Raw genomic sequence first — 57,671 nt, 5'->3', positions numbered from 1 at the left:
AAAGCCCGCGAACGTTATGAACTGGCTCAAAAAAGCCACAACCGCAGTTTACCTGCTCCCTGCGATGCTGTTCGCCTTTGGCACCTTGTCGCGCACGACTGGTTGCTGCAAAGCAACAAGCGATTCTGGGTGGCACTGGGTCATGCGAACTACCCTGCAGCCCTGCTGGCGCTCAAAGACCCGCCCTTGATTTTGTTTGGCGAAGGCAATGCCACGTTACTGAACACCCCGGGCATTGCCATGGTGGGCAGCCGCAATGCAAGCCGCACGGGTTTGGGCACGGCGCACGGGTTTGCAAGGGAATTTACCCGCCGTGGATGGACGGTGATCAGCGGTTTGGCTGAAGGCATTGATGGCGCAGCGCATACAGGTGCACTGGAAGCCCGAGGCAACACCATTGCCGTGCTGGGTTGTGGACCCGATGAAATTTACCCGAAGCACCATGCAGGTCTTAAGGCCAGAATCATTCAGGAAGGAGGCCTGGTGCTGTCGGAGTACCCGCCCGGCACAGCCCCCCAACCCGGGTTTTTCCCCCGCCGCAACCGCATTATTGCAGGCCTGTCTGATGGTTTGCTGGTGGTTGAGGCAGCCCTGCGCTCGGGTTCACTGATTACCGCACGGGTGGCCAGTGAACTGGGTCGCCCGGTCGGCGCCATTCCGGGTTCCATTCACAGCAGCCAGAGCAAGGGTTGCCATGCCATGATCAAAAAAGGGGCCTTGCTGGTTGAAACCGCCCAAGAGTTGCTGGATGAGGCTGCCGCTACACTGCCCGAGTACAAAACCCCATTCAACCCTTCCCTGTTGCAAGAAGAGCACACACACTGCGATGATGAATTTGAACGGGCCCCCACGCCCCACGCGGGGCTGGACACCAGCCTGAAAGCCGTTTTGGACAGCCTGGGCCATGAACCTGTTCATGTAGACGCATTGGCCGGGCAATTGGGTTTCAGCACTGAAGACACTGTGGCTGCGCTGGTTGAACTGGAACTGCTTGGATTGACGCTGGGGGAGGCCGGAAACCGCTGGGTACGCTCAAATGGTGTATTTTAGACACGGCTGGTTTCACCCAGACCGAGAAGATTGTGTGGAAAGCCTTGATTTGTTGAAGGGCTGACACTTACACTTCGGCGCACAAGGCCTTGAAATTACACACACTGACGAGTTGGACTAATTGAGTAGCGAAAACCCCAAAAAACTGATCATCGCGGAAAAACCTTCTGTTGCGGCCGACATTGCGCGCTCGCTAGGGGGTTTCACCAAGCACGACGATTATTTCGAAAGCGACGATTACGTGCTTTCCTCGGCCGTAGGCCATTTGGTGGAAATCAAGGCGCCCGAAGAATTTGAAGTCAAGCGCGGCAAATGGAGTTTCGCCAACCTGCCGGTATTGCCCACGCACTTTGACCTGAACCCGATTGCCAAAACAGAATCGCGCCTGAAAGTGCTGAACAAGCTGATCAAGCGCAAGGACGTGGTCGGCTTGATCAACGCCTGTGACGCGGGCCGTGAAGGTGAACTGATTTTCCGGCTGATTGCGCAATACGCCAAGTCCAGCAAGCCGGTTGAACGCCTGTGGCTGCAGTCCATGACACCCGCTGCCATTCGCCAGGCCTTCTCCAGCCTGCGAAGCGATGCGGACATGATGCCGCTGGCCGATGCGGCCCGTTGCCGTTCGGAGGCCGACTGGTTGGTGGGCATCAACGGTACGCGCGCCATGACTGCATTCAACAGCAAGGAAGGCGGCTTTTACCTGACCACCGTGGGGCGAGTACAAACCCCCACGTTGGCCATCGTGGTGGAACGTGAAGAAAAAATCCGCAAGTTTGTTTCCCGCACCTATTTTGAAGTGCGCGCCAGCTTTGGTGCACAAGCAGGTGCCTACGAGGGCAAATGGTTCGACCGCAATTTCAAGAAGGCCGAAGACCCTGAGCAGCGTGCGGACCGCATGTGGGATGAGGCCAAGGCCAAAGCCATCGTGGCCGCCTGTGACGGCAAGCCCGGCACCGTGGAAGAAGAAAGCAAGCCCACCACCCAGATTGCACCGCAGCTGTTCGATTTGACCAGCCTGCAACGCGAAGCCAACAGCCGCTTCGGCTTTTCAGCCAAAAACACCTTGGGCCTGGCCCAGGCGCTGTATGAAAAGCACAAGGTGCTGACTTACCCACGTACCGACTCCAAGGCCCTGCCTGAAGACTACATGCCCACGGTCAACCAGACCCTGAAAAGCTTTGTGGGCCTGGATACGGGCCACATTGCCGGTGCCTATGGGCCATTCTGTGAGCAAATTCTCAAGAACAACTGGGTAAAACCCAACAAACGGGTGTTCGACAACAGCAAGATTTCAGACCACTTTGCGATCATTCCGACCCTGCAGGTGCCGAAAAACCTGAGCGAACCTGAAGCCAAGTTGTATGACCTGGTGGTGAAACGTTTCCTTGCCGTGTTTTTCCCGCCCGCAGAATTCAACGTCACCACCCGCATTACCACGGTGGAAGGCCACCCCTTCAAAACCGAGGGCAAGGTGCTGGTCAAGCCAGGCTGGCTGGCCATTTATGGCCGTGCGGCGGCTGCAGCGGGGGACGACAGTCTGGTGGCTGTTGAAGAAGGTGAAAAAGTCAGCACCGATGAAATTGACGTGCACACGCTGCACACCAAACCACCTGCACGCTACAGTGAAGCCACGCTGCTTTCCGCCATGGAAGGTGCAGGCAAGTTGGTGGAAGAAGAAGAACTGCGCGACGCCATGGGCACCAAAGGCCTGGGCACACCAGCCACGCGTGCGGCCACCATTGAAGGCCTGATCAACGAGAAGTACCTGGTGCGTGAAGAACGCGCACTGGTGCCCACCGCCAAGGCCTTCCAGCTGCTGACCCTGCTGCGCGGCCTGGACGTGGAAGAACTGACCATGCCGGAATTGACCGGCGAGTGGGAATACAAACTTTCCCGGATGGAGAAGGGAGAGTTGTCGCGCGAGCAGTTCATGGAGGAGATCGCCAAGATCACCCAGAACATCGTGGACCGCGCCAAGAACTACACCGAGGAAACCATTCCCGGTGACTACGCTACCCTGGTCACTCCCTGCCCGAATTGCGGCAGTATAGTCAAGGAAAATTACCGCCGCTTTGCCTGCACGAAATGCGAATTCTCGATTTCCAAGGTGCCTGGCGGGCGCCAGTTTGAAGTTGAAGAAGTGGAAAAGCTGCTTCAAGACCGTGAACTGCCGATGCTGGACGGTTTCCGCAGCAAGATGGGCCGCCCCTTTGCAGCAGTGCTTAAGCTGACTGCCGAGCACAAACTTGAATTTGACTTTGGCCAGGCCAAGGACGATGACAACGGCGAGCCAGTCGATTTTTCAGGCGAAACCCGTTTGGGCCCCTGCCCGAAATGCGCCTCGAATGTGTACGAGCAAGCCACCAGCTATGTGTGCGAAAAGTCGGTCGGACCCACCAAAAACTGCGATTTCCGTTCAGGCAAAGTGATTTTGCAGCAACCCATTGAGCGCGAGCAAATGGAAAAATTGTTGCTCGACGGCAAAACCGATTTGCTGACGCGCTTTGTGTCCTCAAAAACCCGGCGGGCATTCAAGGCGTTTCTGGTGAAGAAACCCGACGGCGCAATTGGTTTTGAATTTGAGGCCAAGGCCGAGAAAAAGCCGGCTGCAGCAGCCAAGGGCAAAACAGCTGCAGTTGCCAAGCCAGCAACGGCCAAACCAGCCGCTGCAAAAGCCACCGCCAAACCCAAGGCCACAGCAAAGCCCAAAGCAGTGAAGGCCGCTAAAGAAACGTCTTAATTGCCTGTCCAGAAAACACTCACGCCCTTGCACCCCGGGGCCTGATTTTTCCCAGCAATTTCGATTCGAAAGGTTGATCCAGGCAGTGGTCAGCCACCAACCAGCCCCCCAACGCAGCCCACAACAAACCCCTCGATGCAAAGCCGGTGCTCATGAACACACCGGGCATGTTGGGTACAGGTCCGATCGCGGGCAGCCGGTCATGCCACACCGCGCGCACGGCACAGCGGTGGTCCACTACATTGCCCAGGGGCCAGTCTGGAAATGCAGCCCTGAACCGGGCCACGTTGAGCTCGTCCGCTTCTGGCGTGGGGTTCAAATCCAGCACAGGCCGCTCGTAGGTGGCGCCCAGCACCAACCAGTTTTCTCGCGGTGGTGCAATGGCATAACTTTCACCAGACAAGACCACATTGGGCTGCACCGTGGCCTGCAGTTTGCTGATTTGCCCTTTGACCACGCCCACTTTTGCGCCGTCAATGGGTGCCAATATGATGGATTGCTCGGCACTACACACCACCACGGCATCGTGTTGTTCACGCAGGGCGGTTAAATCATGCACCGGGGTGTTGTAATGGGTGGTCAGCAAACTGCCACAGGCCTGCAAATTGGCCTGTACCCAACGCGCAGGTTTTACCCACCCGCCTTGCGGAAAATAAAGCCCGCTTAGGGGTGTGGGCAGTAGGGAATCAGGTTCAGCCCAACGCACCAGGCTTTCCGGAAAAGCCAATTGCGCCAGGGTTTCTCGGGTTCGCTCGGCCTCGTCTACAGGCACGGTTTGCAAGTGACCGGGCGTGGCCCAATCCTCGTCTTTCTGTAGAAAGCCTTGCTCGGTCAGTGTGTTCAGGGCCTGGACTGTGTGTTCAAAACCCAAGCGACTTAAACGCGACAAAGGCGAATCACCCCGGGTGATGTGAGGGTGAAATGCGCCCACCCAGTTGCCAGAAGCGCCTGTGGCAGGCCCGCCAGCCTGGTCGTACAGGTGCACCTGCACCCCGCGTTGGCAAAGCGCCAGGGCCACGCTGCTGCCGGCAATGCCGGCGCCCACCACTGCGACACTTTCGGGCTGGTTCATGGCAAGCGGCTGGCGCGCCATGCGCCGGCCATATTGGCGGTGCGCGTCGGGTTCTAGCACCGCATCAAAACAGCCCTGGAATTCCTGCAAGGCCGCCTTGGTGTTGCCTACCCAAAGGTGCAGTTCCACATTGAGTTCCGGCATTTGCATGAAATGCAGGCCGGGGGCCAATACACCGTTAAGCAAGCCAGTGGGCAGTGCCGGGTTGTTGAACTCGGTTGCTGCCTGGTAGCGCAGCCTTGCAAAAGGCCGCGACGGTGTGCGCTGAAGCAGCGATAACAGTGCATGAAAGGTTTCACCTGCACCGAAATGAGGGTCTAGAACGGTGTACACGGGCTGTCGCGATTCAAGCCATGACGTACAAACGGTTCGAACAATTTCCGGGCTGACCATGAAGCGGCGCAGTGAATGACAAGCTGTGAATTGTAACCCAGCCTCTGCATGGCAGATTTTTAGTTCTCATGCTAATATGAGCCGTTAATCATACTTGTGCAGGTTTGTGATGATATCTATCCACTGGGAGGCTTTCACGCCTTACTCCGCATTGCTGGGCGGGATGATGATCGGTGTGTCCGCAGTGATGCTGATTCTGTTGACAGGCCGAGTGGCCGGTATCAGCGGTATTCTTGGCGGGCTGATCAAACCCCAAAGCAATGAAACCCTGTGGCGCTTCACCTTTGTGCTGGGCATGGTGACAGCACCCTGGCTTTACATGGCCACCATGGGCAGCTTTGAATTTGAAAGCCCGCGTGGCCCCTTGGCCTTGATCGTGGCAGGCCTGTTGGTGGGCTATGGCACGCGCTTGGGCTCTGGCTGCACCAGCGGTCATGGGGTGTGCGGTTTGTCGCGTCTGTCGCTTCGTTCATTGGTGGCCACTGGCGTTTTCATGACGGTTGGTTTCGTGGTTGCGTCCCTGTTGATGCACGCAATCTGATCAGGAGAATATGTTGAACAACTCTATTCGTTTTGCAATCGTCAGTGGATTGACGGGTTTGATATTTGGCCTGGGTCTCGTGGTTTCCGGCATGGCCAACCCAGCCAAGGTCATCGGCTTCCTGGACCTGTCCATGCCTTGGGACCCCTCATTGATGTTTGTGATGGGTGGCGCAATTGCGATCGGCTTGCCTGGCTTCTACCTGGCCAAGCGCCGTAAAACCAGCATGCTGGGCATGCCGATGAACCTGCCTGCCAACACCCAACTGGACAAAAAACTGCTGCTGGGTGCGGTGTTGTTCGGTGCAGGTTGGGGAATTGGCGGCTTTTGCCCAGGCCCGGCAGTGGTGGCTGCTGCAAGCCTCGCCACAGACGGTCTCATTTTCGTGACCGCCATGCTGGCAGGCATGTTTGCCTTTTCAGCCAGGGGGCAATAAAAACCGGCTCAACACCGCGTGAAGTACAGGAACATTCACAGGTTTGGTCAAAAATTCATCCACGCCTGCTTCACGGCAGGCAATTTCGTCTTCCTGAAGCGCACAGGCGGTCAGCGCCACGATGGGAATTCGCGCTGAGGGCCCTGTCAATTCACGAATGGCTTTCGTGGCGTCAATGCCGTTCATCACCGGCATGTGAATGTCCATCAGAACCAAGTCAAGATCTGGATCCAGTTGGACCGCATTCACCGCTTGGGCACCGTTTTCTGCCAGGGTGACCTGAACCTTCATTCCGGCCAGTAAGGATTTGATGACATGCTGGTTCAACAGATTGTCTTCCACCACCAGGATTTTTTTCCCCACCAGCGAGGGCGCAGGTGTGAGAGGCTCAATTGGCACGGCATTCACATACACGGGTTTAACCGACATCGTGAAGCCCAGTACGCTGCCTTCACTGCTGGAGGACAGCACGTACAGTTGCCCACCCATCAAGCCACTTAAGCGTTTGGAAATGGCCAAGCCCAAGCCGGTGCCACCGAACCGGCGGGTGGTTGTGTTGTCAGCCTGTTCAAAAGGCTCGGTCAACCGGTCAAACTCATTGAGATCAAAACCGATGCCACGGTCATGAACCTCGGTGCGGATCAAGGCATTATGCTCATCCACCTGATCGGCCTGTACTGTCACTCGAATCGGCCCCCTCGCAGAAAACTTGATGGCGTTGCTCAGCAAATTGCCCACAACCTGGGTGTAGCGAGTTGGGTCACCTTTCACCATCAAGGGGGTCATCGCATCCACTTCAAGTTCAATTTCCAAGCCCTGTTGACGGGCGCGCAAGGCGAACTGACGAACGGTTTTTGCAGCCTGCTCATGCAAATCGAACTCGATTGCTTCCAGGTCGATCACGCCTGATTCAATCTGCGAGAAACTCAGCACATCTTCCAGCATGGCCAGCAAATATTGAGACGCATCTTCCACCTGAGCCACATACTGCGCGGCAGGCTCCTCCTTGACATGGGCTTTCAACAAGTTGTTCAGGCCGACAATTGCATTCAGGGGAGTGCGTATTTCATGACTCATATTGGCCAGAAACAGGCTTTTGGCATGGCTGGCGCTCATGCGTTTGCGCTGGGCCGCCAATGATCGCAGGATCAAAAACAGCAGAAAATCGATGACAACCCCTGCCGCGAGGATCAGGTTGGGTGTGGCACTGCCCACCTGTTGATCAAAGTTGGATGTGCTTTGAAAGTGGGCTGTCCAGGTTCTGCCTGACACCGCAATGGGCACCGTTACACTGTACCTTGAAATGCTTTCAGACTGACCTGCTGCGGAATCGTAAATCAATGCGGCTGGGTTCATGTCCGCGGCATCGAACAGGCGAAACGCCAAGGGCAGCTTTTCCTTCCCCATCAAGTTACTCATCAAGTCCACAGTGCGAAACGGGCTGTACACGATGCCGCGAATAGCCGCCCTGCGCGCTTGGGGGGTGTCAAGCACTGCACCCTGCCGGTACACGGGTAAATAGATCAGGAAGCCTGGTTGGGCGTTGTCACTGTCTTCCTGTTTCAGCTTGACCAATCCGGAAAGGGTGGCCTGACCGGTTTCAATGGCGTGGTCGATGGCCTGCTTTCGCACCGGCTCGGAATACATGTCAAACGCAAAGGCACGCTGGTTGCGGGCATCGAAAGGCTCAATGAGGCTGATCGGAAAATACATTTCCCGCGCGCCTGCGGGTGTCACCGCATAATCGGGAAAACCTTCTGAACGCACTGCAGTTTCGTGGGCATTCAACCCGCCAGCGTCAACCCGGGGTGCATAAGCAAAACCCTGCAAGCCGGGCAGGGCCTTTTGCAAGTCCAGAGAACGGGTATATACCTGCCATTCTGCCCGGGTAACTTCTGCCTGGGAGTCAAACAGGGCCACACCGCCGCGCAACACCTGCTCATACTGCTTCATGCGGCTTTCAACACGCTCCTGCGCTTCGCGCACTTCGAATTTGAAATTTTCTGCCGCCCGTTTTTCAATGGCCTCGCTGGCCAAAAACCAGCCCAGGCCTGTGATGGTCAACGACAACGCCAATACCAGCCAGGCTGTCACCTCGTTGTGAAACAGCTCGGCAACGGGTTTTCCGCTTGTCAAAGTGGACGTGACGCCCGGATTTGTTGTGTTTAACGGCATGATGACTCACCAGTCAGTGCGAACTGAATCGGTTAAGGAAGTCTTGGAAATTCCACCATATCCCATGCATTGAGCACATGCAGGCTAACGCCATCGCGCTGTGACAGTTTCTTCAACTCACGAAGGGATTTGGAAAAATCATCCACCAAGTTTGGCATGGCTTGCAATGAAATTGGCACACCTTGTTGCATCAAAGGCAGTGTGAAGTTGTCCCAGTGGATCAAATACACCTGTTTTGCCTCTGTATTCAAGACCATTTCCTGCCAATAGTCGGCCATGTAGAGGGCGTCCAGTTTTCCAAGACCACCTGTACCCAAAAACACGGTATCCACCGTGATTCCCTTATTCTGCCCCGGAATAAAACCTGCGCTGGGCTGGATCAAGGCAAATGGGCGATTGCCCAGAAGTGGATGTGACACCAGAAAGCTGTAACTGATCCCTTCCTTGAATGACAAGGCATGGGCGGGCAAGTGCAAAGGGGATGCGTTAAACCCACCAGTAAAACCGGTGGGCGCGTGGGCCGATTCCCTGAGCTCCACCCGAAACTGCCCGAAGTTGGCCAAGCCCTGCTTGCCAGTCGCTTGCACGTGGGTTGCCAATACATCCTGCCCGCGAGCAATTTGAGCAGTCGATTCTGAACCATGCAACATGCCGCCAAATGTTTTCACCAGAAAAGGCGCGTCGATTGCGTGGTCATAGTGGGAATGGGCCACCACGATACCTGACAATACTTCCGGCACATCAAGGCGCTTGAACGCTTCTTTGGCCACCTCCAGGACACGCTGTTCATCCACATCGAGCCGGGAAAAAGCCACGCGGCTCACTGCCTGCCGGGAGAAAAACCCATCAACCATCCACGTGTTTTTTCCATCCGTCCAGGCCATGGATGAGGTGCCCAGGAACAACATTTTCACGCCGGAATCCCCAGCCTTCGGGGCGCTGAACTCCAGGTCAACTGTGGGCGCTGTACGCAAACCGTATAGCACAGCACCCAGTGCAATCAGCGTTACACCCACCACCAGGCAGCCTGCCCATCGCAGTAAGCGCCAGCCATCGAATTTCTGTTGAACAAACACCATGGTGAACCCTGCCCATAAAAAAAGCCGCCCAGGAATCGAGCGGCTTTGGTCGATCTGCGGACAGTTTACTTGGTCAACACTGCGGCCAAATGAACTTCATCCACCGACATGGCCACTTTACCTGTTTGCCCATTCAGCATTTGTGCACTTTTACGGGTATCGAAATATTTGTCGTAATGAAAAATGTAGTCCTTGTCGGCCAGGGGAATGTGGCAACCACGACAGGTGGCGTAATCCACTTTGGCAGGTTGACCGTTAGGCTCAAATGCGGCGTAAACCCAGTCACCTGTTTTCATACCTTCAGGCGCGGTGCTGCCCCAGTCCTTGCCCTTGTACATCACGAACACTTTTTCCAGACTTGCCTTGGTCATCTTGTCACCGGTTTTTGTGGCTTTGTAGATTTCCATGACACTGACAGTGCCGTTAGGGAAGACGTCACCTTTCTTGGCAGAGGCGCCTGTCGGATTGATGTAGATGTCGCGCACATGGCCAGTGGGCTTTTCAATACCCGCCAAAAAAACGGGCCATGATTTGTAGTCAGACGGCTGGGCCAATTCACCATCTTTCGGCGCCGGGCCAAACATTCCCCCGGCTGCACAACCCGCTAGCACCACCGTGGTCGAGACAACAAGCATCAGTCTTTTCATCTTTTTCCCCTTTTTGTTAGTACAACAGAAGTTGCATCCTGAAAATAGCGCCAACACCTCTTCTTCGCAACTGTTCAGTCGAGCCAGCAACAGATTCAAGGGTTTACCCTGATCCACCCATTCCAGTCCAATCTGACCAAGCAAGTTTAGAGAAGGGTAATCACACAGCTTATCCACAAATGGCATTTCAAATCAGCTCCTTAAGCTAGTCATATCCCCCATTTGGTGGACGCCCACCCCATTCCAACAATGGATTGACAACCCAAGACAATCCCAAGGAGCAACGCACATGAATCCTGTTTACTCAAGCACCAAAGCCGGTTTGACCGCCCTTTTGTTGACCGCATGCGGCACTGTTTTCGCAGGCACACCCAATGACGTATTGCCGGAAATCAAGGCCATTGCAGCAAAGCCCGAAGTCATTGCCGCCGTGAAGGCACAAAACGCAAAAGGTTTGACGCTGGACGCCATCAAGGCCACGGACAGCAAATGGATCGCTGCAGCGGGTGGTTTGCCAGAAGGCAAAACCATGATGGAAAGTGCCACCTCCAAAACCTTGTTGGCCGCTGAGAAAGCAAAACCCTATTTCACGGAGTCCATCCTGACCGACAACCAGGGCGCGAATGTCGCAATCAGTTCCATGACGTCCGACTACTGGCAGGGCGATGAACCCAAGTTTGTCAAAGCCTGGGCCGATGGCAAAGGCGACGACTACATCGCGCGGGCCAAGAAAGATGAAAGCTCGGGCGCTGTGATTTCACAAGTGTCTGTGGCGGTTATGGATGGTGGCAAAGCGATTGGCACCTTGACCATTGGCGTGAATGTCCAAGCCTTGCCTTGAAGGAACACACATGTCCTCCGTCATGAACAAATTGATCAATACCAGCCTCAACATGCGGCTGGGCATTGTGATGGGCATACCCATTGTGGCCCTGCTCGCCATGAGTGTGTTTTCGGTCTATGAAATCCACCAGCTGAACCAGTTCAACCAGGACAGTACCCAAAAGCAAGTGAGCTTGCTCACCGAAGTGTCCAGCCTGAGTGGCAAGTCTGCGTTGTTGGCTCGCGAGGCACGCAACGTGATTCTGGCTGACGAGCAGGAACGTTTTGATCTTGCAAAGTCACGAATGCTGGCACTGAAAGTCGAAATCAGCCAGCTTGGTCAAGGCATGTTGAGCCAAACACCAACTGACGAAGCACGGGACCTGATTCAAACCATCACCACCGACAATACCGCTTTGCACACCGTTTACACACGTGTCATTGATCAGTCTGAGTTGGGTGAAGTTCAGGCCGCTACCCTCGCTTTGCTCAGCGAAGCAGATCCACTGGAGCAGCGACTGGACCAAAGCATGCTGGCGCTGAATTCCAGTGTGAAAAGCACCATGGAAGCCTCAGTGGAGCAGGGTGACAGGGTGTTTGCCAATGCACTGATCACCATTGCCGTGGTGTGTATTAGCATTGTGTTGCTGTGCGGCCTCACGGTGGGTATGGTGGCGGCGTCGTTGCGCAAGCAACTCGGCGGTGAACCAGCCAAAGCACTGCATGTGGTCGCGACCATGGCACAGGGCAACCTGACCCAGGCTGTACCAAACTGCGAGAAAGGCTCGCTGATGGACGGCATGCAGCAACTTCAGGTGCGCTTGAGGGAAATCATCAACCAGGTTTCACAAGCCTGCGGCACCTTCAAAACGGCATCCAGCGAACTGGTGAATGTAGCATCGGGTTTGTCGGGCACTGCAGAGCAACAAGCAGACAGCTCCAACGCCACCGCCGTCAGTGTTGAACAAATGAGCGCCAGTGCAAGGTCCATTTCCGACTACGCCCACAAAACCGAAGTGCAAGCCAAGCTATCAGTAGACACCGCTAAAAACGGCATGAAGTTGATGCAAACCCTGCAGGGCAAAATGAACGACATGTCTGGTCAAATGCACACCACCACCCAGGAAATTGCAGGGCTCGTGGAGCGGTCAGACCGCATCAACGGCATTGTGTCGGTCATACAAGGCATTGCCCAACAAACCAACCTGCTGGCACTGAATGCCGCAATCGAGGCAGCCAGGGCCGGTGAGCAGGGGAGGGGCTTTGCCGTGGTAGCTGATGAAGTGCGCACCTTGGCCCAGAACACGGCCACGGCCACGAATGAAATTCGTACCCTGATTGGGGAAATCTGCACCTATTCGGAGCGATCCAACAAATCGGTTGCCCAGGTGGGCGAGCACATGAGCGAAAACATGGAATACGCCGACAGGCTCATGGGTGGCCTTCAGGAAATTGTTCAGCATTTTGAACAATCGGTTGAATATGCACTCGCTGTAGCCAATTCCACCAAGGAGCAGGAAACTGCCAGCCAGGACATTTCTGGACGGGTCAGCGACATTTCGGCACTTTCCGAACAACTGAAAACCGCCAGCCTTCAACTCGAAGGGCAGTCTCGACAAGTTGAAAGCATGTCCGAAGAACTGCAACGCGCCGTGTCCTACTTCAAAACCTGAACCGGTCAATTCAATGTGACAAAGACAATACACGTCACATTGAATCGCTATTCAAAACCAAAATGCAGTTTTCCGGGTATCACAGATTGATGTTGTTCAATCTGGATGCCCGCCATGTCGTTTTCACCCGCCTTGATTCCCAGCGTTCGTCGACGCAACCTGCTCAAAACATTTTTGCTTGGCGCCTCTGCCAGCAGTTTGCCGTGGTTGGCAGGCTGCTCCGGCTCAGACAACCCACTGAGCGGCACGGGTGGCCGTGTCACTGCCTCGGAAACAAATCGGTTTGGCGGCACTGCACTGAACAACAACCAGTTCCGCTTTCGCAACATTGGCCCCCTGCGTGATGCAGATGCCAACGGCGTACGCACCGCAGCCGGTTTTTCGACCCGCGTGGTCGCCATCAGCAACCTGCCGCCAGCGCGCGGGGCCACACCCTGGCACATTTTCAATGATGGCGGGGGCGTGGTGCCCCGTGAAGACGGCGGCTGGATTTATTGCTCCAACAGCGAAGTGCCGGGCGTAGGCACCTTAGGCTTTCAGGTGCCGGAACTGGCACCGCTAACCAACCCACTGGAAGCGCTGGTTCCCGGTTTGGGTGGCGCCAGTGCGCTGGTTTTTGCGGCGGACGGAACCGTTGAAGACAGTTACCGGATATTACGCAACACCACATTCAATTGTGCGGGCGTAATAACTCCCTGGAAAACCTGGCTCAGCTGCGAAGAAATTCCAACCGGCCTGGTGTGGGAATGTGACCCACTGGGCATTCAGGCCGCACGCCCTTTGCCGGCACTTGGCCTGTTCAGCCACGAGGCGGTGGCCATCGACAGCGAGCGCCGCGTGTTCTACATGACCGAAGACATGCCCGATGGCCGCTTTTACCGCTGGGTACCCACCGCTGGCGACTGGCCCAGCAGCGCTGCCCGCGCCAACATGAACCAGGGCGTGTTGCAGGTGTTGAAAGTTGAGGGCGACCTGGCACAGGCTTTGAACGGCCCCGTGCGCTACAGCTGGGTCAATGCAGCAAACCCCAATGCACCCCAAACAGAAAACCGACTGCCCGACACCGCCGTGTTTGATGGGGGCGAGGGCGTGTGGTATCAAAATGACCGCGTGTTCTTCGCCACAAAGGGCGACGACCGCTTGTGGATGCTCAACACCACCAACCAGACCATTGAAGTGGTCTACGACATGGCAACAGCCACCGCGCCCAACAACATTCTTTCGGGCGTGGACAACATCACCATGACGCCTTTTGGCGAAGTACTGGTGGCTGAAGACGGCGGCGACATGCAAGTGGTGGTGGTTTACCCCGATGGCGTGTTGGTGCCCCTCTTGCAAATTGTGGGGCAGGACCAATCCGAGATTGCTGGCATCGCCTTCAGCCCCGACGGCAAGCGCATGTACTTCACCAGCGACCGGGGTGGCCCGAACTTGCAAGGCGGATATGGCCTTGGCTTGGGTATGCTGTACGAGTTGTTGATACCCGACACCCTACCCAACAACTGATTTCCCAACAACTGATCCCCCAGAATCAAGGAATTCTTCACATGTCAGGTCCCCGCCGCAAACGCAGCCGCATCCAGAAACGCCCAGGGCTTACCCGCCGCTCATTCCTCAAGGGGTTGGGCATTGGCACAGCCAGTGTCACGGGCTTAAGCCTTTTGCAAGGTTGTGGCAGCGATGACAACAATTCATTGGGCAATGGCTCTGCAAACCCAAGCGATACCGCGCCCACCCAGAATGTGCAGTTTTTGCACAGTGTGGCCAGTGGTGACCCCGCCTTCGACAGCGTGGTGCTGTGGACCAGGATCACCCCTGAGAATACTGATAATGCAGTGGCAGGGCGACTGGATGTGTTTACAGATGAGGCACTGACCACCTTTGTAAAATCCATCGACTTTCAGACCACGGCCGCGCAAGACTTCACCGTCAAACTGGTTTGCAACGGTCTGCAACAAGACACCGTGTACTTTTATCAATTCCGCAGCAACGGAAAAACCAGCCCTGTGGGCCGCACCCGCACCACACCGGCAGCCGGCAACAAGCGCCCGCTGAACTTCGGCGTGGTCAGTTGTTCCAGCCTGGCGCACGGGTTTTTCAACGCCTATGCCAAGCTGGCCGAGCGTGATGACATCGACGCGATCATTCACCTGGGCGATTACATTTACGAATATGGCAGCGGCGAATACGGCAATGTCCGCGAATACGAACCAGCCACGGAAATCATCACGCTGGCGGATTACCGCACCCGCCACGCTCAGTACAAGAAAGACCCCGACCTGCAGAAACTGCACGAACGTTTTCCCTTCATCACGATTTGGGACGACCACGAGTCCACCAACAACTCCTACCGCGATGGTGCAGAAAATCACACCGAAGGTGTGGAGGGTGTCTGGGAACAACGCAAAGGTTTCTCGCAACGGGCTTACGATGAGTGGATGCCGATTCGCCTGCCCGAGCCCGGCAACCGCGCCAAGATATTCCGCCGAGTGCAGTTTGGCGACATGGTCGACCTGTTCTTGCTCGACACCCGCCTGTTTGACCGCGACATTGAAGCCGCAACGCCTGTGAACCCCACCGATGGTGTGGCCAGCCAGCCAGATCGAACCATGATTGGCGAAGAGCAATACAACTTCCTGATCAACGGCATGCGAGGCTCGCAGGCCCAGTGGAAGCTGATTGGCAACCAGGTGGTGTTTCACCAGTGGATCATCAAGCCTGGCTTGAACAACCCGGCACCTGCCCAACTTGGTGAACTGCTTGCACCATCAGGCTTGAATGGCGATTCCTGGGACGGCTACAGCGCCGAACGCCAGCGCATCATCAACGCCTTGCGTGGCAGCGATGGGGGTGCCGCAATCGACAACGTCGTTATTCTGACAGGCGATGTGCACACCAGCTGGGTGGCCGACATCACCGACAACCCCAACCTGCCTCTCAATCAGGTGGGCGGTTACAACCCACTGACTGGGCAGGGCAGCGTGGCCACTGAATTCGTGGTGACCTCGGTCACCTCACCCGGCCTTGACCTGCCCAACCAGATCATTCAGGCCATCCGCCTGACCAGCCCGCACATCAAGCATGTAAACGTGACCGAACGTGGCTACAGTGTGTTACGTGTGGCTGAGGACAAAACCACCTGTGAATATTGGGCGGTCAGCACTATTCTTGAACGGGGTGGATCGGAAAGGTTGTCGGCAAGTTTCGAGGTGGCCGACGGGGCCAACCGCATTACGCCTCAAGGCCTTTACCCGGTGAACGTGGTCACCAGCCTGCTGGGTGTTTGAACATTTCTGAGGTAAGATCCGGGCTGCTTGACTTCTCAATTTAGTTAAGCAATTGAGTTGACCTAACCCTGCGCCCGGATCTCCAAAGTGTCCCTGTCCAAAATTCTTCCAGCCCCCTTGGTGGGCGTGCTCACCGTCACACTGATGAGCCTGTGCATCACCTTCTGGTTCATCGTGATGTTTCCATTCATCCTGCTGCGTTTGGTGCCGGTGTACCGGGTACAACGCGTGGCATCCAACTGCTGCGTGCAAATTGCCACCTGGTGGGTGGGTTCGAACAAACGGCTTTACAAACTGCTGCATGGGCAACAAGGGCAAGTTGAAATTCACGGCCAGTTCAAGCCCAACAGCAGCTATCTGGTGATCAGCAACCACTCAGCCTGGGCAGACATCGTGGTGTTATTTGACGTGCTGCATGGCCACAGCCCCTTTGGGCGTTTTTTCCTGAAAAAGGAATTGATCTGGGTACCGATTGTGGGCTTGGTGTGTTGGGCCATGGACTTTCCCTTCATGAAACGCCACAGCCGCAGCGCAATCGCCCGCAACCCCGCACTGGCCACACAAGACCTTGAGACCACCCGCAAAGCCTGCGAAGTGTACAAGGAAAGCCCGGTTACAGTGATCAACTTTCTGGAAGGCACCCGCTTCACACCCGCCAAGAAATCAAAAACAAAATCACCCTACACACACCTGTTGGGCCCCAAGTACGGTGGCCTGTCTGCATCCCTGAATGCCATGGGTGAACAGTTTGAAGGCATGGTGAATGTGACCATTGCCTATGGCCCCAGCACCGGCAACACCACCTGGTCCTGGCTGTGCGGCAAGCAGCCGAACATGCAGGTTCATGTTGAAATTCTGCCTATTCCCAAAGACATGATCGCGGGCGACTTCCGGGGCGATCTGGAATTCAAGAACAGATTCAAGACCTGGATCGGTGACATCTGGACAGCCAATGACCAGCGGCTTGCCCAACTCAAGCAAAAGGCCAAAGGCTAGGCCAGGCTCACCCGGCTTGACAGCTTTGGTACACTAATCAAATTGCAGTTCACCGATGTACTCATTTTCATGAATTCCCGCTGGTTTCAACACATGCTCATCGCGCTGGCCTTGCTGGCCGCGCAATGGGCAGGTCTTGCCCACAGCATCGAACACCGGGAACAATTACAGCACGGGGCACAGTCGCACACCAGCGTGCATGGTGATGCTCACATCAGTGCCGACCTGCTTCATTCCTGTCTGCTGTTTGATGGGCTAACCACTGCACACGCAGCAACCCCAGCTTATCCGGCTACCTGTGCCTTGCCCCTGCAAGCCACATTGACCGCACGCTCAATCGAGCTTGTACCACCTCGAAACACCCTGTTCGCCCAGCGCGTCCGTGTGCGCGATCCACCCCGCTTTTCCTGAAAGTTTTTACCCCTTTTTAAAAGATGAACAGTCGTTGCGCTGCCCTGTGGGTGGCGCAGCCTCCCATTGCATTTCAGGAAAAGAACATGAACCGAATTCAATTTGAACGCCGGGCCGTTGCCTTGGCCAGCCTGCTTTTTATCGCACAAGCACACACATTGGCCCAGGCCCAACAATCTGCACCCTTGGCGGTGCTTGAGTCTGTGGTGGTCACCGGCACAGCCGTACAGCCTGAATCCATCACCAAACCTTTCTCTGTCGTAGGCGACGATGAACTGAACGCCAGTGGCGCCAGCACGCTGGGTGAGGCACTGCGCTATCAACCCGGCATTTCAGCCACTGGCTTTGGCCCCAACTCAAGCCGGCCGATTGTTCGTGGTCAGGACTCGGATCGAATCAAGATTCTGCGCAACTCGGCAGCCACAGTAGATGTATCCGCACTCAGTTTCGATCACGCCTTGCCCGTAGACCCGTTTGCCCTGCACCAGGTTGAAATACTGCGTGGGCCTGCTGCACTGGCCTACGGTGGCAACGCCGTGGGTGGCGTGGTCAATCTGGTAGACCAGCGCATTGCCCGCAAACCGGTTCAAGGCCTACAGGGTGAAGTCAACCTGTTGGGCGGTGGTGCAGCCGATCAAACCGCGGGCGGCTTCAAGCTTGATGGTGGTCTGGGGCAAGGGGTCAGCATTCACCTGGATGGTTTCAAACGCACCACCGGCGACCTTGAAACCCCCACTTTCACTGACCCCGATGGCGTCACTGGTCGGCGTGTTCAAAACTCCTCATCCAGATCAGATGGGGCAGCAATCGGCGCATCGATTCAAACCGGCAATGGCTACGTGGGTGTGTCCGCTGAACGTTACAACAACGACTATGGCGTGCCGAAAAAGCTGGATGTTCGAATCGGCATGGAAAGCGAACGCTACGCACTGGAAGGCGAGCAAAATTTCCAAGGCGAGGCCATTCAAAGCATCAAATACCGACTGGCCAAAACAGACTACCAACACCAGGAGTTTGAAGATGGAACCCCCGCCACTGTGTTTCTCAATGACGGCGTGGATGGTCGCATCGAGCTGGGCTTAAGCCCCTTCACACTGGCTGGCTTGAATGTGAGCACACAGGCCGGTGTGCAATTTGAGCGCACTGATTTTTCTGCCATTGGTGACGAAGCTTTCGTACCGAATACCAGCACCGATCAAACCGGACTGTTCAGCATCTTCCGTGCAAGCACAAGCCAGACGAACAGTGGCGTATTCGAGTTTGGTGTTCGGGTGGATCAGGTAGACGTGAATGCCGCCAGCAGCGGTTTGTCCGGCTTGACTGGGCCCGTGGCTGGTGCCGGTGTTACCGCAGGTCCAGCCATTAATCGCGCGTTCAGCCCCACTTCCCTGTCATTGGGGTACACAACCCCCATCGGAAATGGCTGGTCCCTGGGCGGGTCGGTTTCTCGTGTTGAACGTGCACCTTCCAGCTTCGAACTATATGCCGACGGTGTGCATGTGGCCACCGATGCCTATGAGAAGGGCAACCCAACCCTTGAAGAAGAACGTGGTCGCCATTTTGAACTGACCAGTACTTGGGCACAAGGCGCATCAAAATTCAACGCCACCGCCTTTGCCAGCCGCTACAGCAACTACATTGCCCTTATTGGCCGCACCGGTGCTGATTCAATTTTTGACGAAAACGAGGATGGGGATGCAGACCCCACCACCGGTGAAGTGCTCCAGGTGTTTGATTTCACCGCCGTACCCGCCGAGTTTCAAGGCTTGGAAATCGGCTACCAAACAGCTTACAAGCTGGGTGCAGGTCAAGTTAAACCAGCCATTCAGTACGATCTGGTTCGTGGCAAACGCACCGATGGCGGTGGCAACCTGCCACGCATCAGCCCGCAGCGCGTTCTGGCCAGCTTGGCTTACAGCCAGCAGGGATGGACAGTGACGCCAGAAATCATCTGGGTTGACAAAAGCAAAGCTGGCGAAGGCGACACCCAGGTTGACGCCTATCAGCTTGTGAACCTGCGCGTGGGCAAGGCTTTCACTTGGGGAACAACAGGTGGCGAAGTATTCGCCAACCTGCAAAACCTGACCAATGAACTGGCGTTCTCGGCCACTACCCTGAACACGGTTCGGGGTTACACCCCCTTGGCCGGGCGTTCTGCCTTGGTGGGTGTCAAACTGGCTTTCTAAATCTTAATGCTTGTGGTCGCCATGGCCATCTTGGTCATGGTGTCCACCGCCCGCAGCATTTTGACCTGCTACGGCTTTCACGGGCATTTCAATCCTGCTGCCATCTGGCTTTTCAAACAGGAGGCTCAATTCGACTTCCTGACCGGCCTGAATGGGTGCGGTGAGGGACATCAGCATCAAATGGTAACCACCTGGTTTCAACTCGAGGGGTTCACCTGCTTTCAGTTCAATGCGCTCAGCCATGCGCATGCGCATGATGTCACCATCCATTTTCATTTCATGCACTTCAGAAATTTCTGCCGCAGGTGAAGCCACCCCCACCAACGCCAGTGGTTCCTGGCTGGTGATGGTCAAATAGCCGCCTGTGGCATCCTGTTCACCCACGGTAGGGCGTACCCAGGCGTTCTGCACAGAAATGCCGTCTTGAACCTGTGAAGGCGCTGCAACGGCTTCCACCGCTGCAGGAGCATCATTCGTGTGCTCAGCATGTCCCGCATGGTCGTGGTTTTCCGAACAGGCTGCAATCAAGGCGATGGCAGACAAGGCTGCCAGATAAGTCACTGATTTCACTTCAAACTCCCAAAAACTTTTTTAAGTACTGCGCTACCCGCTGCAACCGGGTTGGCACGTATCGCTTTTTCTTCCTCGGCGACCATTAGAAACAACGCATCGAGCGCCTTGTTGGTGACATACCCTTCCAGGTTGGCATCTTCTGCTTTCACCAAACCGAACCGGCTACCTTTCTCGGCCAAGGCATTGTACTGCTGGGCCAGGCCAACCTGCGCGGTTTTGCCTTTCACAATAGGCAACAATTGCTGGTACAAATCGGATTGCGTCTTGCTGCGGAAAAAGTCCGTCACTGCTGTCTCGCCACCACCTAGAACTTGCTTGGCATCTTCCACAGTCATGTTTTGTATTGTTTTCTGAAGTATGGCTTTGGCCTGGGGAACTGCCGCTTCAGCAGCCCTGTTCATCGACACTTCCACTTGATCCAGTTGGCCACCCATGCCGACCATTTTCAGCATGCCTTTGCTTTGCGCCAGAAATTCCGGCAACTGAATTCGCGCAGCCGGGTTTCCCAGAAACCCGTCGGTTTTGCCCAAGCTACCTACAGCCGCCTCTGCGCCCTTGGTCAGTGTGGTACGCAGTGCGGTTACTGCTTCCTTGCTGGTAATGGCGGACAGATCAGCCGCGGAGGCCATGCCTGTCACAGTAAAAGTTACCAGCAACAACAGTGTTCTGAATAATCTCATCATTGGCCTCCCAGCCCGTTGTATGTCAGGAATCAAGCAATCGGGCCTTGCGTTCGGCGCGTATAAAAATTTCCACTGCCTGCCCCTTGTTTTTTGCACCCAATCGCAGAAAAATTTCCTTGATGTGTCCCCGAACCGTATCCGGGCTGATGTCCATTTCCCGCGCAACTTCTTTGGCTGACAAACCTTCCGCTGTCTTGCGCATGATTTCTACCTGTTTCCAGGTCAACGGCTTGCCTGAACCTGGTGCGCATATGTTGGAATGAAATTCGCTGCTTGTTTTTTCAGAGGTACGGGGTTGTTCATCGACCACCCCGGCTGCAATCAGCAGTGACTGAATGGACTGCAAAAGTTCATGATAAGAAGAGGCCTTGTTGACATACAGATAACCTGCATTCTGGGCTTCCAGCGCAAGCTTTGCATCCAGAACACCTGAACAAATCAACCTTGGGCAGTCAGGGAACAATTGGGCAAATGCTTTGATGGTACCCAAACCCTTGGAGTCGGGCAGATCAAGATCCGCGATAACCACGTCTGGCTGGATACGCACTTCGATGGCTTTTTCCATGCTGTTGACAACAATGACTTCGCTGTCGGAAATCAGTTGGCCGATCATGTCGGACAACATGATCGAAATCATGGGATGATCCTCAGCGATCAAAATCCTGGGTTTGTCAGTCTGCGAACCCATGTCAGCTTGCCCTGCTTTTTTCTCGGTACGTCGAATTGTACTTCGAAAACTCAGAGTCGTGCCTGTGCACCTGCTTGTGAAGCAAGTCGTTCACGGCTGGCTTGTATCACTGCCTTGATCTTGGGGATTGTCTGCTGCGCCACCTTTTCGCCTTCCAGCAAAAATTCATGACGCTGATCCAGATTCAATGCGTCCGCATGTTGCACACTGGGCTGAATCACGACGTCGGCCTGAGCCAATTCAGTTCGTATGGCCTGTTGACTAAGTATGTTGATGCTTTGGTCCAACAAACTCCACCATCCCATTCCAGAGGCGCCATTGCGAGGTCGTGCAGAAATGTCCACTGCAATGACCACATCGGCACCCATGTCCCGTGCGGTCAACACTGGGACCGGGCTGACCAGTCCTCCATCAACAAATTGCCGTTTGCCGATGCGTGCCGGCAAAAATACATTGGGTATGCTGCAAGACGCGCGCACAGCCTGACCGGCGTTGCCGTAATTGAAAGCCACTTTTTCCCCGCTTTCAAGGTCTGTGGCCACCGCTGCAAACCGAATTGGAAACTGCTGAATGGATTTGTTGCCAACCTGGGTGTTGACATACTGCTGGAGTTTTTCACCAATCAAAAACCCTTGGCTACTCAAGGTCAAATCGCGGATATCCGTTTCCTGCATGCCCAAAGCAACACTTTGCAGTTTGAATGCACTCATTCCGCTGGCGTACAAAGCACCCACAAAACTGCCTGCGCTGGTGCCCACCACAATGTTGGGCTTGATCCCGTGGCTTTCCAGCACCTTGATTACACCCACATGCGCAAAACCCTTCACACCACCACCGCCCAGCACCAAAGCCACCACGGGTTCGCGTGATTTGGCGGGTGCGGCAGTGGGTGGTATTGGCTGAGGTTCAGGAGCACGCACGGCGCCTGTGCAGGCAGACAAAGCCAAGACGAAAATTGCCGTGAAAAGAGCGCCCAAAGGCTTGTTTCTCATACTTATTTTCAAAAAATTCAGGATCAGCCGGAGATGCTACCGCAGTGCAACAGACTTGAGTGGATGGAATCCACTAAAGGCACTCATTTAACAACACGCCCCTGCTCTATTGCGGTGCACAATAAATAGGGATAACCCTTAATTTGTCAAACTTTAACGAATAAAGTGACACTTAACGGGTGATACCTATCGCCCCGATTTTGGATTTTTTGACAGTTTGTGACATGTTTAAAAGCATATAAAACATACAACGCACCTTTTTTGTGCGATTGGAGACAACAGTGAATATGCGAATACACGCGCAAAAACTGACAGCATTCACTCCCGCACAAAACTTGGCGGGCAAGAAGATGATTGCCAGAAAGTCGGGGCATGCACATGTGACTGGTGATGTGTACAAAGTGCGCCACCGTTGGAAACGCATCTGTGAGTTTGTTGGCGCGTCGCGCGGACCGAATATCATGGCAAAAGCCTATTTTGAATCAAGCCATTATCTTCAGGCTGCCATCACCAGGAAAGCTTACCGGGCACGCAAGCTGGAAGGACAGACAGGCGAAAACTTTACGCCTCAACAATTCAATTCCATGGTCTGGAACTCCAATGCCGTACAAAACAGGCTCATGCGGGAAGATTTTATCCGGTTTAATGGTCGACACTATTCCAAAGAATGCGGTGCCAGTGAAAACAACCAGAAAGCCTACGACATGTCCCGGATTGCCCACCGTTTCCATGGGGTCTGTGAAATGTTCGCTGCACCAACGGGAATGACTTCCAACCTGCTGCGAAACACTGCGCTGAAAAAACCAGATGAGCAAAGCACACGCAACAAGGTGTTTATGCTGGGTGCACTGGGTTTTATTGGGGTGGCCACCACTGAGTTGTTGTCCTGGCTACACAAATTCATCCCTGAATCCGTGAAAATTGCCGGTGCAAAAGCAGCCCCTGTCATCATCGCTTTTCCGGCCATGTCATCAGCCATGGGGGGTTTTGGCAGTGCGTTCGGTTGGGCGAGTCAAGCCTATATCGAGAAACAGGATCTGAGCGATAAACAGATTGCACACCTTGAAAGAGATCTGAATACCACTCTTCAAAAACTGGTGTTCCGCTTGAAATCTGTCCAGAACAATCCTGAATTGATCAAAATGATGGGACAAGCCATGAAAGGCAAGCGTGGCCTTTTGAAGAAAATCGACAACTCAGGTTTGAATGCAGACGGGACGCCCAAAGTTCTTACCCAGGCCTTGGCGAGGATCAATCCTTCCGCAAGTGACACCGAGAACATGGAAGCGCTGTTTGATTTTGCAGGCGAATTTCTTCAAGTACCAAACAAACCAGACCCCAAAAATGCCAGCCTTTGGTCCCGATACATTTACACGAAAAAGGTCAAAGCCATGGACAGGCAATGGGTTGCGTTGTTGGGCATGGTGGAGCATGCAGATATCGAAGCTGCTCCAAAAAACACAGTGGACATGCGTAAAAATCTTGAGGACAACCTCACCCCAAAATTCCACACCTATTTATTGAAAAAACTGATTCCACTGGCAAAAAAGTTCGACGGTACCTTTGAAACCAGTATGGCAAGAAGATTTGAGAAGTGGACTTCACCCGAGTATTTGAAAGCGCAAGCCAAAATGGAAAAAAATCCCTTGTTCCGTAACCGTATTGCCTATTCCGGTAGCTACATGGCCAAGCATCGCCACCAATACGGCCCAATTACACGTTGTCTCATTACCTTGGCGGAGGGTATCCGCCTGTTCAACATGAACATGGTGCTGGCCTGCAATGCAAATCTGTCCAGAATTTTTAGTAATCTGACTTACACCGCACACGAACTGTTGGGTACAAGCCCGGCATCACGAACTATGTGCAACAGCCTTGGACGATTTTTCGGGGGTGCAGCACTGGCCGTTATTTTTGGCACTGTCATTCCAATCGCGGTGGCCGAAACAGGTGGTGGTCCATCGACCCACGATTTCGGTGTTGGTACCTCTGAAGAAGTCACTTTGTCAGCCACAAACATCGGCATACTGATGTGTATTTTGGCTGCTCCTACCTTGTTGGCACAAGGTTTGGCCCATTTGTCCGCAAGGCTGGAAGGATGGCGTGGTGATTTTTCCGATTCTGTATCGAACAAGGAAAAAAGCTTTCGCTGGTGAAAGCGAAAGCTTTTTTTATTGAATAACCTGACTTTTTTGACTGTGGAGCGAAAAAATAAATGACCAAAACCCCAACGGCCAGAAGCACTTCCCCAAGGGTTTCAGAAAAATAGTTGGCCAAGTTGCTGCGAAATAAATGGCCAAAAATTTTTCCTTCAAAAATCCAATTCAAATCAGAGACTTACAAACCGACTTCAGGTCAAAGTTCGTAGATTCTTAAATCTCTCGAATTTCGATAGAGCTCGGTGTTATGAGGCTTGGCGAACGATGAGATTTAACTGATTGGTTACTCATTCGTACACTATAGCCCTTGCGCACCCACTCGACCAAGTCTTGTTCCCTTTTCACTCTTTGATAATCCTTCTCATAGCGAGTGAGACTGACGACAAAGTGATTGTCCTCATGTAAATGAGGCGTAAGAACCGTCCCGACTGACCCGCCACGCTTAACAACGTAAGAAAGCTTTTTCATCAGCATCGCCTTTGGAATGTTTACGAATAAGACTGTGAACTTCTTCATCAATTTTACAGACACAAAATTCGTTTATTAAAGCTACAACTCAATCGCCATGCAAACTATGAATAACTGGGCTAGTCCAAGCGATCCGCATCGGTCAAAAATAATTATGATATTTGTGATATCCCTGTTGACACTGAATAATTTCCAACGTAAGATTCGTTTCATGGTGATTAACGGGATATCACCGACATACCGTAAGGGAAGCAAATGAATCAGACCAAAAATCTAGAATCCGTTGTGTTGTTCAACAAAACTAAACATGCCGCTATTCGCTCACAACAACGCGGCGTGTCCCAGGAAGCAATTGAATTTGCTCTCACTTATGGCAAAGAACGTCATGTTGGACAAGGCTGCATGAGCATTTACATGGACAAAATTGCCCTAAGCGAGTTGCGAAGTTCACTGGGTGTTAAGCGCTTCGCCAAACTAGAAAATCAGCTTACTGATTTGTATTTAATTGTTAGTGACGATGACGTGATAACCGTTGCTCGAGCTCACTAACTAATCATTACTCTCAATCCAATAGGAATCTCATGGACATCACTAAAGAAGCATTCTTACTGCACGCCCGTGCATTGATCTTGGGCTTTTACTCAAATCTTTGGCGGATTGTTGGGCACAACCCAAGCAAAGATTTGCCAGAGGAAATTCAAGGATATGAGTTAAGCGTATCCAACGTTCAAATTGCCATGGAAGACCCGAATGTTCGAAAGTTTCTATCGGGTGATCTTATGAAATGGTTTGAGAAAGTTTATGACTACGGTACCGATGGAATTGATGACCCGTCAACTGAACCAGAAGATGAAGAAGAGAGCTGCATTCCCTTTTGGGGAGCGTTTGAACATCTGCTTCTTTTCATCTCCTACAACACAGACGAACAAAATTTCAATGCCATACGCTCTTATGAGATTGTTAACCATTTTGTAAAAAAATATTTTCAACGGTGGGAGCTGGATTCAAACAACATGAATACTCAATTCATAGATGGTGAGCCATGCATATTCCTTACCGACCTCGCTGGCCTTGCGGATCTAGATGAGAAAACAATTCGAAATATGGCTAGTAAAAAACTTGAGGGGTTCCCAGCGCTTCTTAAGTTCGAAAACCGAACTTATGTCACCAAAAAAGAAGCGCGTGCATGGCTTGTCTCTCGTGGGTGGAAAGAGACCGTATATCTTGGTGACAAACAACAGGCAATAAAGCTCCCTGATGTGTTTCACGCCCCCAATCATGTGTTGGAGTTTTTTACGCAATCGCTTGAACAAGCTCGAGATCTGTTTAATTTGGAAAATCCTATTAAAGAAGTATGGTTTAAAACAATCTTAGGCAAATTAAACGTCGGGGATTTAGATCTCCCACTTGATGCTGTTGCAGCATGGGGGCATTTCATAAAAGTATCGAGTTACGACCTCGCACTTACAATCCACGAACTAAAAAGCCGCCTTGAAGCTGAGCGCCTTAAAGCTCATTTCATTCTGTTTAAATGACGGCTGATAACCAAAATTTAACCTTGTATCGGCCATGAGCCGCAGAAATTTGCTCATAAAGAGCTTCTTAAATTTCATACATCTCAGGGAAATATGAATCAACAAAGTAAGTTATCTAACTATCAACTGTATGCAGACCGTATTCGCGAATTGACGGACGATCAACTCAAAAATATTGATTACCTGATTAATCATCTTACTATCGAAAAAAATGACAAAGTTAGAGTCATCTACTGTCCGTTTGAATGGCAAAACCCGCAAGCCAAGTTGATGATTATCGGCATCACTCCAGGTCCTACCCAACTACGAAACGCCCTCACAGCATTCAGGAGCGCAATACGACAAGGGCTTGATGAGCAACAGGTATTAAAAGTTACGAAGCTAGCTGGTGCATTTTCGGGGGATTTAAGAATCAATCTCGTGAAGCTGTTGGATGTAGTTGGGCTTCATAAATATGCTGGCGTACCAACTTGCGAGTCATTTTTTGGAACTCATTCGCACTTAGTCCACACAACTTCACTGATCAGCAACGCCACATTCTTGCTCGACGGAACGCCATATAACGGAACTCCCAATCCGATGAAGAATGATCTATTGCGCAAGCAGATCTTCGACGGTTTGCTGCATCAAATATCTGTAGCAAAGGACGCCTTGCTATTGCCTCTTGGCCCAACCGTTGATAAGGCTATTCAAGAACTTTGTGAACAGGGACTCATAGATCCAAAAAGAGTTCTTTTCGGTATGCCACATCCTGGTGGTCAGAACGGGGAACGAGTCAAATATTTCTTGGGTCAGAAGAAAGCGGAGATCTGTTCAATCAAAACAAATACTGCGCTACTAGACTCTCGTAAAAAAGAAATCATGAATAAAATTTCCGTGTTACAAACTACTGTCTAGAGCGATTAGTTTTAGTAAGTCTTGAGTTAACACGTTAATTCTTATTACACACCGACCCAGCGTAATCTGGCTGACCGTTTGGCAACAAGAATGACAGAAGATTTGATCGAATTTTTGAAGCACTTTGACGACACTCTGCAGTTTGGGAGTTTTGTATCCTTAGATTTGGAAATGGCCAACTCAAACGACCTTACCAGCTTGATTCAAATTGGCTGTATTCAGTTCACTAATGGCCCCAATTGGTCAGAGCGTAAATCGTTGAACCGGCTTGTTAGATACCTGGGTGAGTTTGATTGGTATGCCTCTAAAAATATCCACGGAATTCGAAAGCGCGATGTACTCCAATCGCCATCAAGCGAAACCGTCTATCGCAAATTCAAGGCCCTCGCTGATCATACTGGGCTCATCGTTCATTATTCGGGTCGGGAGCGTCAAGTGATGAACGCATTGAGCAACAAGTATGGAATTGAGAAACCGAAAGCCGAATGGCTTGATTTACATAGAGCAGTGAAAAAACGATTTCCTGAGTATCGCAAACAAGGAGGAGGGCTGAAGGCGATGGCTGAGTTTTACGGATTGAACTTGGATCATCATGACGCCTATTCTGATGCTCTGACCACAGCTAAAGTGTTCATGCAGCTTATAAGGGAACTCCATACACATAGTAAAACCAGTGCATAGGCGTAAGATTACTGACTAATTTGTCACTTCCACCTGGATCCAACGCCGCTATAATAGTGCCAGAGGAAAATATATGAATCGTGTGGCAGTCAAGCCGAATTTAATACAGTGGGCCTTGAACCGCGCGCAGTTGAGTGCTTCGGATCTTGCAAGCAAATTTCCCGAGTTGGCAGATTGGGGACACGAAGGCGTTTTTCCAACTTTCAAGCAATTAGAGGACTTCGCTAGAACAACGCGAGTGCCCTTCGGATATTTGTTCCTCCCCGAACCTCCCGACATTCCTCTACCGATTGCAGATTTCCGCACTATTGGGGTCCAATCTCCTTCTCCGAGTCCGGAATTACTAGACACCATCTATGCAATGCAACGCAGACAAACCTGGATGAAAGAGACTCGTCTGGAGTGTGAAGCTGAGCCGCTGGATTTCATCGGAAGTGCTCGTATAGGGGACAATGCTCTCGCTATTGGCCGTGAAATGCGACGTGCATTGAGACTCGAGGATGGTTGGGCAGCGAAAGTCGCCAACTGGCAGGCTGCGGTCAGCCTGTTACGTGAATCAATAGAGTCTTTAGGTGTGATTGCCGTAATCAACGGCGTTGTGGGAAATAACACCCACAGAGCTCTTAATGTTGCAGAGTTTCGCGGTTTTGCGCTGAGCGATAAATATGCGCCCTTGATTTTTGTTAACGGTGCGGATGCAAAATCTGCTCAAATGTTTACCCTCGCACACGAGCTCGCCCACCTATGGCTGGGTGCGGAAGGCTCGGGACTCTCTGGCTTCCAGGGAATTTTTCCAGATGGAGGGTCAGTCGAAGTTTTTTGTGACCAAGCGGCAGCGGAATTCTTGGTTCCCGAAAGTGAACTTCGCGCTATTTGGCAAAGCGTCAAACGGGATGCTTCGCCATTTGAAACTTTAGCAAGCCGATTCAAGGTGAGTCCCATCGTAATTGGGAGGCGGGCAATGGATCTACGACTTGTAGATCGCCAGGCATTCTTTGAATTCTATGACGACTACGTTAACAGAGAACGCAAAAAGAAAAATGACAGAGCAGGCGGCGGAGATTTTTACAATAATCAGAATACCCGCGTTGGAACTCAGTTCGCGTTGCAAGTAATCCGAGCAGCAAAAGAAGGCAGAATTGGATTTAAAGAGGCGTACGAGCTTACGGGCCTAAATGGCGGGGCATTTCAGGACTATGCAAAAAGACTGGGGATGGACCTTCCCAGATGAGCTACCTAATCGACTCTGATGTTTTAATTACCGCCAAAAACAGTTATTACGCATTCGACCTCTGCCCAGGTTTCTGGGAAAGCCTGCAAACAAAACACCTAGAGGGCTCTGTATTTAGCCTGGATCGTATCCGTAGTGAGCTGCTGCAAGGTCGCGATGACGACAGCTTGGTTCAATGGACGAACAATGTAATTCCTAGGTCGTTTTTCTTGAGCAGCGCTACATTGGAAGTGGCAAACGCTTTCAGCGAGATTATGCTTTGGGTTCAACAAAACTCACAGTTTCAAGACACTGCAAAAGCCAAATTCGCGACCGGCGCAGATGGCTGGCTAGTTGCCTTCGCAAAGGTTAAGGGCTGGACAGTAGTGACGATGGAAGAATCCAGGCCCGAATCACGCAACCAAGTTAAGTTGCCTGATGTATGCATTCGATTTGGTGTGCCATACCAAAACGTTTTTTCGACTCTTCGCCAGTTGAATGTGAAGTATCGCCTTTAAACATTTACCTGTCTTAATAGGTGTATGTTAATTTCGAAAAAACAAACTTCGAGCAAAGTCTAAACAATTGAAACGCCAGGTTCCTAATGATTAATTTGGACCTCTTAAACGAGTTAAGACGTCAAATCGAGATACTTCCCATCAAGACAGCTTATATCTTTGGCTCCTACGCGACGGGAACACAAACTAGCGACCGCGACATTGACCTGCTTGTCATAACCGACGACCTGTCAAAGATTGGCGCAAAGGCTGCGTTCAAACCCCTCGGCCGGAAACTCAATATAAAAATCGACGTGCTCGCAATTTCTTCTGCCGAATTTGCAGCGATAGACCAAACCAAAGAGGGGTTCTGGTCAGCGGTTTTAAAAAACGCGATCCCAATAAAAACTGAGTAAATCAGCGCTACCAACTCTTCCAATTGGCTGTGTGGGTGCCGATTTGCTCCGCCAAGGTGTGTCACTCATCCGTCAAAAGGTACTTAAAAAGTATTTTTGTCATTAACGAAATTAGTGTATGCTAAGTTGCATGAGGCCAATATGTGGCTGCCAGCTTAGCACTGAGAGAGTAGCGGATTTTTGGAGTGACGTGATGACACAAAAGCCGGACAGCGAAATACATAAAAGGTTGGATCGGCTCTCATCGGTCTTGCTACGAATTGCAATGGTCTGCACTGCCGCATCAACGATTGTTACCCTTCACAGCGGCTGGTGATGAAATTGAGCGACAAGAAACCTTCAGCGCTAGGATTTATTGAGCAGTTACACAAAACGATGACGCTCGATGAAGTCAATGTGTACCTTAACAACTTGAACAGAGAGCAGCTTCGGAAAAACCCTACACAGGACGTTGTCATGGGTGGTAAAAGCTATTGGAAGGATGCAAAAGTCACACATTCGCCCGCATTCTTGAAATGGCTGCTCGACGAAGATAGCGAAGAAACCCCAGATAGCAGTGATAAAGATCACGACACAGATAACGAAAGCCAGATCATTGTTCAAATGAGACCATTTTCAAAAAGTGCACACCTCACGTTCAACACGCTCAAAACAAATCCAAACTTATCCGCTGGTGATATTGCCAAGACGACTGGCTTGAGCAAATCGAGCGTTTACCGAGCCATCAAGATTCTTTTGCGTTATGAATTTATCCAAGCACTACCCGAAACTAGTGCTGGATCAAGCTCTAAATTTTCGATTCCAGCAAGACTAGACGGCTTCAAAATTGAGCATGTCTGGATTGAATGCGGCGTCAAATTGTTGAAACAAAAAGAAAAACGCAGAAAAGAATTCTTCGACAGAGGCGGCAAGATGTTGATGGGCGAAAATTCACCCGAACTGAAACTTCTAAAGCGCCCCTTCAACAGGTTTGACGATGACAAATGAATCCTTTGACGACTTCTTTCAGAAGTATTTCGATTTGAGCGACGACGAACTGGTCGAAATGGCGAAAAATGCACCCGACAACGGTGGAGCAATGCTCGTTGAGTTGCAGGATTTCATGATTCGACGTGCCGAACGACTTGAACGCGAGAATGCGCAGAAAACCACACCTCCCGATGGCGAGACTTAATTAAACCGAGCTTCAGAAATAGGGAGCGTGCATAGCATCTGTCCAAACTATGCCCTATCTGAGAATTTTCAAAGAGGCCACCATGCTCATACCGGAATCAACCGGCAACTTTAGGAGATATGGCATGAATTTGGAAAATGCACCAAGCAAAACAGGTAATCCATCAGGTGGCGGACGCGGCAATAACCCACCAGGCAAAAAGTAAGTACATCAGGAACACGTTGGCACACCAGTCTTATTAGATGGCATGCCACGTTCCCGATGGAAATCTAACCAGAATTGATACCTTTCGCTGCACCACTGGCTGACCGATTGATAATCAAACGGTAAAACATTGAAGTTTTTGAGCTCACCTTTGGCAAGTCGCCCAAAAGCGGACTGTGCCGTTTCAATAAGCAACCAAAAATCATTAATGTGGATTGCGGCCTTCCAATAATTGAATAGGCACACCTCGGCCATTTGTACAGAGAGTCGATCACTCACGATCAAAGCCGCGTTAAAAGGGATCATCGTCTCACCCAGTCTCCAACGACGTTTCGTTCTTTCGTTGAAATCATTCTTGCCAAGTGGATCTGCCAGTAAATCGGCAAGCTCTTTGTTGCTCGGATTTTTTTGTAGATCAGTGGACTCCAGAATCGCTTTAAACAGTCTGGCTGCAGAATTTTGCTCTGACCATTCGAAATTAGGCAAAAGTTGCTGATATCTCGACTTGCCTTCTGGGCTATGCAACACATCGAGTAATGCAACAAATGACAACTGACCTTCAAGATACATTTTGAACTGCAATGCATGGATCATTTCCGGATTACCCACACACGCATCTAAATCTGATTTGGCGATGAAATTTCTCAACAAATCGTCACCGGCGATCAACCTAGTGACGTCACTGTTGTGGCCCTGCTGACGCGCAGCGATGACAGGAGTGCAACGGGATTCAATATCAATCAAGAATAGATACTCAGGTTTGTTCGCCACCCCCAGCCCATTTGCGAACAGCTCCCAAATTGCAGTTTGCCTTATTCTGTGTTGGGCAATTGGATCTCCTTCTATCGCCTCATGTATTAGCTGTGTCGTCTCATTACGTGGAATTATTTCTGACAAGAACTTTAAACTCGCATTTTCACCAAGAGAACCACTCATCACCCTGGAAAATGTCTTGGCTTTCGCTTCGCCATGCTGATCTGAAATCATTTTAGTAGTCGGGGCACCGTAAAGGCGCGCCATTTGGAACGGATGCATTAACATCCAACCGACCAATTCTGGAAGTGCCTGCCTCCCCTCGTATGTATTCAAAGGTCGGGCTGATTTTCTATGGATACTGTTGGTTGAGGTCATTGACTATCCAGGGTCTTAACCCGCAACATCTAACAGATTCAGCAAATTCTCAGGCACGCATCCCTCCCGAGAGCTCCACTCGTATGCCTCTGGACCAATTGGCGATCTCAATCAAACTCTCATTGATCAGTTATTTCCCAAGTAACGCAGGATTTCAGCGATGTCACTGGCCAACGAAGAGCTGGTGTTTCCAACGGGCGCATCTCGCAACTCAGTCAGCACTTGTTTGTATGAAAGAGGGGTGACGCCAAGGCGGGTCATGTGCACCAGTTCGGATTCGTCCCTAAGTACGCCATGAACGAAAATGTACTTCCACTGGGCACTTGGCAAAACCGCAGCCCTACGAGCAACTTTTCGCGGACCAGTGAATTTCCTCTCAACCCATTGTTCAACACCCGATTGAACTTCTTCTGGTGTGCGGCGCCGTGCGTTGCTATCGCCACCCACGTAGCCGATTGGGCGGTAACTAACCTGAACCTCGACATGCCAACATTCAACCTTGTCAATCATGCGAACAGCGAGTAAATCAATCTCATCAATGCCAGCCCTGAGGCCACGGATCGTGAAAAATCCCTTGCGATTCAGCCACTCGTCAACAAGTTGTTCATCCAGCAACGCCATCAGCTGCCTCCTTTAACGGCCTGTCTACGCTAACGCATAAACCTAGGTGATACTCAAAAATGCAGATTTTGGTCGATTCGTCACAACTGAATGGTATTGAAATTTCAGTCTGGATCACAAAATGTAATCTTTATATTTATTTTTTATTCCACTGCAAATAGAGCCAGGATTACGACTAACTATAGACTCAAAGAATAAATTAGCTGTAAAAATTATGCTTTTATTGTGATAGATAAATTTCAATAGAGGATCACTTGAATTAAATAGTACAGTGTCGTCTTCCAAAGCTTTCGAAATTATGGTTTTAAATGATGATTTTTTTCCTTCAAAAATCCACAATCCGCCTTTGAATTGATAATTGATTTCGCCTCTAACAGAAGGGGGCCTAAGATCTTTTACATATTTTTTATGCTCTAGTAGATCAATTTGTTCTTTAACGTACTCATCTGAATCGGAGTTCATCTTTTCAATCATTTGATCTATTATTAACGACCACATTCGCCATGCATCCTGATGAGATCCGCCTTTTTTCTTATCTATCTGGCGAGTTAATTTTAGATCACTCGATGACTGATCGAACTCCATTAGATACAATCCTGTAGAAATTGAATTTTTTTGGATATTCCCAAGAGAATTAATTTCGAGTTTTCTTGCGACAGCTTCGTCTAAATTGATAAGGCCAAGGCCTGTCATTCTCGACAGATAGTGAATGGCATAGTATGCAGAGTAATAACACTCTATTACCTGCCATGATAAGTTTTTATCAAGTCCTTGCAAGGATCTTCTGAAGGAAAGTCGAGAACCAAGATAAAACTTATTAGCTTCACCCAAGAGGTTTCGCAAAAATGGCTCTTGATCACAAACTTGGATCGTCACCTCCTCAGTTTTACTAGTCACATTTAGTGATCTAGGATAAAAAATAGAATCCGAAAATGTTTCCACCATCCGAGCATTTGCGGAATTCTTAATAGAGGTCAAATCCCGAACCACTAATTGGCTGAGAATTCTTGCAAATTTCTGATTAAACATCAAATAGTCACATTTCGTCGCAGGAGTTTCTTGTCTAAAGAATCTAAGCTCTTTAAATAAGCCTTACTGCCAGAAATATCTTTAATTGAACCTGGTAGAGATCTTTCTAGATAACGCTTGTACTCACTTATCTTTTCAATGTTTTCAGGGGAATTATCCGAAATTATCGAAATAATTGATTTAGCATGTCCAATTAATATCTTGAACAACGTTGCCTTGGTGATTAGGACATTCAAATCGGCAGCATTGTCACTAAATATATCTCCTGCTGCTATCAAATATGAATTAATTATTCGATACAGCTTTGCTGTATCGTTCACATTAAATTCTCTCAATAAAGGCTTTAATGAGTCATAAAAAGTCACCTTTGAAATTTTATTCGCAGACTTATCAAACCTGCTGAGTTTGTTGATAAGATAACTATCTGGCTCGACCTCAAAGCTAGTAAATAACTCATCTAAAAAAGATTCCTCAGTACTTTCACGCTCTGCAAGTTTCTTTATATCTAAAAGCAACTCTTTAGGTACTGGCTTTTGAAGTGTATTTATGTCAATAAAAATTCTTGCCTCGTCGATCGGTGTTAGTTCATTATAAATAATGACAGGTACTCGATACTTAAGGCCATCATTCATCAATTTTTTAAAACCGTAGACTCTGTGTTGTCCATCCAAAATTAAAAAGGACCTATTTTCAAGATTGAAAGAAAGAGTTTTCTTTTTAGAGTCATATTGGAGTTCTGCAGCGTCCTGCGCGGATAGAATAATGCTTGATGGAATGGTGCCTTCATTCCTGATGTAGTTTGCAATAGCAAGCGCACGAGTCTCATCTAAACTTCTCTGAAATCCAAGTTCTGGATCTCTCTCTCTTGGGTTTGGAGAACAGCAAGCTGCGATCATCTCAATTTCCATAGTTCCAGAATAGAACTTGTGCTTACCCTGTGTGATCAGCGTTACAGACATTGATTCTCTTGGCATTTTTACCTCTTTGTATTTAACCAGCAGCTTCTTAGTACTAATTATTCAATCTTAATCGTCGATCTGATTGTCTAAATTCATTTAAATTAATATTTAGCCAACAATAAGCGGATTTCTCAAAAATGTTTTTGGTCTGGTTTAGTCAACTTTCCATAAACATGCGGCAACAGCAGCTCTGCAAACTGGTCTTTCACTCTTGGATTGGTCAACAGTTGCTGAATGATGCTTTGGTGGTTCTCAAAACACGCAATAAAAGCATCGTTCATCACCTTCTTGTAATCGGGACTGGCACCAAACTGCTGCTCAGTGTTCGCTGTGGCTTGCTCCTTCAGCGCCTCATTTTCAGTCATCTTGTCCGCCACGTGGTTGAACACGGCGATGGCGTCGGCATCGGTCAGCTGATCACCTTCGAACAGCTTATTCACCTTGTCGATGATCTCGTTCCAGTACACCCGTTCCGTCTCTTCCAGTGTCTTGGTCGTTCCCAAGTCCAATATTGCGGGGTAAAGAACTGAGCCTTCCGTTTTGGCCAATGGTATGTCGTGCTTACCCTTGTTACGAAGCTGATAATGAGTCAGCTCAATACCTTCAAGGTCGATCTCTTCATCATCAATTTCCACGATCAGCAAACGCTGCAGCAAGCGCAAGAACATGCTGCGCTTTTCAAGCTCGGTGTCGGAGTAATTGATGATCTGGCTTAAGAAATCATAGGCACGCACAAACGAGCCAACGTTCTTTTTGAAGGTTTCCAGTTTTTCAACTTCTAGGGAATCGTCACTCGCCTTGGCCGCCTTCAGTCCATCTTTGAATCGGCTTTGCGCCGGCTGCAGGCAGCGGCTTACCGCCGCCTGAGTTGGCTTTTTCAGAAGCACTTCAACCAAGTTGTCAACTTCCTGGTTGGTGTAAATCTGGGCAGCATCAAGCTTAGATTGTAAGTCGAAGATCACGTTGGGATCCGACACCTCGGACAACTGGGCTGCGCGGTAGTAGGGCGCAAACGACTCCAAAATCTCACTTGGGTCATTCACGAAGTCCAAAACGAAGGTGACGTCTTTACCAGGATAGGTGCGGTTCAAGCGAGAGAGGGTTTGCACCGCGGCCACACCCGAGAGCTTCTTGTCTACATACATGGAAACCAACAAAGGTTGGTCAAAGCCGGTCTGGAATTTGTTGGCCACAATCATGACCTGGTAGTCGTCCTCATCGAACGCATCTCGCAGATCTCGGCCATTCAAGCCAGGGTTCAGGTTGTATTCAGTGAACTCACCAGGCCCAGTTTCGGAGTCGATCACAGTTCCTGAAAACGCCACCATGGCCTGAAGGCCCTGGTAGGTCTTATCCTCAGAGATCTTTTTGGTGATGTATTTGTCAATTGCCACCTTGTAGCGCACAGCCTCTTTGCGGGAGCCGGTGACCACCATGGCCTTGGCTTTGCCATCCAAACGCCAAGCTACGTTGGCCTTGAAGTGCTCAACTATTACTTCGACTTTTTGGGCAATGTTGTAGGGGTGAAGCCGAACCCACTTCATCAAGCTTTTGAGAGCCTTGCTGCGGTCCACGGTTTCCGAGTCGTAGTCCTGGCCGTCATGGGCGATTTTGAACGCTAGCTTGTAGGGGGTGTAATTCTTCAGTACATCAAGAATAAAGCCCTCTTCAATAGCTTGCTGCATGGTGTACAGGTGGAAGGGCGCTGGCTTGCCATCGCCATTGGGCCGCCCGAAAAGCTCCATGGTCTTACTCTTCGGTGTGGCGGTGAAGGCAAAGTAGCTGATGTTTTTAGGCTGGGCCCTAGAAGCCATTTCAGCTTCCAACATGGCTTCAATGTCGATCTCGCCACCGTCTTCCAGCTCCTGCTTTTCCGCAGGCGATAGCACATTCTTTACCTTGTTGGCCACAGCCCCAGACTGGGAGGTATGGGCTTCGTCCGCAATGATCGCGTACTTTTTCCCCGCCATGTTTGCACTGGCCAAAGCCTCAATCACAAAGGGGAAAGTTTGAATGGTGACAATAATGATGGGCGTATTGCTGATCAATGCCTGAGCAAGTTGAGCCGATTTCGAATCACCCATTTCAGATTTGATGCATTTCACCAAACCTTGCTTGTGCTCAAATTGATAAATCGCATCCTGTAGCTGGCTGTCCAAGACAGTGCGATCAGTCACAACAATTACGCTGTCGAAGACCTTTTTGTTGTCCGCACCGTGAAGGCTAGATAACTGGTGGGCAGTCCAGGCAATCGTATTTGTTTTGCCAGAGCCCGCAGAGTGCTGGGTCAAATACCGGTGGCCGGCACCTTCCACCTTTGCAGTTGCAATAAGTTTGGACACAGCGTCGAACTGATGAAACCGTGGAAAGATCATGGCGGTTTTAGTCACCCGCTTACCCGTCTTCTTGTCGATTTTATCGACGCTCTCCAGGTGCATGAAGCGCCCGAGAATGTCCAAGAAGTTATCCCGCTGAAGCACGTATTCCCAGAAGTACGTCGTCTTGAAACCGTTGGGGTTTTCAGGATTTCCTTTGCCGCCGTTGTCGCCCAAATTGAAGGGCAAGAAGCGGGTATTCACCCCGTCCAGTTTCGTGGTCATCTGCACTTCTTCAGTGCTGACGGCAAAGTGCACCAACGCTCCACGTTTGAACGCGAGAAGCGGCTCTTCCTTTTTGGTCGATTTGTCCTTAGGGAGCCGGTCAAATTTGTACTGCTTCACGGCATCTTCGATCGACTGAGTAAAGTCAGTTTTCAACTCGGACGTGGCAACAGGAATGCCGTTGACGAAAAACACCAAGTCGATCGAGTTGTTGTTGCTCGTGGAATAGTGGACTTGCTGGATGACACGCAAACGCACCTTGCCGTAATTCTCAATAGTGGTTGCATTTAGCGTTGTGGCAGGTTTGAACTGACAAAGATTCACACGGCCGGCAGACACATCCTTAAATCCATGACGCAACACTGAAAGCGTGCCATCGGCGGTCAATACCTTAACCAGGCGTTCCAAAAGTTTCTTCTGAGTCGAGCCATTGTGCATAGCCTTAACCTTGTTCCAGGTTTCAGGCTGAGTCTCTTGGATCCACCAGATCAGATCTTCAGGAAACAGAGCTAGATCACGGTCGTAGCCTTTGTCATTTGCTGAATGAAGCCAACCGTTGGCGACTAAGTGAGCGCAAATCTCGTTTTCGAAGTGCAGTTCTTTGTGAATGTTTGTCATGAGGCAAGGGATCCTTATTCTTCCTCGGTAATGTAGTCAGCTTCCGCGACTTCCGATTCCAAATCTTCCTCTGTGGTTTTCAACACGGGATCTGCATCCAGTGCAGCCACTTCTTCGTCGGTAACGAATCCTCGGACGTCGATCTTTCCAGTCACTGCGGCTGTGATAAGGGCTTGGCGATGTTCTTTCAGAAGTTCGATTGAACATTCACACTTTTTAATTAAAGCGTCGATTTTGCCGCCAAAGAATTCTAGATGACTCAAAATCAGTTCCTGTTCAGATATTGGTGGAATGAGAACACTTAGTTGGTTCATTCCGCCTAAAGACAGAGCAGGCTGGGCACTTCCATTGACTAATAAATCAATTTGCCCGCTCCACTTCAAAAACTTCAATTGTTTCTCAATCCAGTTATTTGAGGTCCTTTTTCCATCAACATCAAGCTTGAGTGAGTTACCTGAAACTACAGCTTTTTTATCAAGTGGAGGCAGTATTGATGCACTTCCAAACCGAGCACCAATTTTTGCAATAACAATGCTTCCTGAAAAGGCCTGACTTCTTGATATTGTTTGAAAATGGTTGTCTGAAATGGTTTTTAATTTATTGAAGTTGATTTTTCCTGTTGTCGCAAAATTGCTTTCTATCACGTAAGCATCGCCATCGTCGATAAAGTGTTCCGATTTAAGGTTGCTGCCAAACGGGCCATCAACAAAGGAATTTGAGTAACCCGCTTTTACGAATTTGATTTTACTGACAACCCAATGATCAGGGACTTCACCCAACCACTCAACCCCGCTGTCCTTCATTTTCACAGTCGGATCTAGCCCTTTTGTGACCGCCTGACTAATCACAGCCTGGCGCTTTTCCTGAAGGAGTTTGATAAGCTTTTGCTGCTTTGCGATGAGCTTGTCGATCTTAGCTGTTTCACGGTTGAGGTAAGTTGCGATTTGGCGTTGTTCGATGAGCAGTGGCAATCGAACTGACATCTCACCTAAGATACCCCCATTAAGATTCGCAAGCCCAGTCGTGCTGTTAGAGAGTAAAGACAGTTGCTCACGACTCCACTCAGAATTTAATTGATACCAAATGTATCGAGGAATTGCACGTTGCTCGTCCACTCTAAGCCTTTGCATAAAATTCGAGTAGCAAGGTTTTAATGCAGCTATTTTGTCGTCAACTAATGTTGTTTTACCAATATGAAGTGGACTACCACTAGATTTTGTGACGAGTAAATCGCCCTTTTTTAGGGTCGCAGCAAATTTTTCTGAAGCGCTGAGTTTACGCATAGCAGGTTGCTTGATGAACCACTTACCATCGGCGGTCTGTTCTGTTGACCTAAATACAATTACATCATCATTTCCATCTGGTTCGTCACCCCAAACACCGCCCGTATTCAGGACCAGAAAGAACTTCAATTTGCTCATAGCTTTCGAAGTTGGACTCATCTTGCGACCTCACCAAGCAAAGTAACAATCTCAGCAGTCACCGTCTTCAAATCAGCATCAATTTCTTCTAGTGAACGAGGAGGAACATATTTGTAGAAATGACGGTTGAATGGAATCTCGTATCCAACTTTGGTCTTTTCATGATCAATCCATGCATCTGACACATGTGGTAATACCTCACGCTCAAAGTAAGCCTGGATGTCATCCTTCAGTGGTACGTTTTCCGTATCGCGCAAATCGGGGTTTGATTCAACATTCCCCTTCTTGTCGGTGCACACCACGGCTTCATGGTGATGCTCACCAAAAATTCCAACCACTGCTTTTTCCTGAGCTGCCGCCAAGGCAACACCTGCTGCTGAACATACCGCCTTCAAGTCTTTCTCAAAAACTTTACGGTCCATCCAAATCTTGCCTGCTGGGAGACTAGTCAAAGCAGTTTTCAGGTTTGCAAGCCCAGAAGCCTCCAACTTTTGTAGGGGCTTTGAATCGTCAATCAATGCAAGCTTTTCAGGAGTGATTTCAAACTTCAACTTCAATGGCCTCTCAACCGTAATGGTTGAGTAGCCAAAATCCTCATTGTCGAAAATCAGAGAGTGCTCGGTTGTTTTGAAGTCACCGTAAAGTTTGGTGATGAGTTCGATGTGCTCCTGGCTCAGCTCCTTACGTTTCGAGCCAAGACTTTTGCGCATCTTTTGGTAGAAATCAGCGCCATTGATCAGCTGTACCTTACCTTTGCGTTCGGCCGGTTTGTGATTAGAAAGAATCCAGATGTAGGTGGAGATGCCGGTGTTGAAGAACATGTCGGTGGGCAGTGCGATGATCGCTTCCACCAAATCATTCTCAAGCAGGTAACGACGAATATTTGACTCGCCAGATTCTGCGCCACCAGTAAACAAGGGGGATCCGTTCAGGATGATGCCAATGCGGCTACCACCTTCACTAATTGGGCGCATCTTGGATACCAAGTGGAGCAAAAACAGCAGAGAACCGTCAGACACCCGAGGCAGACCTGGACCAAAACGTCCGGAGTAACCACGCTGCTGATGCTCAGTCGTCACAAAGTCCTGAACGTTTTTCCACTCCACGCCAAATGGCGGGTTGGCCATCATGTAGTCAAACTTCTTGTCTGGCAGTCCATCTTCAGACAGCGTATTGCCACAGATGATATTGGCAATGTCTTGCCCTTTGATCAGCATGTCCGCTTTACAAATGGCGTAAGTGTCTGGGTTCAGTTCTTGGCCATAAACCACAAATCGTGCACGGGGGTTAAGCTCCATCCCCCGATCCTCAGCAACAGATAAAATGCCGCCGGTACCACTGGTTGGGTCGTAAATGGTGCGCACAATACCAGGTACTGTGAGGGCCTCTTCATCGGCTGCAAACAGCACGTTCACCATAAGGCGAATCACCTCACGGGGCGTGAAATGTTCACCCGCCGTCTGGTTCGAATCTTCAGCAAACTTCCGGATCAACTCCTCAAACAGGTAGCCCATTTGCATGTTTGAGACCGTTTGAGGGCTCATATCAATCGTGGAAAACTTTTGCACAACCAAGTAAAGCAGGTTGTTGGCATCCAGCGCGTCGATGTAATTCTGAAACTTGAATTTGTCGAAGATGTCCCGCACATTCTCGGAGAATGACGAGACATAGTTGATCAGGTTTTGTTTGACGTTGGCCGAGTCCCCCAGAAGGGTTTGGATATCCATTGGAAAGGTGTTGTAAAACTCGAGCCCAGACTTCTTCAACAAAAAGGCATGGGCAGCATCACCAAGCGCTTTTTTGCTTTCATATTCGGCCAAGACCGCTGCTTTGGTAGGCGCCATCACGCAATCTAGGCGACGCAAAACGGTAAACGGAAGGATGATTTTCTCGAACTCGTAATGCCGGAAATTTCCGCGGAGAAGGTCGGCCACCGACCAGATAAACGAGCTTAGGTTTTGATTTGACATGCTGATTCTTATTGTTGAATGGGATTACCGCAAAATCTGAGGTGACATTTTCCGCACCTGCGAAGCTTGTCACCTACCTCATTATTATTTGATGAGTGTATAGCGAAACATTCACTGGATAAACCATCAGGCTCCAAGAGGAGCCAAGGCAGGCGCGGTACTCAGTCAGGGGACCAATTTTAGGGGGGTATATTGAGAGCGATGTATTTCTGTGATTTGCGCCACTATCCCTTAAAGCAAAATATTAGGGTATAGAAAATGACCGAGCTGAAAGTTATTACCTGGAACTGCAACGGCGCCTTTCGCCGAAAGTTCGATCAGCTGCGTGAATTTGATGCAGGTGTGTAGATCTACTTACCTGCGCAGGGCTCGTATGATCACGAATGGCATGCTGCGACAGTCAAGTGACCATCGACTGCTTTAGCAAGGGATCAAGGGCATTCCGATTGATCCGATAAATTCCCGCCTTCACCAGCACCACTTTATGTTCAATCAAGAATCGAAGGCCGATCTCATACTCACGGTCATAGACCTTTAAAGTGTTTGGAAAATGAGTGAATGATCCATTCGGTGACATGATGGCTGCTGCCGCGTCAAGCACCAGTGCAGCTTCAGGGCAAGCCAGTGCTATGTTGTTTCGAACTGTTGTGTTAAGTTTCATGCGCGGCAATATACTGTGTTAATAAACAGTATATTGCCATGATCAATCCGATTCGCCAATATCCGTTCTTGAGATTGGCCTTGAAATAACAGAATTACGCCGCCTTGGCCTGGTTCGGCAACAATAGCTTGCCAAGCTGCGTGACCTCGATCAAGTAGCCTCGGCTTACACCTTCACCAACATCAAAACTACCCACCGTTTTAAGGTCGTGCGATTCGATCATCCTCAAGAGCATTCTTGAACTTGTACCAAGCTGGTCGGCCAAAGTGGAAAGCACGATGTAGGTCTGTTGAAACTCTGCCAAAGCAGATACTGGAATCAAATTTACCTTTTGACCACGCAAGATACTTTCCACTGAGCGAATCAGGCCTTGTTTTACCCAGAACCTAATCACCTCTTCCTTGATCTTCAGCATGTTGGCAACGCCAGCAATTTTTAGTAGTGGCTCCCCATTCCCTGCCTGCAGAATTTTTGTTACTTCGGATTCTAGGAATTCGAAGTTCCCGAGTTTATTGTCCCCAGTGGGAGACGCAACCGTCAACGAACCGTTAACCAAAGACAGGTAAAGCGTTCGATGCGCAGTGGCGTTGGTGGTCATCCTTGCCGCAAAATTTTTCAGCCTGATCTTGGGGCCTTCCTTACTTTGCGCCTCAGTGGCCAATTTTTTAGTCAACACCTCAATCGCAGTTGCAGATATTGTGCGGTTGGAAGTCAATCGCACTTCTGGCTCTTCCAATACGTCAAATATCCCGTACTCAATGAAGTAACCCATTGATCGCCTACTTAGGCCAGTAATATGCATGGCGTCGGTCTTGGTGATAAAGGTCTTCAGAAACTCATGCATTTCTTCAGCTGAAAATTTATCAATCAATATTCTGCGAGTTTTAGACTCATGTGGGATTTCTATGAACCGCAACTCCTTGCGATCTACCATTTTCATTACGGTCTGCTCGTGGATGCGCAGATCTTTCGCCATTTGGGCAATGGACAAATAACGGGATTTCTCGGTATTGGCCACTTTGTCATTGATGTGATACTTACCATCCGAATATTCGGTGACCGCGTCACGCGCCGCCTGGATAAATTCCTTATACCGCCCCGAACCACACAGATTCGAAAGTCTCTTGATCCAGTATCCGAGTCTTTGTTCTGCGGAGAAAATATCTGGAGCAGCCAGATCAAGTCGAAACTTCACCAACTCTTTTACACGGGTGGGAAAGTCTTCAAATAAAGGCAAAACACCTTGTACGATTTCCAGTGAATCATCAATTGAAATGGGTTTGCTGATCCTTCCGGTCAACGTCTGTTTGGTTTGCTTTGAATGGGCATACAAAAACTCAATCAAAGTGACGAAATTGCTCCACTGAATCGGTTCCGTATTTCCGAAGTCCTGCATTGGCGGACAGGGTGTGACATCCATGGCCAAACGCATACTCAGCCATCTCTCGGCGTTTGAAACCTTAGTCGGTTCAATAGATGTCAAATCTCGGCCACACTTACAGGCCTTCAAATGATATCGATCTTTTGTGATGGTGTTACCACACTCATCGCAGGTTTCTACAAGTCGAATGCTGTGCTCAGCGCAGGCAGTGCTGTATGTATGCTGCCAAATGAGTTTTGCATAGCCATGCTCTTTAAGGCACATAGGACACACTGGCGTCGTCGACATTCTGTAATGTCGATCTTGAATCGATGTTCTATGGCCTTGCTCCAATTCTTTAAGTTTCGCCAAATCACTAGCCTTCTGGCCTGTGATATCTGCAATATGCTCGAGCTTGCCAAACAGGGATGATTGAGCCGTAACTCCTCGGATCGGGCCAAGCAATTCATAAATCCCGAGCATGCCATTGTGATTTGCTAACCGTAATAAATAGCCTTCGAGGCTCTCACCAATCTTTACGGAAAGTAGGTTGGGGACCTTAGGGAGTTCTAAGTCTGGGTCTTTAAACATGATGCGCCAACCTCCCGTTTACGCCGACAATGCGGGATAGGTCTTCTCTCAAGATCATTCGCTCCCAACATACTGAGAACTCACGATCGGAAATTTCTCGATCAAAGGGGTTTCCGTCCAGATCAAAATCAACTGCTATTTTTTCTGCGGCAGCGCCAAGTAAATTTTTGTTAATGCCAAACCTCCCATTGGTTCTCAGGAACTCAACCTGCAAGGTGTGCATAAAGTTGCTAACCAAGCCAAATCTTCCTGCGGACAAATAATAAAGTGCACGTGCAAAAGTTTTAAAGCCGATTTCGATGTTGTATGGATCCGTTACCAGACCATCGTAATAGCCCCTAACGGCACTCACAAATTCCTTCATTTGATCTTGATCTGAATAGTCGTATGGCATGAACATCACTCGACGTTCAGAGCGGTTAGCAAGTTGCGTATTGTTCAAACACAATTCTTCAGCGTTCGGTAGTCCCACAAAAATGAATGTAATCGGTACTCGTTCAAACAACTCCTTCAAAACATCAGCCGCTCCGCGAATTGATTTTGATCGGCCAGCGTCAGTCAACTGTTGAATTTCATCAATGATCAACACCTTAACCTTGTGAAGTTCAAGCTGACGGATTGCTAAATCAAACTTGTCAGCGACTGAACCGCGTGCAAAACCAGCCATCTTCAAACTGTCAAGAATTGCCATGGCGAGGCCGCCTTTTGAGCCACCAGATCGCATGGTCACCTTCAGAACAGGAATCATCCTGCGATTGTCACTGTCCGTTGATTCCAGTTTTTGGAATTTGGCATGAACGTAATCAACGACCTGAGTTTTTCCCGATCGTGAAGGGCCAAGAATCCACTTCAAGCTGCGATAAGCCCCCGTAACTTCCGGAGGACTCAATCCGTCTTTGATGTAGATAGTGAGCTGCTGTGCGACACGTTCGAAAGCAGGGTGAAGATGTACCTTATCGTTAATAATATTTTGTTCTATTCTTGTCATTGATAATTTTTCTTTGTTACGATTTTTGGTGCCTGGACTGAGTCATAGTCGAAATCGTCGTTAATGCCCAGATAAGTTGGCCCATCAATTTCTTTTTCATTTGCGGTTCGACCCGTGGTCATTGATCGCACCAATTTAGCGGCCTCCGCGACCTCTTTCTTGGCCGACGAATGTTTCTTGGTTTTCGTCGTTGCCCTCTTGTTTACGCCATCAAAAAACACGCCAAGCATTTTTTGATACTCGACAGCGATCGTATCGTAGTCAGATCTACCATGGGTTTTGTCCGCATTCGCCATCAGAGTTCTGAGCGTTGTGTAATCCACTGGCTGGTTCCTTCCAATATCCCAGTAGATATTGTTTAATCGAATTTTCGATCCCTTGTTGGTTGGATCAATCACATCGATGTATGTACAGTCGATCGGGTCATACAAAATTTCCACCTTTACGCCAGGGCCCAATTTTGAATACAACACAGCATATTCAGAAGAGGAATACTTGCATTTCTCAAACGTAATTCCGCCCCTGTCTGTCGTACGAGTTTCTTTAATCATTCGTGCATTGGCCATGTCTTGCATAGTTATTGGCTCTAGTGCAATCATTTCCTTTTGCAAGCGCACAAGTCTTTCTGCAGGTGAAAAACCGTAATCTTCGCCCTTGGCTACTGATCCAATAACGTGCCTATCCAGTGATCTCATGCTGTAGTCATCAAATACAAATCGAGTTATCAGCATCTTCAATTCTGAAAAATCGATGATCGCTGTCTTCATACCAAGCTCGGTTTGCGGCCGAGCATTGGTAGTTTTAGGACCTCGCGTGGACCCAGGCAAACTGGACGTGAAATCCTTCAAACTGCGGTTAAAACGTTCAACAAATGGCTTTCTATATGGTGAATATGCAGGGTTGTATTCCACCGCAATACCAAAAGTAGTTATCGATGAAAAGCTTTCGGAACGAAACTCCGAACCGTTATCAAGGACCAACGTTTGCGGGCGGCCCATGTACTCGATACGATTCATAACCCCATATTTGTCAAACTCTTCCTTGGTATATCCGTACATTGCCCGCTCAAGTGTCTTCAACACCTGAACGGTGTCGGGCGTATGTAGCGAGATTTCCGTTGCAAGTGGAAAGCCTGTGGCCACATCAATTGCGACACACACCCAGGGTCTTATCGGTGCCGAACTAAGTGCTTGTGTGACGAACACATCAAGTTGCGTACAGTCCATCTCAATTCTTTGATAGGGCAGAGCTGTCTGATAGTTTTTCTGCCGCATGCTTCCCACTGAGCGTCGGGTGCGAGGATCAAACTTGGCAAGAACACGCCTGTCCCAAGGCTGCAAATTGACGTAGTAGCGAACCTGGTCATAAGACATTCTTTCCTCTGATCCTCTTTTCTTCAGATTCTGATTAATGATTTGATGCAGCTCTTTGATGCGGATGTAATGCTTACCTAAGTTCTCCTCCAAAGTGGACACGACGATCTGTTCTACCTCTTCTGAAAGCACAACTTTTGGCCTTCCTTTTTTATGATGCTTCGGCGTAATTCCTTCAAAGCCGCGGTGGCGGAAATCTCGGCAATAGCGCCTGAAAGTGCGCTCTGAACAGGACAAGCCATATGTGCCGATTACGCTTTTACAGGCATCCGCAGCTGTCATTCCATCTGTTACCAGACGCTCAAATTTTGCAATCGCATTTTGTCGACGCTTCGCTTCAGTGATGTATTCACTTTTATATTGGGGATCATCAATCACCCTTGACTGACTGCAGCGTGTGTCATGTTCGTAATTCTCGCGAACATATAAACCATTGGCGATATTTCGCTGCAGTTCAGTAAGTGTCACAGGGAAGTCATTTTTGGTATGAAGATCAGTGATCATCACAACCTGCGAATCTCTGTTCAGTTTTGAAATACACAAACGCGATGCGCCGGTTTGATACACCGTACCCGTTGTTATCTGCGTCATGTTCTTCTCCTTAAATCAAAGTGTTCATACCGAATGCAATTCATCGAATCATCGGCAGCACCTGACAACAATGTTTTTTTATTAATCACTTCACGCCAAATCGGCGCATCAAAAATCCCCATGACGATTGCCATGCAAACTTGCGTCACCGTTAATCTATTTCCATCAGCAATTTCAGAGACCGAAAGCATTTCTGCGCTCTCATGCATTTGCGCCGCAAACACTCGAACGGCTTGCAATTTTTCAGTCAAATCTAGCAGTGAGGCCGGAACTTCCTTGGCGTTCATTTGATGATTAATGCTGTGTAGCAGTTTCAAGTTTTGAACACACGGCAATGTGTCCTCATAAGAACCCGCAAGGATTTCAAAATGAATTCCTTTAACCTTTAATAGCTCAGTGGCGGCCTCAATTTTTCCTGCGTAAGAATCCGTGAAATCAATCCAGGCCGCGTCCTTGATTTCAATGATTCGCACCGTTTGGTCTTGCATCGTTAAAGCGAAATCAGGTGTGTAAAGGCTTGCTTGCCTGCCACGTGTTTTAAGTTTTTCTCTGTAGCGATCAAGCTGATCTTTTGTGTGCAACATTTCACCTGTTGTTACATCAAGGGTGAAGGGCTGTACTTGCAACGCTTTAATGCGTGGATCAAGATCCATGGCATAGCCAGCAATGAGTTCGTGTCTGCTATCAACCACCGACTTTCCCTCCGGCGCAGACTTTAAGAGATGCGTGAAATACGATCCTTTTCTGAAGCCCCGCTTGCCAATCTGCCTGGTCTTACCCTTTTGATCTTTTTTCGTGAGGTAGGACATAGTTATATTTTTGTTGTTAACGAAATTATATCATGTATGATTTAATGAAGGCAATAATTTTGTTGTTGACAAAAATAGTGCCTCCAAAAATTCGTTGAATCTAGGTTATTAAAGGACTGGGGGACAGGACGGGGCGAGAGCTAGGACTGTAGACGAGTAGAGTGGCAACTACTTTTTATTGCCTGGGTCAGGATCTTTTTTCGATTTCTCGATTGATTCACGAATTACTTTCACCATGTCCTCCAGGGTTATGGCTTCGCCAATTTCACCTTTTTTCACGGGCTCCTTTCGCACCAACGTCAATTTGGGCTTTTGTCTGATGGGCACATAGGGTGTTGGCTCCGGCGGCTTAATCGGAGCCGCCTTTTTACGGACGCGTGACTGCATTAGCACCGTGCCTGTGGGATCGTCCAAGAGAACAAAATCCATTTGGTTGCTCGCTCCCAGAGCTTGAAGGATTCCCAAAAAGCCACAAAACGAACCAATAGGCTCACCGCGTTCAATGCCGCGTACAGTCTCGACACTAATCATCGCTCGCTCAGCGATTTGCTTTTGAGTCAGATTTCGCACCAGGCGAGCGAGTTTTATGCGCTTACCAAGGCGCTCAAGTGATACCCAGATCATTGGGCTTAGATGTCTTTCAGGTTCCCGTCTCATAGTCTCTACATCGCCTTATATGCTAGTAAACCATACTTAAACTTAGCGTAATGTCTAACTTATTAGCACTTATCTATCTGAACGGAGAGCGGTGCACACTGCCAAGCCAAACATTGCCGCACTCACTATAGACCAGCGGATAAATTTGCTCAATATTTTTGTTATTGACGAAATTAAAGGAAAGGTTAAACTAGCGTTCTAAAGTAAAGGAAACGATTTTGGCAAAAAGAAAGGAAAGCAAACCAGGTGTACCTTTATGGTACGACCAAGGTAAAGCTGCGCAGTGGCAACTTGAGAACTCCAAAGAACTGAGTATCGCGAATCACCTTGCTGTCTATGCTGAGAACAATGGTTTGTCGGTGCGCATGCTGAAACGCTACGTGGCATTAAAGGAATTTGTCGATGAAAACTTTCATCAACACATCGGCAAATTCACGGACCAGACGCCGTATTCAAGCATCGAGGAGCTGCTGAAACTCCACAAGCTAAATCCTGCCAAGGCGGCACAAATAGCCGAATCGGTGATCAGTGGACAGACTATTGCTGCTGGCGTGAAACATTTGATCGAGCTAGAGACCAAAGATTCGGGTAGCAGAAACGTTGACAACACAAGATCTGAGGCACGTAAGGCCGCTTTCCAACTTCAACACGCCGTTGTTAATCACGTGAACAAACACCCAGCGGACTTTGGCCTGTCGGGTACCTGGAAAGAAATTGACCTCTCTGGGCTATCGATTAAACCCGATCTTGGCTTTGAAACAGCAAAAGGTAAAAGGGTAGCTATTGAGATTCGCTACTTCTCGATGAACTCAAGTACGGCCTTTTTTCATCAAGCACTGACCAAATATGCTTGGTTGCAGATGAGCTTCTTCGATGAAGTGTACTTAGCTGTCAATGAGGACGCTGTGGACTTGGTCGAAGCGTACTCTGATAACTTTCAAAACTGGACTGGCAAAAAATTAAACATTAAATCTATACAGCTCATATAGAAACGAACAAATACAATCTATTTAACTGGAAGCTCGTCTAGAGTGATTACTGAGATCTGATCGATATCAACCATTCATATGATTGATTTTGTTTAATTTTTTATATTTTTTCCAAATTTATGAAATGGTTTCTTACTATTTGCTCAATTTTCGCTTTCGCCTCTGGTCCAGTCTCGGCTTATCTAGGCCATCCAGAAATATTGTTGGTTAGCACTATCGGGTTCGTCACTCTCATTTTTGTTGCGAACCTTGATCGAATTTCCGAGTTCAAAGCATCTCGGGACGGAATTGAAGCGAGAACTCGAGAAGTAGTGGCTCGTGCCGAATCTGCAGTGTCAGAACTTCAATTGCTTGCCGTTCAAGTTGCGGAACTCTCCCTCTCGTTGGTAAAACGCCAGGGACGATGGGGTGGCTATTCTGATGAAGAGGAGGAAGCTATTAGAAAATCGGTGATTGCGGTGCTTTCGAAATTAAAGATTCCGAACAGTGAGATGGAGTCCGTCTTGAAAGAGTGGCATCGAATAGTGGAGTTTGACTACTCTCATCACATTCTTGGAGGAAGTTCCATTCCGAACAATGCCGCACCAGAGGTTTTATCCGAATGGAAGGCTATGCGAGAAGGTGGCATTGCGAAGTTTCCATCTCCACAAGAAATTATGAGCTTTCTTGTCAAGAACGATTACCTTACTCATGAACTTGATGAGCTAGTTAAAGATTATCGGTTTTATTGCGTTAATCGATTTCATAAACGGCCTGAAGTTTGGCAGCAGCGTCGTGACTGGGGGCAACTAAGGAAATCTTGATTACCTGATGCGAACTTTTTTCTTAGCCAATAAAAAACACCAACAAAAACGACATCCTTAACAATTTAGGATTTACCCTGCATTTCGAATGTGTCTGCCTTCTCAAACATGAGCTTAAGAATTACTTTGCCTTTTGGGGTGTGCCTAAAAACATGGGCTCCAGGGTCGACGACATGGAGCAACAAGTGGTAACCGTGTATAGGATGCTCTACATAGAATAGGTACCTATCACTTACCCTGGAGTTTCTTATATTGGAATGTGGAGATGACCACCTAGTAGCCCATTTTTGTTTTGAATCTTCATCATTCTGGGGATAAAGATGGACATGCGACACGTTTCGGTTCTCATCTTCTCGCACTGTTTTCCCAAACATGAAATTGTTTTCTTTATTTGTGGAAATCCACCGCTTAAAACTAGTGATGAGAACATCTAACTCAGTAGCAGACAAATCTTCAGCCAGTAAAGAAGATACCGATACTTTCGGGGTTGGAGAATTCAAGGACTGGGGGAAATTTTAAGAATTATGGCTGTAGGGTGTAAAAACTCGTGAAGATCTAGTTTTCAAGCAATCAAACCTTTTGCTTTAAACTTCTCGTATAAAGCATCAACGCCGAATACGGTCTTATCACCCATCTTTGAAAGTAAGCTAAGTTCTTGGACAGACAAAGCTTTTTCCGCCAACTTAGCACTCTCGAGAGCGTTTGGCTTCAAATTTTTCTCAACAAGTAGTTCCGTAATAAACATTGATCTCTTCATCACCATGATTGTTTCCTCGTATAGCTAACGAGCGTGTGTATCGTAACGATACATACAGAGGCTCAACGTATCACAAGAATTTTGGCATGTCAATTTATGGATGTTTCAAAAATAACGTTGCTACTGTCTTTAGAGCTCATGGTTGCGTTGCGTGTTTGTTTTCCTAGGATAACTTGCAATGCATCTGTGGTGAACTTTCCAATCCTTACGTTCTTCGTTTCTGAAATTTTTGATTGGTGTAGGCCTAAAAGACTCAGCACCTTGAACCTGGGTAAGTACTTCTTGATTAATCAAACACCTAATTGGGTTCACTAGAACAACTTTAAGCAGCATCTCGCTCCCTGTATCATCAGGAAGAGCGATATGGATTGAATTTTTCTAGAACCTTGGTGACTTGCTATTTCCCTTTTAGATGTGTACGTCACATATGGACTAATTGGGAGAGGGAGGAACTATGGAGTGATTGTTAAATATTTAAACTCATAATTTTTCTACGAAATTGGCAAACAACTTTATAAAACTTTTTCGATTTTTCTCATAAATCTTTTTTAAATCAATAATTTATTAAATAAAAAGAAAACGGCCAACCGAAGTTAGCCGTTCCCCTATACCCTAATGTTCGAAAAAAGTTGGTCAACTATTTAACAAAACTGGCCAACTATTTCTTCGCTCCACATTGACTTAAACGTCAATATTCCCAGCCTTCAAGGCATTGCTTTCAATGAAGGCCCTTCTGGGTTCAACTTCGTCGCCCATCAGCGTTGTGAAAATCTGATCTGCAGCGATGGCATCTTCAATTTGAACGCGCAGCAATCGTCGCACTGTAGGGTCCATGGTTGTTTCCCACAACTGCTGTGGGTTCATTTCACCCAAGCCCTTGTAACGTTGTTTCGTGATCGCTTTTTCTGCTTGTTCACGCAACCATTGCATGGCTTCACGGAAGCTCTGAACCGCCATCACCTTCTGCTTCTCGCCTTCACCGCGTTGAATTTCTGCGCCTTCAGAAATCAAGCCTTTGAAGGTTTTTGCGGCATGAGCCAACAAGGGGTAATCCGCGCCATGAACAAAGTCTGGGTCGATTGTGGTCACCCGTACGTTGCCATGATGGCGGCGGTGAATAAGGACCTTGTGCTTGTCGCTTTGCTCATCAAACTTGGAAAACACTGTCATGATGGTCGGGTCCAGCACGGCCTGTAGTCTCGCTGCACTGGCTTTCGACGCCTCTTCAGTATCCAGATCCAGTTCAACGCCTTCCACAATCGCATTCAGCACATCCGGGTCAATCACACGGCTCAAGCGCCGCACCACAGCTTCTACAGTTACAAACTGGCGAGCCAGTTCTTGCAACGCTTCGCTTCGAATGGCTTCTTTTCCCTCGCCTGGAATCAGCGCTGCCTTTTCCAAAGCAATGGTCAGCATATATTGCGCTTCTTCCTGATCGTCTTTCAAATACCTTTCATCTTTGCCATGCTTTACCTTGTACAGCGGTGGCTGCGCAATGTAGATGTGACCATGTTCCACCAACTCAGGCATTTGGCGATACAACAGGGTCAGCAACAGCGTCCGGATGTGGGCTCCGTCCACGTCCGCGTCGGTCATGATGATGATTCGGTGATAACGCAATTTGGCCAGATTGAAATCGTCCTTGCCAATGCTTGTACCCAAGGCGGTAATCAGCGTGGTGATTTGCTCAGAGGTCAGCAACTTGTCGAACCGTGCTTTTTCAACGTTCAGCACCTTTCCCCGCAAAGGCAAAATTGCCTGGAATTTACGGTCGCGGCCCTGCTTGGCTGAACCACCCGCAGAGTCGCCCTCGACGATGTAAATCTCGCACTTGGCCGGGTCACGTTCCTGGCAATCTGCCAGTTTGCCGGGCAGGCCAACGCCGTCCAGCACACCCTTGCGGCGTGTCATGTCACGGGCTTTCCGAGCGGCCTCACGCGCACGCGCAGCTTCAACGATTTTAAGACAGATCAGCTTGGCATCACCGGGGCGTTCGTCCAGAAACTCGCTCAGCACCTTGGCAACAATGTCTTCCACAGGAGCACGCACTTCGCTTGAAACAAGCTTGTCTTTGGTTTGGCTTGAAAATTTCGGTTCTGGTACTTTCACGGAAAGTACACAACACAGGCCCTCGCGCATGTCGTCGCCAGTCACTTCCACTTTTTGCTTCTTGGCAATTTCATTGACTTCAATGTATTTGCCGATGACCCGCGTCATCGCGGCACGCAAGCCAGTCAGGTGGGTGCCGCCATCGCGTTGTGGAATGTTGTTGGTGAAGCAGAGTACCGATTCATTGAATCCGTCATTCCACTGCATGGACACTTCGACACCAATGCTTGTACCGGGGATACCGCCATAAGTTTCCGCAGGGCGCTCACCTGCTGCGTAAAACGTATTCGGATGCAAAATTTTCTTGTTGGCATTGATGAATTCCACGAAGCCCATCACACCGCCGCTGCCTGCGAAATCATCTTCCTTGCCAGTGCGTTCGTCTTTCAGGCGAATACGCACACCATTGTTCAGGAAGCTGAGTTCACGCAGCCGCTTGGCCAGAATTTCATAGTGAAAATCATTGTTCTGCTGAAATATTTGGGTGTCAGGCAGAAAGTGAACTTCTGTGCCACGCTTGTCTGTGGTGCCCACAACTTTCATGGGCGATACGTCTACACCATTCACTTGTTCAATGATTCGGTTTTGAACAAAACCACGTGCAAATTCAAGTTGATGCACCTTGCCATCGCGACGAACAATCAGGCGCAACCAGCTGGACAAGGCATTCACGCAACTTACGCCCACACCGTGCAAACCACCTGAAACCTTGTAGCTGTTCTGGTTGAATTTGCCGCCAGCATGCAGCTCTGTCAATGCGATTTCCGAAGCAGAGCGTTTCGGCTCGTGCTTGTCATCCATTTTCACACCGGTCGGGATACCCCGCCCGTTGTCTGTCACGCTGATTGAATTGTCGGCATGGATCGTGACAACGATGTCATCGCAATGCCCAGCCAAAGCTTCATCAATCGAATTGTCTACAACTTCAAACACAAGGTGGTGCAAGCCTGTGCCATCGGAGGTGTCACCGATGTACATGCCAGGACGTTTGCGAACTGCTTCAAGGCCTTCAAGAATTTGAATGGCACCTTCACCGTAATCGGCGCCGGTGGGTTGCGCGGGCAATGGTCCGTCGTTCTGTATGTCTGAAGTCATAGGGTATTCTTGTTATCGTCTTTCTTAGATACGCATGGGCATGACAACGTATTTGAAGTCATCTTTGCCTGGGGTGGTCACCAATGCACTGCTGTTCCCGTCTTGCAACGTGAACTGCACGGTTTCCGACTTGAGGTTATTCAATACATCCAGCAGGTAGTTTACGTTAAAACCCACATCAATCTCGGGGCCTTGGTACTCGACCTCCATTTCATCCCGGGCTTCTTCCTGATCCGAATTGTTGGCCACAATCGTCAAGCCATTGGCACCCAACACCCAGCGAATGCCACGAAACTTGTCGCTGGTCAGGATGGACGCACGTTGCAGCGAATGCAGCAGCGCATCGCGAGCAATCACGACATGGTGCTTGTGGGCCTTTGGAATAACCCGCTGATAGTCAGGAAACTTGCCTTCAACCAGCTTGGTGATCAGCGTAATGTCTGCAAAACTGAACTTGGCCTGGTTGCTTGCCAAGTCAATCGTCACTGTGTCATCCGTGTCGTTCAATAAACGTGACAATTCCAGCACGGTTTTACGTGGAACAATCACCTCGTGTTTGGTCGTGCCCCCTTGGCCTGGCGCATCTGCGTAGGCCAAACGGTGTCCGTCAGTTGCTACCGCACGAATACACTCACTCTCGATAACCAGTAACACACCGTTCAGGTAATACCGCAGATCCTGCTGGGCCATTGAAAAATGAACCATGCCCAGCAAATTCTTCAGTGTTTTTTGGGGCAGGCTGATTCGGGTGACCCATTCTTTTGGCTCTTGAACCAAAGGAAAGTCCTCTGCAGGCAAGGTCTGTAGTGCAAATCGGCTTTTCTTGGCTTGAACTGACATCTTCTTGCCGTCCAGTTTCACCATCACATCCGAGTCTTCGGGCAAGGATCTCAATATGTCCAGGAATTTTCTCGCAGCCACTGTGGTGGCGGTGTCTTCACCGCCTGCGCCCACTTCTGCACTGGTCTGAATTTGCATCTCGATGTCCGAAGACAACAACGTCAACAAGCCACCCTGTTTTCTCAAAAGGATGTTGGCCAATACAGGCAAAGTGTTCCTGCGTTCAACGATGTTGCTGACGATTTGCAGTTTCCGAACCAATGCATCGCGTGAGCTATGAATTAATTCCATTTAATATTTCCTTATAGGATTAGTTAATAGAGTTGATTCATTTCTGTGGACAACTCCATTTTTCCCTTTGAATTTAGCTTCTTAGGTTCTTTCAAAATTGGTGTAGAACTCACGGGACTCAATCTGCAAACTGTGGATAACTTTTTGCGATCTTCCGAGGTTCTTTTTTTTCTGTGGATAACTCACCTCTTTGTACACGGCAATTACACAGTTATCCACAATTCTAAATCAACCCTTCAAGGTTTGGTCCAGTACGTGCAACGCATGATTCAACTCTGAAGATTGGTTACGCAGTTCTGAAATCTTGTTCACGGCATGCAGCACAGTCGTGTGGTCGCGCCCGCCAAACAGCTCGCCAATTTCCACGTAGCTTTTCTCGGTCAACTCTTTGGCCAGGTACATGGCCACCTGCCGTGGCAGTACGATCTGGGCTTGTCTGCGCTTGGAAAACATGTCTGCAACTTTGATCTTGTAGTAATCCGCCACTGTTTTCTGGATGGATTCCACTGAGACCTGACCATGGTGGGCTGAAATCATGTCGCGCAACGCTTCCCGAACCAGGTCCATGGTCACAGGCTTGTTGTGGAATGAGGCAAAGGCCATGATTCGACGCAACGCACCCTCCAGTTCACGTATGTTGCTGCGCATGTGCTTGGCTACGAAAAATGCCACATCTTCCGAAAACACGATTTTTTGCTGTTCGGCTTTTTTCAGCAGGATGGCTACCCGCATTTCAAGTTCAGGCGGCTCAATGGCCACAGTCAAACCGCTGTTAAACCTGGAAATCAGCCTGTCATCCATGCCCTGGATGTCTTTGGGGTAGGTGTCGCTGGTGATGATGATCTGTTTTTTGGCAGCAATCAGTTGCTCGAAAGCATAGAAAAATTCTTCTTGCGTTCGGCTTTTCCCGCCAAAAAACTGAATATCGTCAATCAACAGCAAATCAAGCGAGTAATACGAACGCTTGAATTCTTCAAATGCCTTCTTTTGGTAAGCCTTGACCACATCGCTCACATACTGTTCTGCGTGGATGTAGCGAATCTGCGTATTGGGGTTCTGTTCAAGCAGGCGATTGCCAATGGAATGAATCAGGTGGGTTTTGCCCAATCCCACCCCACCATACAAAAACAGGGGGTTGTAGGACACGCCGGGGTTGGAAGCCACCTGTTCTGCCGCGGCTCTCGCAAGCTGGTTGGCTCGCCCCGATACAAAGTTGGAGAAACACAGGTCCCGATTCAGCCGGCTGCGTTCGTACACCGTGGCCGCGATTTCATCGCGTTTGACCGCTGCCATTTTTGGCGCGTTTTGCGTACTGGCTTCGTTGGTGGTTTTCGCCTGTGAAGGGGCCGGTGCCTGCAGAGGGCTGGCCTGCTTGGCGGCAACCTGCCACTGAATGGCCATTTCGCATCCAAAAAACTCGGTGGCCAATTCGTTGAAGCGGCCCCCGTAGTTGTTTAAAACCCAATCGAGTTTGAAACGGTTTGGGGCAGCCATGCTCAAGCTTGCCGTGTTTTCATCAAATTCAACCACGGTCAGTGGTTCGATCCACAGCTTGATTTGTTGGGCGGGGATTTCTTTCCGAAGCGCTTCAACGCAGTGGTCCCAGAATTGATCAATCACGTTATCAACAGCCTTATTATTCGGATGAACTGCTTTGCAGGAATTAAATCTCAGCGCTCCATTGTATCCAAACCCCCACGAATTGAGTGAGGCATTGTCT

49 protein-coding genes (1 of these 49 running past the window's edge) are annotated in these 57,671 nt (G+C 49.5%); 23 read left to right on the top strand and 26 right to left on the bottom strand.

Translation table 11 applies throughout. The features are described from left to right. Both dprA and RGQ30_RS00235 read left to right on the top strand, forming a co-directional pair. Positions 1-1,050: the 3' portion of a DNA-processing protein DprA gene (dprA, locus tag RGQ30_RS00240; protein WP_130557202.1), read on the top strand. The gene continues 60 nt to the left of window position 1, outside the view; the window shows 1,050 of its 1,110 coding nt (coding positions 61-1,110); its start codon lies beyond the left edge, outside the window; the stop codon is at positions 1,048-1,050. 121 nt (positions 1,051-1,171) lie between these two features. Beyond that, a complete protein-coding gene (locus RGQ30_RS00235) occupies positions 1,172-3,790 on the top strand; it encodes a DNA topoisomerase III (RefSeq protein ID WP_130557203.1) in 2,619 nt (872 codons plus the stop codon). A 19-nt stretch (positions 3,791-3,809) separates the two neighbouring features. On the opposite strand, the gene mnmC1 is transcribed toward RGQ30_RS00235, so the two are convergent. Further along, positions 3,810-5,195, bottom strand: a complete 1,386-nt coding sequence (mnmC1, locus tag RGQ30_RS00230; protein ID WP_338284592.1) for an FAD-dependent 5-carboxymethylaminomethyl-2-thiouridine(34) oxidoreductase MnmC1 — start codon at positions 5,193-5,195, stop codon at positions 3,810-3,812. A 172-nt stretch (positions 5,196-5,367) separates the two neighbouring features. Here mnmC1 and RGQ30_RS00225 point away from each other — a divergent pair, with 172 nt between their 5' ends. Continuing rightward, positions 5,368-5,796 carry a YeeE/YedE family protein gene (locus RGQ30_RS00225; protein WP_338284891.1) on the top strand — a complete coding sequence of 143 codons (429 nt, stop codon included), beginning with the start codon at positions 5,368-5,370 and terminating at the stop codon, positions 5,794-5,796. Between the two features lie 13 nt (positions 5,797-5,809). Further along, positions 5,810-6,232 (top strand): DUF6691 family protein, encoded by a 423-nt coding sequence (locus RGQ30_RS00220; RefSeq protein WP_420915150.1) that lies wholly within the window; start codon positions 5,810-5,812, stop codon positions 6,230-6,232. Here RGQ30_RS00220 and RGQ30_RS00215 read toward each other — a convergent pair. The 3 genes from RGQ30_RS00215 to RGQ30_RS00205 form a co-directional block, all read right to left on the bottom strand. After that, positions 6,215-8,407 carry a CHASE domain-containing protein gene (locus RGQ30_RS00215; RefSeq protein WP_130557207.1) on the bottom strand — a complete coding sequence of 731 codons (2,193 nt, stop codon included), beginning with the start codon at positions 8,405-8,407 and terminating at the stop codon, positions 6,215-6,217. The two genes, RGQ30_RS00220 and RGQ30_RS00215, sit on opposite strands and share 18 nt — an antisense overlap. A 32-nt stretch (positions 8,408-8,439) precedes the next feature. After that, positions 8,440-9,486 (bottom strand): MBL fold metallo-hydrolase, encoded by a 1,047-nt coding sequence (locus RGQ30_RS00210; protein ID WP_130557208.1) that lies wholly within the window; start codon positions 9,484-9,486, stop codon positions 8,440-8,442. Between the two features lie 65 nt (positions 9,487-9,551). Then, positions 9,552-10,133 (bottom strand): cytochrome P460 family protein, encoded by a 582-nt coding sequence (locus tag RGQ30_RS00205; RefSeq protein ID WP_130557209.1) that lies wholly within the window; start codon positions 10,131-10,133, stop codon positions 9,552-9,554. A gap of 289 nt (positions 10,134-10,422) precedes the next feature. Between RGQ30_RS00205 and RGQ30_RS00200 the strand changes: the two genes are divergently transcribed. From RGQ30_RS00200 to RGQ30_RS00170, 7 genes are all read left to right on the top strand, one after another. Beyond that, positions 10,423-10,974 (top strand): cache domain-containing protein, encoded by a 552-nt coding sequence (locus tag RGQ30_RS00200; protein WP_130557210.1) that lies wholly within the window; start codon positions 10,423-10,425, stop codon positions 10,972-10,974. Positions 10,975-10,984: 10 nt separating this feature from the next. Then, entirely contained in the window at positions 10,985-12,628 is a 1,644-nt protein-coding gene (locus RGQ30_RS00195; RefSeq protein ID WP_338284591.1) for a methyl-accepting chemotaxis protein, read from the top strand. Positions 12,629-12,742: 114 nt separating this feature from the next. After that, the gene (locus tag RGQ30_RS00190; RefSeq protein ID WP_298218309.1) at positions 12,743-14,134 is read left to right on the top strand and encodes an alkaline phosphatase PhoX; all 1,392 of its coding nucleotides are present in this window, start codon (positions 12,743-12,745) and stop codon (positions 14,132-14,134) included. A 41-nt stretch (positions 14,135-14,175) separates the two neighbouring features. Next, positions 14,176-15,915 (top strand): alkaline phosphatase D family protein, encoded by a 1,740-nt coding sequence (locus tag RGQ30_RS00185; protein ID WP_130557213.1) that lies wholly within the window; start codon positions 14,176-14,178, stop codon positions 15,913-15,915. A gap of 87 nt (positions 15,916-16,002) precedes the next feature. Next, positions 16,003-16,911, top strand: a complete 909-nt coding sequence (locus RGQ30_RS00180; protein WP_130557214.1) for an acyltransferase — start codon at positions 16,003-16,005, stop codon at positions 16,909-16,911. Positions 16,912-16,980: 69 nt separating this feature from the next. Beyond that, positions 16,981-17,322 carry a hypothetical protein gene (locus RGQ30_RS00175; RefSeq protein ID WP_130557215.1) on the top strand — a complete coding sequence of 114 codons (342 nt, stop codon included), beginning with the start codon at positions 16,981-16,983 and terminating at the stop codon, positions 17,320-17,322. Between the two features lie 86 nt (positions 17,323-17,408). After that, on the top strand, positions 17,409-19,508 hold the full coding sequence (locus RGQ30_RS00170) for a TonB-dependent receptor (RefSeq protein WP_338284589.1): 2,100 nt from the start codon (positions 17,409-17,411) through the stop codon (positions 19,506-19,508). A gap of 3 nt (positions 19,509-19,511) precedes the next feature. Here the strand turns inward: RGQ30_RS00170 and RGQ30_RS00165 are convergent, their stop codons facing one another. Genes RGQ30_RS00165 through RGQ30_RS00150 form a run of 4 tightly spaced genes read right to left on the bottom strand, consistent with a single transcriptional unit; the run spans position 19,512 to position 22,444 of the window. Continuing rightward, positions 19,512-20,078 carry a copper chaperone PCu(A)C gene (locus RGQ30_RS00165; RefSeq protein ID WP_338284588.1) on the bottom strand — a complete coding sequence of 189 codons (567 nt, stop codon included), beginning with the start codon at positions 20,076-20,078 and terminating at the stop codon, positions 19,512-19,514. Then, positions 20,075-20,761: a DUF4197 domain-containing protein gene (locus RGQ30_RS00160; protein WP_338284587.1), complete on the bottom strand. Its 687-nt coding sequence runs from the start codon at positions 20,759-20,761 to the stop codon at positions 20,075-20,077. The genes RGQ30_RS00165 and RGQ30_RS00160 overlap by 4 nt, the downstream gene beginning before the upstream one ends. Positions 20,762-20,786: 25 nt before the next feature. Continuing rightward, a complete protein-coding gene (locus RGQ30_RS00155; protein ID WP_130557218.1) occupies positions 20,787-21,452 on the bottom strand; it encodes a response regulator transcription factor in 666 nt (221 codons plus the stop codon). Positions 21,453-21,502: 50 nt separating this feature from the next. Further along, a complete protein-coding gene (locus RGQ30_RS00150; protein WP_130557219.1) occupies positions 21,503-22,444 on the bottom strand; it encodes a patatin-like phospholipase family protein in 942 nt (313 codons plus the stop codon). Between the two features lie 281 nt (positions 22,445-22,725). Between RGQ30_RS00150 and RGQ30_RS00145 the strand changes: the two genes are divergently transcribed. From RGQ30_RS00145 to RGQ30_RS00100, 10 genes are all read left to right on the top strand, one after another. Next, positions 22,726-24,600 carry a hypothetical protein gene (locus RGQ30_RS00145; protein WP_130557220.1) on the top strand — a complete coding sequence of 625 codons (1,875 nt, stop codon included), beginning with the start codon at positions 22,726-22,728 and terminating at the stop codon, positions 24,598-24,600. A gap of 726 nt (positions 24,601-25,326) precedes the next feature. Beyond that, entirely contained in the window at positions 25,327-25,620 is a 294-nt protein-coding gene (locus RGQ30_RS00140) for a hypothetical protein (RefSeq protein WP_130557221.1), read from the top strand. A gap of 32 nt (positions 25,621-25,652) precedes the next feature. Continuing rightward, positions 25,653-26,606: a hypothetical protein gene (locus RGQ30_RS00135; RefSeq protein WP_130557222.1), complete on the top strand. Its 954-nt coding sequence runs from the start codon at positions 25,653-25,655 to the stop codon at positions 26,604-26,606. A 93-nt stretch (positions 26,607-26,699) separates the two neighbouring features. Beyond that, entirely contained in the window at positions 26,700-27,503 is an 804-nt protein-coding gene (locus tag RGQ30_RS00130; protein WP_130557223.1) for a hypothetical protein, read from the top strand. A 90-nt stretch (positions 27,504-27,593) separates the two neighbouring features. Next, positions 27,594-28,184 carry a 3'-5' exonuclease gene (locus tag RGQ30_RS00125; RefSeq protein ID WP_130557224.1) on the top strand — a complete coding sequence of 197 codons (591 nt, stop codon included), beginning with the start codon at positions 27,594-27,596 and terminating at the stop codon, positions 28,182-28,184. 73 nt (positions 28,185-28,257) lie between these two features. After that, positions 28,258-29,415, top strand: a complete 1,158-nt coding sequence (locus RGQ30_RS00120; protein ID WP_130557225.1) for an ImmA/IrrE family metallo-endopeptidase — start codon at positions 28,258-28,260, stop codon at positions 29,413-29,415. Further along, positions 29,412-29,912, top strand: a complete 501-nt coding sequence (locus tag RGQ30_RS00115; protein ID WP_130557226.1) for a DUF4411 family protein — start codon at positions 29,412-29,414, stop codon at positions 29,910-29,912. The genes RGQ30_RS00120 and RGQ30_RS00115 overlap by 4 nt, the downstream gene beginning before the upstream one ends. Before the next feature lie 86 nt (positions 29,913-29,998). Continuing rightward, the gene (locus tag RGQ30_RS00110) at positions 29,999-30,307 is read left to right on the top strand and encodes a nucleotidyltransferase family protein (protein ID WP_130557227.1); all 309 of its coding nucleotides are present in this window, start codon (positions 29,999-30,001) and stop codon (positions 30,305-30,307) included. 315 nt (positions 30,308-30,622) lie between these two features. Beyond that, positions 30,623-31,294 (top strand): MarR family transcriptional regulator, encoded by a 672-nt coding sequence (locus tag RGQ30_RS00105; RefSeq protein WP_130557228.1) that lies wholly within the window; start codon positions 30,623-30,625, stop codon positions 31,292-31,294. Then, the gene (locus RGQ30_RS00100; RefSeq protein WP_130557229.1) at positions 31,284-31,481 is read left to right on the top strand and encodes a hypothetical protein; all 198 of its coding nucleotides are present in this window, start codon (positions 31,284-31,286) and stop codon (positions 31,479-31,481) included. The genes RGQ30_RS00105 and RGQ30_RS00100 overlap by 11 nt, the downstream gene beginning before the upstream one ends. A 210-nt stretch (positions 31,482-31,691) precedes the next feature. Here RGQ30_RS00100 and RGQ30_RS00095 read toward each other — a convergent pair whose 3' ends face one another. The 13 genes from RGQ30_RS00095 to RGQ30_RS00035 form a co-directional block, all read right to left on the bottom strand. Continuing rightward, complete coding sequence (locus tag RGQ30_RS00095) at positions 31,692-32,816, bottom strand: hypothetical protein (RefSeq protein ID WP_130557230.1); 1,125 nt, start codon at positions 32,814-32,816, stop codon at positions 31,692-31,694. 126 nt (positions 32,817-32,942) lie between these two features. Beyond that, positions 32,943-33,437, bottom strand: coding sequence for a hypothetical protein (locus RGQ30_RS00090; protein WP_130557231.1), 495 nt, complete (start codon positions 33,435-33,437; stop codon positions 32,943-32,945). 114 nt (positions 33,438-33,551) lie between these two features. Beyond that, the gene (locus RGQ30_RS00085; protein WP_130557232.1) at positions 33,552-34,466 is read right to left on the bottom strand and encodes a hypothetical protein; all 915 of its coding nucleotides are present in this window, start codon (positions 34,464-34,466) and stop codon (positions 33,552-33,554) included. Beyond that, positions 34,466-35,425 (bottom strand): DGQHR domain-containing protein, encoded by a 960-nt coding sequence (locus RGQ30_RS00080; RefSeq protein ID WP_338284585.1) that lies wholly within the window; start codon positions 35,423-35,425, stop codon positions 34,466-34,468. The genes RGQ30_RS00085 and RGQ30_RS00080 overlap by 1 nt, the downstream gene beginning before the upstream one ends. A 131-nt stretch (positions 35,426-35,556) precedes the next feature. After that, positions 35,557-38,433 (bottom strand): type I restriction endonuclease subunit R, encoded by a 2,877-nt coding sequence (locus RGQ30_RS00075; RefSeq protein WP_338284584.1) that lies wholly within the window; start codon positions 38,431-38,433, stop codon positions 35,557-35,559. 224 nt (positions 38,434-38,657) lie between these two features. Further along, a complete protein-coding gene (locus tag RGQ30_RS00070; RefSeq protein WP_338284583.1) occupies positions 38,658-40,064 on the bottom strand; it encodes a restriction endonuclease subunit S in 1,407 nt (468 codons plus the stop codon). Positions 40,065-40,081: 17 nt separating this feature from the next. Next, positions 40,082-42,034, bottom strand: a complete 1,953-nt coding sequence (locus RGQ30_RS00065; RefSeq protein WP_130557236.1) for a type I restriction-modification system subunit M — start codon at positions 42,032-42,034, stop codon at positions 40,082-40,084. Positions 42,035-42,434: 400 nt separating this feature from the next. Further along, a complete protein-coding gene (locus RGQ30_RS00060; RefSeq protein WP_130557237.1) occupies positions 42,435-42,695 on the bottom strand; it encodes a hypothetical protein in 261 nt (86 codons plus the stop codon). Between the two features lie 94 nt (positions 42,696-42,789). After that, entirely contained in the window at positions 42,790-44,646 is a 1,857-nt protein-coding gene (locus tag RGQ30_RS00055) for a TniQ family protein (protein ID WP_130557238.1), read from the bottom strand. Further along, positions 44,639-45,634, bottom strand: a complete 996-nt coding sequence (locus RGQ30_RS00050) for a TniB family NTP-binding protein (RefSeq protein WP_130557239.1) — start codon at positions 45,632-45,634, stop codon at positions 44,639-44,641. The genes RGQ30_RS00055 and RGQ30_RS00050 overlap by 8 nt, the downstream gene beginning before the upstream one ends. Beyond that, positions 45,631-47,598: a Mu transposase C-terminal domain-containing protein gene (locus tag RGQ30_RS00045; RefSeq protein ID WP_130557240.1), complete on the bottom strand. Its 1,968-nt coding sequence runs from the start codon at positions 47,596-47,598 to the stop codon at positions 45,631-45,633. Before RGQ30_RS00045 ends, RGQ30_RS00050 begins: the two co-directional genes overlap by 4 nt. Further along, positions 47,595-48,407 (bottom strand): TnsA endonuclease N-terminal domain-containing protein, encoded by an 813-nt coding sequence (locus RGQ30_RS00040; protein ID WP_130557241.1) that lies wholly within the window; start codon positions 48,405-48,407, stop codon positions 47,595-47,597. Before RGQ30_RS00040 ends, RGQ30_RS00045 begins: the two co-directional genes overlap by 4 nt. Positions 48,408-48,575: 168 nt before the next feature. Continuing rightward, on the bottom strand, positions 48,576-49,031 hold the full coding sequence (locus tag RGQ30_RS00035; protein WP_130557242.1) for a helix-turn-helix domain-containing protein: 456 nt from the start codon (positions 49,029-49,031) through the stop codon (positions 48,576-48,578). A gap of 251 nt (positions 49,032-49,282) precedes the next feature. Here RGQ30_RS00035 and RGQ30_RS00030 point away from each other — a divergent pair, with 251 nt between their 5' ends. Both RGQ30_RS00030 and RGQ30_RS00025 read left to right on the top strand, forming a co-directional pair. Beyond that, a complete protein-coding gene (locus tag RGQ30_RS00030; RefSeq protein ID WP_130557243.1) occupies positions 49,283-50,053 on the top strand; it encodes a hypothetical protein in 771 nt (256 codons plus the stop codon). Positions 50,054-50,172: 119 nt separating this feature from the next. Beyond that, positions 50,173-50,856 (top strand): hypothetical protein, encoded by a 684-nt coding sequence (locus tag RGQ30_RS00025; RefSeq protein WP_130557244.1) that lies wholly within the window; start codon positions 50,173-50,175, stop codon positions 50,854-50,856. A 65-nt stretch (positions 50,857-50,921) separates the two neighbouring features. Here RGQ30_RS00025 and RGQ30_RS16125 read toward each other — a convergent pair whose 3' ends face one another. The 5 genes from RGQ30_RS16125 to dnaA form a co-directional block, all read right to left on the bottom strand. Continuing rightward, entirely contained in the window at positions 50,922-51,230 is a 309-nt protein-coding gene (locus tag RGQ30_RS16125; RefSeq protein ID WP_420915149.1) for a type II toxin-antitoxin system YafO family toxin, read from the bottom strand. A gap of 188 nt (positions 51,231-51,418) precedes the next feature. Next, a complete protein-coding gene (locus RGQ30_RS00020; RefSeq protein ID WP_130557246.1) occupies positions 51,419-51,619 on the bottom strand; it encodes a hypothetical protein in 201 nt (66 codons plus the stop codon). Between the two features lie 675 nt (positions 51,620-52,294). Then, complete coding sequence (gene gyrB, locus RGQ30_RS00015) at positions 52,295-54,820, bottom strand: DNA topoisomerase (ATP-hydrolyzing) subunit B (protein ID WP_130557247.1); 2,526 nt, start codon at positions 54,818-54,820, stop codon at positions 52,295-52,297. A 24-nt stretch (positions 54,821-54,844) separates the two neighbouring features. Beyond that, a complete protein-coding gene (gene dnaN / locus RGQ30_RS00010) occupies positions 54,845-55,951 on the bottom strand; it encodes a DNA polymerase III subunit beta (RefSeq protein ID WP_130557248.1) in 1,107 nt (368 codons plus the stop codon). Between the two features lie 228 nt (positions 55,952-56,179). Further along, positions 56,180-57,568 carry a chromosomal replication initiator protein DnaA gene (gene dnaA / locus RGQ30_RS00005; protein ID WP_298218658.1) on the bottom strand — a complete coding sequence of 463 codons (1,389 nt, stop codon included), beginning with the start codon at positions 57,566-57,568 and terminating at the stop codon, positions 56,180-56,182. Positions 57,569-57,671: the final 103 nt, after the last annotated feature.

It is taken from the genome of Limnobacter thiooxidans, assembly GCF_036323495.1.
Taxonomy (GTDB): domain Bacteria; phylum Pseudomonadota; class Gammaproteobacteria; order Burkholderiales; family Burkholderiaceae_B; genus Limnobacter; species Limnobacter thiooxidans.
This window is presented reverse-complemented; position numbering and strand designations above follow the sequence as displayed.

What these genes read in the sequence shown, in the direction of transcription:
- RGQ30_RS00085 (WP_130557232.1), bottom strand. Translation starts at nt 34,466, where the DNA reads ATGTTTAATCAGAAATTTGCAAGAATTCTCAGCCAATTAGTGGTTCGG.
- RGQ30_RS00090 (WP_130557231.1), bottom strand. Translation starts at nt 33,437, where the DNA reads ATGGCGTTGCTGGATGAACAACTTGTTGACGAGTGGCTGAATCGCAAG.
- RGQ30_RS00025 (WP_130557244.1), top strand. Translation starts at nt 50,173, where the DNA reads ATGAAATGGTTTCTTACTATTTGCTCAATTTTCGCTTTCGCCTCTGGT.
- RGQ30_RS00155 (WP_130557218.1), bottom strand. Translation starts at nt 21,452, where the DNA reads ATGGGTTCGCAGACTGACAAACCCAGGATTTTGATCGCTGAGGATCAT.
- RGQ30_RS00095 (WP_130557230.1), bottom strand. Translation starts at nt 32,816, where the DNA reads ATGACCTCAACCAACAGTATCCATAGAAAATCAGCCCGACCTTTGAAT.
- RGQ30_RS00150 (WP_130557219.1), bottom strand. Translation starts at nt 22,444, where the DNA reads ATGAGAAACAAGCCTTTGGGCGCTCTTTTCACGGCAATTTTCGTCTTG.
- RGQ30_RS00125 (WP_130557224.1), top strand. Translation starts at nt 27,594, where the DNA reads ATGACAGAAGATTTGATCGAATTTTTGAAGCACTTTGACGACACTCTG.
- RGQ30_RS00200 (WP_130557210.1), top strand. Translation starts at nt 10,423, where the DNA reads ATGAATCCTGTTTACTCAAGCACCAAAGCCGGTTTGACCGCCCTTTTG.
- RGQ30_RS00110 (WP_130557227.1), top strand. Translation starts at nt 29,999, where the DNA reads ATGATTAATTTGGACCTCTTAAACGAGTTAAGACGTCAAATCGAGATA.
- RGQ30_RS00060 (WP_130557237.1), bottom strand. Translation starts at nt 42,695, where the DNA reads ATGAAACTTAACACAACAGTTCGAAACAACATAGCACTGGCTTGCCCT.
- RGQ30_RS00130 (WP_130557223.1), top strand. Translation starts at nt 26,700, where the DNA reads ATGAATCAACAAAGTAAGTTATCTAACTATCAACTGTATGCAGACCGT.
- RGQ30_RS00105 (WP_130557228.1), top strand. Translation starts at nt 30,623, where the DNA reads ATGAAATTGAGCGACAAGAAACCTTCAGCGCTAGGATTTATTGAGCAG.
- RGQ30_RS00080 (WP_338284585.1), bottom strand. Translation starts at nt 35,425, where the DNA reads ATGTCTGTAACGCTGATCACACAGGGTAAGCACAAGTTCTATTCTGGA.
- RGQ30_RS00185 (WP_130557213.1), top strand. Translation starts at nt 14,176, where the DNA reads ATGTCAGGTCCCCGCCGCAAACGCAGCCGCATCCAGAAACGCCCAGGG.
- RGQ30_RS00070 (WP_338284583.1), bottom strand. Translation starts at nt 40,064, where the DNA reads ATGAGCAAATTGAAGTTCTTTCTGGTCCTGAATACGGGCGGTGTTTGG.
- RGQ30_RS00020 (WP_130557246.1), bottom strand. Translation starts at nt 51,619, where the DNA reads ATGGTGATGAAGAGATCAATGTTTATTACGGAACTACTTGTTGAGAAA.
- RGQ30_RS00160 (WP_338284587.1), bottom strand. Translation starts at nt 20,761, where the DNA reads ATGAGATTATTCAGAACACTGTTGTTGCTGGTAACTTTTACTGTGACA.
- RGQ30_RS00065 (WP_130557236.1), bottom strand. Translation starts at nt 42,034, where the DNA reads ATGTCAAATCAAAACCTAAGCTCGTTTATCTGGTCGGTGGCCGACCTT.
- RGQ30_RS00190 (WP_298218309.1), top strand. Translation starts at nt 12,743, where the DNA reads ATGTCGTTTTCACCCGCCTTGATTCCCAGCGTTCGTCGACGCAACCTG.
- gyrB (WP_130557247.1), bottom strand. Translation starts at nt 54,820, where the DNA reads ATGACTTCAGACATACAGAACGACGGACCATTGCCCGCGCAACCCACC.
- RGQ30_RS00205 (WP_130557209.1), bottom strand. Translation starts at nt 10,133, where the DNA reads ATGAAAAGACTGATGCTTGTTGTCTCGACCACGGTGGTGCTAGCGGGT.
- RGQ30_RS00050 (WP_130557239.1), bottom strand. Translation starts at nt 45,634, where the DNA reads ATGACAAGAATAGAACAAAATATTATTAACGATAAGGTACATCTTCAC.
- RGQ30_RS00210 (WP_130557208.1), bottom strand. Translation starts at nt 9,486, where the DNA reads ATGGTGTTTGTTCAACAGAAATTCGATGGCTGGCGCTTACTGCGATGG.
- RGQ30_RS00170 (WP_338284589.1), top strand. Translation starts at nt 17,409, where the DNA reads ATGAACCGAATTCAATTTGAACGCCGGGCCGTTGCCTTGGCCAGCCTG.
- RGQ30_RS00035 (WP_130557242.1), bottom strand. Translation starts at nt 49,031, where the DNA reads ATGATCTGGGTATCACTTGAGCGCCTTGGTAAGCGCATAAAACTCGCT.
- RGQ30_RS00100 (WP_130557229.1), top strand. Translation starts at nt 31,284, where the DNA reads ATGACAAATGAATCCTTTGACGACTTCTTTCAGAAGTATTTCGATTTG.
- RGQ30_RS00135 (WP_130557222.1), top strand. Translation starts at nt 25,653, where the DNA reads ATGGACATCACTAAAGAAGCATTCTTACTGCACGCCCGTGCATTGATC.
- dnaN (WP_130557248.1), bottom strand. Translation starts at nt 55,951, where the DNA reads ATGGAATTAATTCATAGCTCACGCGATGCATTGGTTCGGAAACTGCAA.
- RGQ30_RS00040 (WP_130557241.1), bottom strand. Translation starts at nt 48,407, where the DNA reads ATGTCCTACCTCACGAAAAAAGATCAAAAGGGTAAGACCAGGCAGATT.
- RGQ30_RS00055 (WP_130557238.1), bottom strand. Translation starts at nt 44,646, where the DNA reads ATGTTTAAAGACCCAGACTTAGAACTCCCTAAGGTCCCCAACCTACTT.
- RGQ30_RS00175 (WP_130557215.1), top strand. Translation starts at nt 16,981, where the DNA reads ATGAATTCCCGCTGGTTTCAACACATGCTCATCGCGCTGGCCTTGCTG.
- RGQ30_RS00115 (WP_130557226.1), top strand. Translation starts at nt 29,412, where the DNA reads ATGAGCTACCTAATCGACTCTGATGTTTTAATTACCGCCAAAAACAGT.
- RGQ30_RS00120 (WP_130557225.1), top strand. Translation starts at nt 28,258, where the DNA reads ATGAATCGTGTGGCAGTCAAGCCGAATTTAATACAGTGGGCCTTGAAC.
- RGQ30_RS00215 (WP_130557207.1), bottom strand. Translation starts at nt 8,407, where the DNA reads ATGCCGTTAAACACAACAAATCCGGGCGTCACGTCCACTTTGACAAGC.
- RGQ30_RS00195 (WP_338284591.1), top strand. Translation starts at nt 10,985, where the DNA reads ATGTCCTCCGTCATGAACAAATTGATCAATACCAGCCTCAACATGCGG.
- RGQ30_RS16125 (WP_420915149.1), bottom strand. Translation starts at nt 51,230, where the DNA reads ATGTTTGGGAAAACAGTGCGAGAAGATGAGAACCGAAACGTGTCGCAT.
- RGQ30_RS00140 (WP_130557221.1), top strand. Translation starts at nt 25,327, where the DNA reads ATGAATCAGACCAAAAATCTAGAATCCGTTGTGTTGTTCAACAAAACT.
- RGQ30_RS00045 (WP_130557240.1), bottom strand. Translation starts at nt 47,598, where the DNA reads ATGACGCAGATAACAACGGGTACGGTGTATCAAACCGGCGCATCGCGT.